The sequence below is a fragment of the Ferriphaselus sp. R-1 genome, assembly GCF_000746095.1.
GTDB lineage: Bacteria > Pseudomonadota > Gammaproteobacteria > Burkholderiales > Gallionellaceae > Ferriphaselus.
The window spans coordinates 333,100-388,288 of sequence record NZ_JQKP01000001.1; the positions used below are offsets into that span (position 1 = coordinate 333,100).

61 protein-coding genes and 3 tRNA genes (2 of these 64 running past the window's edge) are annotated in these 55,189 nt (G+C 62.3%); 46 read left to right on the top strand and 18 right to left on the bottom strand.

Annotated features, from left to right (window positions below; genetic code table 11):
• The 7 genes from DM08_RS01820 to DM08_RS01850 form a co-directional block, all read left to right on the top strand.
• Positions 1–241, top strand: the 3' end of a protein-coding gene (locus DM08_RS01820) for a DUF6781 family protein (protein ID WP_152555754.1). Its footprint begins 392 nt before the window's first position; only the last 241 of its 633 coding nucleotides appear in the window; its start codon lies beyond the left edge, outside the window; it ends in the stop codon at positions 239–241.
• 3 nt (positions 242–244) lie between these two features.
• On the top strand, positions 245–1,927 hold the full coding sequence (locus tag DM08_RS01825) for an ABC1 kinase family protein (RefSeq protein ID WP_035382881.1): 1,683 nt from the start codon (positions 245–247) through the stop codon (positions 1,925–1,927).
• 137 nt (positions 1,928–2,064) lie between these two features.
• Positions 2,065–2,976, top strand: coding sequence for a hypothetical protein (locus DM08_RS01830; protein WP_152555755.1), 912 nt, complete (start codon positions 2,065–2,067; stop codon positions 2,974–2,976).
• Positions 2,973–3,491, top strand: a complete 519-nt coding sequence (locus DM08_RS01835) for a GTP-binding protein (protein WP_035382883.1) — start codon at positions 2,973–2,975, stop codon at positions 3,489–3,491. Before DM08_RS01830 ends, DM08_RS01835 begins: the two co-directional genes overlap by 4 nt.
• Before the next feature lie 9 nt (positions 3,492–3,500).
• Complete coding sequence (locus tag DM08_RS01840; RefSeq protein ID WP_035382884.1) at positions 3,501–3,938, top strand: roadblock/LC7 domain-containing protein; 438 nt, start codon at positions 3,501–3,503, stop codon at positions 3,936–3,938.
• 16 nt (positions 3,939–3,954) lie between these two features.
• Positions 3,955–4,362 (top strand): roadblock/LC7 domain-containing protein, encoded by a 408-nt coding sequence (locus DM08_RS01845; RefSeq protein ID WP_035382885.1) that lies wholly within the window; start codon positions 3,955–3,957, stop codon positions 4,360–4,362.
• A gap of 6 nt (positions 4,363–4,368) precedes the next feature.
• Positions 4,369–5,079 carry an SAM-dependent methyltransferase gene (locus tag DM08_RS01850; RefSeq protein ID WP_035382886.1) on the top strand — a complete coding sequence of 237 codons (711 nt, stop codon included), beginning with the start codon at positions 4,369–4,371 and terminating at the stop codon, positions 5,077–5,079.
• A gap of 6 nt (positions 5,080–5,085) precedes the next feature.
• Here DM08_RS01850 and lplT read toward each other — a convergent pair whose 3' ends face one another.
• Positions 5,086–6,324, bottom strand: a complete 1,239-nt coding sequence (gene lplT / locus DM08_RS01855; RefSeq protein WP_035382887.1) for a lysophospholipid transporter LplT — start codon at positions 6,322–6,324, stop codon at positions 5,086–5,088.
• Positions 6,325–6,413: 89 nt separating this feature from the next.
• On the opposite strand from lplT, the gene alr reads away from it, so the two are divergent.
• The 5 genes from alr to DM08_RS01880 all read left to right on the top strand — a co-directional run bounded on the left by alr (position 6,414) and on the right by DM08_RS01880 (position 10,465).
• Positions 6,414–7,472, top strand: coding sequence for an alanine racemase (alr, locus tag DM08_RS01860; RefSeq protein WP_035382888.1), 1,059 nt, complete (start codon positions 6,414–6,416; stop codon positions 7,470–7,472).
• Between the two features lie 83 nt (positions 7,473–7,555).
• Complete coding sequence (gene rpmB, locus DM08_RS01865) at positions 7,556–7,792, top strand: 50S ribosomal protein L28 (RefSeq protein ID WP_035382889.1); 237 nt, start codon at positions 7,556–7,558, stop codon at positions 7,790–7,792.
• Between the two features lie 13 nt (positions 7,793–7,805).
• On the top strand, positions 7,806–7,973 hold the full coding sequence (gene rpmG, locus DM08_RS01870) for a 50S ribosomal protein L33 (protein ID WP_035382890.1): 168 nt from the start codon (positions 7,806–7,808) through the stop codon (positions 7,971–7,973).
• 177 nt (positions 7,974–8,150) lie between these two features.
• Positions 8,151–9,569 carry a cryptochrome/photolyase family protein gene (locus DM08_RS01875; RefSeq protein ID WP_035382891.1) on the top strand — a complete coding sequence of 473 codons (1,419 nt, stop codon included), beginning with the start codon at positions 8,151–8,153 and terminating at the stop codon, positions 9,567–9,569.
• An 8-nt stretch (positions 9,570–9,577) separates the two neighbouring features.
• Entirely contained in the window at positions 9,578–10,465 is an 888-nt protein-coding gene (locus DM08_RS01880) for a TIGR01777 family oxidoreductase (RefSeq protein WP_035382892.1), read from the top strand.
• Here the strand turns inward: DM08_RS01880 and DM08_RS01885 are convergent.
• The 3 genes from DM08_RS01885 to rlmM form a co-directional block, all read right to left on the bottom strand.
• Positions 10,462–11,034 (bottom strand): glutathione peroxidase, encoded by a 573-nt coding sequence (locus tag DM08_RS01885; RefSeq protein ID WP_035382893.1) that lies wholly within the window; start codon positions 11,032–11,034, stop codon positions 10,462–10,464. The genes DM08_RS01880 and DM08_RS01885 overlap by 4 nt on opposite strands.
• A 13-nt stretch (positions 11,035–11,047) precedes the next feature.
• Positions 11,048–12,010 carry a tRNA (adenosine(37)-N6)-dimethylallyltransferase MiaA gene (gene miaA, locus DM08_RS01890; protein WP_237560188.1) on the bottom strand — a complete coding sequence of 321 codons (963 nt, stop codon included), beginning with the start codon at positions 12,008–12,010 and terminating at the stop codon, positions 11,048–11,050.
• Between the two features lie 180 nt (positions 12,011–12,190).
• Entirely contained in the window at positions 12,191–13,231 is a 1,041-nt protein-coding gene (gene rlmM / locus DM08_RS01895; protein WP_035382895.1) for a 23S rRNA (cytidine(2498)-2'-O)-methyltransferase RlmM, read from the bottom strand.
• An 85-nt stretch (positions 13,232–13,316) separates the two neighbouring features.
• On the opposite strand from rlmM, the gene DM08_RS01900 reads away from it, so the two are divergent.
• The 18 genes from DM08_RS01900 to DM08_RS01985 all read left to right on the top strand — a co-directional run bounded on the left by DM08_RS01900 (position 13,317) and on the right by DM08_RS01985 (position 31,027).
• Positions 13,317–13,973 carry an HAD family hydrolase gene (locus DM08_RS01900; protein ID WP_035382896.1) on the top strand — a complete coding sequence of 219 codons (657 nt, stop codon included), beginning with the start codon at positions 13,317–13,319 and terminating at the stop codon, positions 13,971–13,973.
• A gap of 21 nt (positions 13,974–13,994) precedes the next feature.
• Positions 13,995–14,951: a S49 family peptidase gene (locus DM08_RS01905; protein WP_035382897.1), complete on the top strand. Its 957-nt coding sequence runs from the start codon at positions 13,995–13,997 to the stop codon at positions 14,949–14,951.
• 43 nt (positions 14,952–14,994) lie between these two features.
• Complete coding sequence (locus DM08_RS01910; RefSeq protein WP_051937725.1) at positions 14,995–16,401, top strand: OmpP1/FadL family transporter; 1,407 nt, start codon at positions 14,995–14,997, stop codon at positions 16,399–16,401.
• A gap of 43 nt (positions 16,402–16,444) precedes the next feature.
• Positions 16,445–18,973 carry a 3-hydroxyacyl-CoA dehydrogenase/enoyl-CoA hydratase family protein gene (locus DM08_RS01915; protein ID WP_035382898.1) on the top strand — a complete coding sequence of 843 codons (2,529 nt, stop codon included), beginning with the start codon at positions 16,445–16,447 and terminating at the stop codon, positions 18,971–18,973.
• Between the two features lie 3 nt (positions 18,974–18,976).
• Positions 18,977–19,483 (top strand): putative pterin-binding protein, encoded by a 507-nt coding sequence (locus DM08_RS01920; RefSeq protein ID WP_035382899.1) that lies wholly within the window; start codon positions 18,977–18,979, stop codon positions 19,481–19,483.
• An 85-nt stretch (positions 19,484–19,568) separates the two neighbouring features.
• Positions 19,569–21,350 carry an ATP-binding protein gene (locus DM08_RS01925; protein WP_051937726.1) on the top strand — a complete coding sequence of 594 codons (1,782 nt, stop codon included), beginning with the start codon at positions 19,569–19,571 and terminating at the stop codon, positions 21,348–21,350.
• A 36-nt stretch (positions 21,351–21,386) separates the two neighbouring features.
• The gene (locus DM08_RS01930) at positions 21,387–22,586 is read left to right on the top strand and encodes an acetyl-CoA C-acyltransferase (RefSeq protein ID WP_035382900.1); all 1,200 of its coding nucleotides are present in this window, start codon (positions 21,387–21,389) and stop codon (positions 22,584–22,586) included.
• Between the two features lie 10 nt (positions 22,587–22,596).
• Positions 22,597–23,157 carry a chalcone isomerase family protein gene (locus DM08_RS01935; protein WP_035382901.1) on the top strand — a complete coding sequence of 187 codons (561 nt, stop codon included), beginning with the start codon at positions 22,597–22,599 and terminating at the stop codon, positions 23,155–23,157.
• A complete protein-coding gene (locus tag DM08_RS13290; RefSeq protein ID WP_051937727.1) occupies positions 23,150–24,376 on the top strand; it encodes a hypothetical protein in 1,227 nt (408 codons plus the stop codon). The genes DM08_RS01935 and DM08_RS13290 overlap by 8 nt, the downstream gene beginning before the upstream one ends.
• 69 nt (positions 24,377–24,445) lie before the next feature.
• Positions 24,446–25,141 carry a DUF599 domain-containing protein gene (locus tag DM08_RS01945; protein ID WP_081908723.1) on the top strand — a complete coding sequence of 232 codons (696 nt, stop codon included), beginning with the start codon at positions 24,446–24,448 and terminating at the stop codon, positions 25,139–25,141.
• 328 nt (positions 25,142–25,469) lie between these two features.
• Positions 25,470–25,661: a hypothetical protein gene (locus DM08_RS01950; protein ID WP_035382902.1), complete on the top strand. Its 192-nt coding sequence runs from the start codon at positions 25,470–25,472 to the stop codon at positions 25,659–25,661.
• The gene (locus DM08_RS12970) at positions 25,640–25,969 is read left to right on the top strand and encodes a hypothetical protein (protein ID WP_161780247.1); all 330 of its coding nucleotides are present in this window, start codon (positions 25,640–25,642) and stop codon (positions 25,967–25,969) included. The genes DM08_RS01950 and DM08_RS12970 overlap by 22 nt, the downstream gene beginning before the upstream one ends.
• A 91-nt stretch (positions 25,970–26,060) precedes the next feature.
• Entirely contained in the window at positions 26,061–26,957 is an 897-nt protein-coding gene (locus DM08_RS01960) for a 5'-nucleotidase (protein ID WP_035382904.1), read from the top strand.
• A gap of 78 nt (positions 26,958–27,035) precedes the next feature.
• On the top strand, positions 27,036–28,196 hold the full coding sequence (locus tag DM08_RS01965) for an MFS transporter (protein ID WP_035382905.1): 1,161 nt from the start codon (positions 27,036–27,038) through the stop codon (positions 28,194–28,196).
• A gap of 81 nt (positions 28,197–28,277) precedes the next feature.
• Entirely contained in the window at positions 28,278–29,018 is a 741-nt protein-coding gene (locus DM08_RS01970; RefSeq protein WP_343282953.1) for a class I SAM-dependent methyltransferase, read from the top strand.
• Complete coding sequence (gene rnhA, locus DM08_RS01975; RefSeq protein WP_035382906.1) at positions 29,011–29,460, top strand: ribonuclease HI; 450 nt, start codon at positions 29,011–29,013, stop codon at positions 29,458–29,460. The genes DM08_RS01970 and rnhA overlap by 8 nt, the downstream gene beginning before the upstream one ends.
• Positions 29,457–30,167, top strand: coding sequence for a DNA polymerase III subunit epsilon (gene dnaQ, locus DM08_RS01980; protein WP_035382907.1), 711 nt, complete (start codon positions 29,457–29,459; stop codon positions 30,165–30,167). Before rnhA ends, dnaQ begins: the two co-directional genes overlap by 4 nt.
• Positions 30,164–31,027: an alpha/beta hydrolase gene (locus tag DM08_RS01985; RefSeq protein ID WP_035382908.1), complete on the top strand. Its 864-nt coding sequence runs from the start codon at positions 30,164–30,166 to the stop codon at positions 31,025–31,027. The genes dnaQ and DM08_RS01985 overlap by 4 nt, the downstream gene beginning before the upstream one ends.
• A gap of 2 nt (positions 31,028–31,029) precedes the next feature.
• Here the strand turns inward: DM08_RS01985 and DM08_RS01990 are convergent, their stop codons facing one another.
• From DM08_RS01990 to DM08_RS12975, 4 genes are all read right to left on the bottom strand, one after another.
• Positions 31,030–31,869: an HlyC/CorC family transporter gene (locus DM08_RS01990; RefSeq protein WP_035382909.1), complete on the bottom strand. Its 840-nt coding sequence runs from the start codon at positions 31,867–31,869 to the stop codon at positions 31,030–31,032.
• A 7-nt stretch (positions 31,870–31,876) separates the two neighbouring features.
• Positions 31,877–32,317, bottom strand: coding sequence for an rRNA maturation RNase YbeY (gene ybeY, locus DM08_RS01995; protein ID WP_035382910.1), 441 nt, complete (start codon positions 32,315–32,317; stop codon positions 31,877–31,879).
• 351 nt (positions 32,318–32,668) lie between these two features.
• A complete protein-coding gene (miaB, locus tag DM08_RS02000) occupies positions 32,669–34,000 on the bottom strand; it encodes a tRNA (N6-isopentenyl adenosine(37)-C2)-methylthiotransferase MiaB (protein WP_035382911.1) in 1,332 nt (443 codons plus the stop codon).
• Between the two features lie 248 nt (positions 34,001–34,248).
• Complete coding sequence (locus tag DM08_RS12975; RefSeq protein WP_161780248.1) at positions 34,249–34,674, bottom strand: hypothetical protein; 426 nt, start codon at positions 34,672–34,674, stop codon at positions 34,249–34,251.
• A 41-nt stretch (positions 34,675–34,715) separates the two neighbouring features.
• Here DM08_RS12975 and DM08_RS02005 point away from each other — a divergent pair, with 41 nt between their 5' ends.
• Both DM08_RS02005 and DM08_RS12770 read left to right on the top strand, forming a co-directional pair.
• A complete protein-coding gene (locus tag DM08_RS02005; protein ID WP_035382912.1) occupies positions 34,716–35,258 on the top strand; it encodes a cytochrome b in 543 nt (180 codons plus the stop codon).
• Positions 35,259–35,331: 73 nt separating this feature from the next.
• Complete coding sequence (locus tag DM08_RS12770; protein ID WP_152555756.1) at positions 35,332–35,541, top strand: hypothetical protein; 210 nt, start codon at positions 35,332–35,334, stop codon at positions 35,539–35,541.
• A 335-nt stretch (positions 35,542–35,876) separates the two neighbouring features.
• Here DM08_RS12770 and DM08_RS02010 read toward each other — a convergent pair.
• Positions 35,877–35,961 (bottom strand) — tRNA-Leu (locus tag DM08_RS02010).
• A 51-nt stretch (positions 35,962–36,012) separates the two neighbouring features.
• Between DM08_RS02010 and rnr the strand changes: the two genes are divergently transcribed.
• From rnr to DM08_RS13295, 13 genes are all read left to right on the top strand, one after another.
• Positions 36,013–38,265: a ribonuclease R gene (gene rnr / locus DM08_RS02015; protein ID WP_051937728.1), complete on the top strand. Its 2,253-nt coding sequence runs from the start codon at positions 36,013–36,015 to the stop codon at positions 38,263–38,265.
• Entirely contained in the window at positions 38,265–39,005 is a 741-nt protein-coding gene (gene rlmB / locus DM08_RS02020; RefSeq protein WP_035382913.1) for a 23S rRNA (guanosine(2251)-2'-O)-methyltransferase RlmB, read from the top strand. Before rnr ends, rlmB begins: the two co-directional genes overlap by 1 nt.
• 127 nt (positions 39,006–39,132) lie before the next feature.
• The gene (gene hfq / locus DM08_RS02025; RefSeq protein ID WP_035382914.1) at positions 39,133–39,363 is read left to right on the top strand and encodes an RNA chaperone Hfq; all 231 of its coding nucleotides are present in this window, start codon (positions 39,133–39,135) and stop codon (positions 39,361–39,363) included.
• Complete coding sequence (hflX, locus tag DM08_RS02030; RefSeq protein WP_035382915.1) at positions 39,363–40,544, top strand: GTPase HflX; 1,182 nt, start codon at positions 39,363–39,365, stop codon at positions 40,542–40,544. Before hfq ends, hflX begins: the two co-directional genes overlap by 1 nt.
• Positions 40,535–41,725, top strand: a complete 1,191-nt coding sequence (hflK, locus tag DM08_RS02035; RefSeq protein WP_035382916.1) for an FtsH protease activity modulator HflK — start codon at positions 40,535–40,537, stop codon at positions 41,723–41,725. Before hflX ends, hflK begins: the two co-directional genes overlap by 10 nt.
• On the top strand, positions 41,726–42,622 hold the full coding sequence (gene hflC / locus DM08_RS02040; RefSeq protein ID WP_035382917.1) for a protease modulator HflC: 897 nt from the start codon (positions 41,726–41,728) through the stop codon (positions 42,620–42,622). It abuts the gene before it with no gap.
• Positions 42,623–42,808, top strand: a complete 186-nt coding sequence (locus tag DM08_RS02045) for a DUF2065 domain-containing protein (RefSeq protein ID WP_035382918.1) — start codon at positions 42,623–42,625, stop codon at positions 42,806–42,808.
• A gap of 4 nt (positions 42,809–42,812) precedes the next feature.
• A complete protein-coding gene (locus DM08_RS02050) occupies positions 42,813–43,982 on the top strand; it encodes an ATP phosphoribosyltransferase regulatory subunit (protein WP_035382919.1) in 1,170 nt (389 codons plus the stop codon).
• 2 nt (positions 43,983–43,984) lie between these two features.
• A complete protein-coding gene (locus tag DM08_RS02055; RefSeq protein ID WP_035383056.1) occupies positions 43,985–45,298 on the top strand; it encodes an adenylosuccinate synthase in 1,314 nt (437 codons plus the stop codon).
• A gap of 42 nt (positions 45,299–45,340) precedes the next feature.
• Positions 45,341–45,429, top strand: a tRNA-Leu gene (locus DM08_RS02060).
• A gap of 181 nt (positions 45,430–45,610) precedes the next feature.
• Positions 45,611–45,687, top strand: a tRNA-Pro gene (locus DM08_RS02065).
• Between the two features lie 136 nt (positions 45,688–45,823).
• A complete protein-coding gene (locus DM08_RS02070; RefSeq protein WP_035382920.1) occupies positions 45,824–46,594 on the top strand; it encodes an oxygen-binding di-iron domain-containing protein in 771 nt (256 codons plus the stop codon).
• A 94-nt stretch (positions 46,595–46,688) separates the two neighbouring features.
• Positions 46,689–47,822 carry a methyl-accepting chemotaxis protein gene (locus DM08_RS13295; RefSeq protein ID WP_035382921.1) on the top strand — a complete coding sequence of 378 codons (1,134 nt, stop codon included), beginning with the start codon at positions 46,689–46,691 and terminating at the stop codon, positions 47,820–47,822.
• 48 nt (positions 47,823–47,870) lie between these two features.
• On the opposite strand, the gene DM08_RS02080 is transcribed toward DM08_RS13295, so the two are convergent.
• The 7 genes from DM08_RS02080 to DM08_RS02110 are packed head-to-tail and all read right to left on the bottom strand — an operon-like array spanning position 47,871 to position 51,924.
• Complete coding sequence (locus DM08_RS02080) at positions 47,871–48,269, bottom strand: GlcG/HbpS family heme-binding protein (protein WP_035382922.1); 399 nt, start codon at positions 48,267–48,269, stop codon at positions 47,871–47,873.
• Positions 48,270–48,271: 2 nt separating this feature from the next.
• Positions 48,272–48,928, bottom strand: coding sequence for an adenylate kinase (gene adk / locus DM08_RS02085; RefSeq protein WP_035382923.1), 657 nt, complete (start codon positions 48,926–48,928; stop codon positions 48,272–48,274).
• 2 nt (positions 48,929–48,930) lie between these two features.
• Entirely contained in the window at positions 48,931–49,740 is an 810-nt protein-coding gene (gene kdsB, locus DM08_RS02090) for a 3-deoxy-manno-octulosonate cytidylyltransferase (protein ID WP_035382924.1), read from the bottom strand.
• Positions 49,737–49,925 carry a Trm112 family protein gene (locus tag DM08_RS02095; protein WP_035382925.1) on the bottom strand — a complete coding sequence of 63 codons (189 nt, stop codon included), beginning with the start codon at positions 49,923–49,925 and terminating at the stop codon, positions 49,737–49,739. Before DM08_RS02095 ends, kdsB begins: the two co-directional genes overlap by 4 nt.
• Positions 49,906–50,889, bottom strand: a complete 984-nt coding sequence (gene lpxK, locus DM08_RS02100; protein ID WP_035382926.1) for a tetraacyldisaccharide 4'-kinase — start codon at positions 50,887–50,889, stop codon at positions 49,906–49,908. The genes DM08_RS02095 and lpxK overlap by 20 nt, the downstream gene beginning before the upstream one ends.
• Positions 50,889–51,311: an ExbD/TolR family protein gene (locus DM08_RS02105; RefSeq protein ID WP_035382927.1), complete on the bottom strand. Its 423-nt coding sequence runs from the start codon at positions 51,309–51,311 to the stop codon at positions 50,889–50,891. The genes lpxK and DM08_RS02105 overlap by 1 nt, the downstream gene beginning before the upstream one ends.
• A gap of 4 nt (positions 51,312–51,315) precedes the next feature.
• Positions 51,316–51,924 (bottom strand): MotA/TolQ/ExbB proton channel family protein, encoded by a 609-nt coding sequence (locus DM08_RS02110; RefSeq protein ID WP_035382928.1) that lies wholly within the window; start codon positions 51,922–51,924, stop codon positions 51,316–51,318.
• Between the two features lie 343 nt (positions 51,925–52,267).
• Between DM08_RS02110 and xseA the strand changes: the two genes are divergently transcribed.
• Positions 52,268–53,668, top strand: a complete 1,401-nt coding sequence (xseA, locus tag DM08_RS02115) for an exodeoxyribonuclease VII large subunit (protein ID WP_051937729.1) — start codon at positions 52,268–52,270, stop codon at positions 53,666–53,668.
• Here xseA and DM08_RS02120 read toward each other — a convergent pair.
• Together DM08_RS02120 and DM08_RS02125 are read right to left on the bottom strand one after the other, a co-directional pair.
• Entirely contained in the window at positions 53,658–53,996 is a 339-nt protein-coding gene (locus DM08_RS02120; RefSeq protein WP_051937730.1) for a hypothetical protein, read from the bottom strand. The genes xseA and DM08_RS02120 overlap by 11 nt on opposite strands.
• A gap of 40 nt (positions 53,997–54,036) precedes the next feature.
• Positions 54,037–55,189: the 3' portion of a sensor histidine kinase gene (locus DM08_RS02125; protein WP_035382929.1), read on the bottom strand. 107 nt of this gene lie beyond the right edge of the window; the window shows 1,153 of its 1,260 coding nt (coding positions 108–1,260); its start codon lies off the right edge, out of view; the stop codon is at positions 54,037–54,039.

A 55,189-nucleotide genomic window follows, 5' to 3' on the forward strand; every position in this document is an offset into this window, starting at 1 on the left:
CGCCGCCAGTGACCGTATCCGGGCGGAGTGGCAGGAGGTGGTGACCCACGCGGCGCGGACCGGCACCGATACCGGTCGTCAGGTGGCCGATACCGTGAACACGTTCTCGAAACGTATGGCCGATGTCGCGGTCGATGTCCGGGTGGTGGGCGGTGGTGCGGTGCGCCAGTTGAGTTCGCGTTTTGTGGAGGTGAGTAGCGGCATCCTGGCTGGTCTGACCGACGCGATCAAGGAAAAGTAAGCCATGTTGCTCGAAGCCGTCAGCGCGATGCGTGACCTGCCACGTTTGCGTGAGATCACCGCCGTGATGTTCCATTACGGCTTCGGTGACGTGATGCGTCGCATCGGCGTGGTTTCCATGCTGGAGCGGGCGGGGCAGATATTGCACCGTCCGCCGTCGGTGGAAGCCAGAGTCGAGCTGGAGACGCAGCAGCGCATCCGTCTGGCTATGGAAGAGTTGGGCCCGACCTTCGTCAAACTCGGGCAGGTGATGGCGACGCGGGTGGATATCTTTCCGCCGGACTGGATCGTCGAGTTCGAAAAGTTGCAGAGCAGCGTCCCGCCGGTGCCGTTCGAGGTGTTGCTGCCCGACGTGGAGCGCGCCCTGGGGCGTTCGCCGTTCGAGGTGTTCAGTGAGCTGAACCAGGTGCCGTGTGGCTCGGCATCCATCGCGCAGGTACATCGCGCCAAACTGCCCGATGGTACGGAAGTGGTGCTGAAGATACGTCGCCCCGGCATCCAAGCCAAGATCGAGGCCGATCTGCGCATTTTGCGCAGCATCGCTGGCCTGCTGGAACTGGAGATTCCGGAGTCGAGGCGCTATCAGCCGGTACAGTTGGTGAGGGAGTTCGGTCGCTCTTTGCAGCGCGAACTCGACCTGGCCCAAGAGGCGAGCTCACAGGAACGTTTCGGCAAGAACTTTGCGGGTGATTCGAACATCGTCATCCCGGCCATCTATTGGGAGTGGTCGAGCCAAGGCATGAATGTGCAGCAGTTCATCGAGGGGATACCCGGCAACCAGTTGGCCAGGGTCGAGGCGACTGGGCTGGATCGCTCCTTGCTCGCTCGTCGCGGGGCGGATGCCGTACTCAAGATGATCCTGATCGACGGTTATTTCCACGCCGACCCCCATCCGGGGAATGTGTTCTATCTGCCGGGCAATCGTATCGCCATGCTGGATTTCGGCATGGTGGGGCGTTTGTCCGATGTGCGTCGCAAACAGATCGTCGACATGTTGATGGCGCTGGTGCAGCGCGACGAGCAGTTGTTGCTGGATGTGTTGCTGGACTGGACCGATGATAGTGATGTGGACGAGGCCAGGTTGGTCCACGATGTGAATGAGCTGATCTTCAATTACGAATACGTGCCATTGAGCGACATCCGGCTGGGCGCGGTGCTGGGCGACATCACTTCCATCATGCGCGAGCATCACATCGTGCTTCCTTCTGATCTGGTGTTGTTGTTCAAGGCACTGATCACTCTGGAGGGCCTGGCCAGCCAGCTCGACCCCTCGCTGCGGATGGCCGACCAGGCCAAGCCGTTCCTGAAAGTGGCGGTCGCCGACCGTTACCGTCCGGATGTGCTGCTGCGTCGTGGAAAACAGAATCTGCACGAGGTCGCCTCCATCCTTAGTGGCTTGCCGCGCGATGTCGCTCGCCTGATCAAGGAGGCCCGGCGCGGGCGCGTGAGGATAGATCTGGACATCAAGCGTCTGGATCACTTCGGTCATCAGATCGATCACAGTGCCAACCGGTTGACCATGGGGGTGCTGACGGCGGCGTTGTTCATCGGCTCCTCCATCGTGATGACGGTGCAGAGCGGGCCGACCTTGTTCGGCTTGCCCCTGTTCGGCTTGGTGGGCTACCTGATTGCCTTTCTGAACAGTCTGTTGATCGTACTTTCCATCTGGCACTCGAACAAAGAGTGACTCGCCGGGCAGCATGGGGATGGCGAAGCAGCCTCCGTCTTAGGGTTTTCGCTTATATTTTGCGGGTCGGGATTTGTGGTAGCATCGCGGCAGATTAGCTGGTTTCAGGGTGCGGTAAACTTAAAAACATTACAAATATGGGATCTGTATTAACTCTTTCCTTTAGCGGCCTGCCCGACAATGATCGGCTGGTTCTGTCGGCACTGTTCACGCTGGCAGAAACGCAACTCTCCTCCAAGTGGCAGCTTAATGGGGACGGTAACTCGGATGCCGTGTTGATGGCCAACGGCGATGGAGCCAGTCTGTTGCTGATGCGTCCGGGGAACAGCGCGACCAGCGTCGATCCGGACCTGCTGCAGTTGCGGCGTCCGTTCCAGCATCTCGATTTCGTCAAGGCGTTGAACGCTGCGGCGACTGCCCTCGCTCGTCAGACCGTAATGGGCGGTAGCCTGGCGGCTTCGCTGGTGCAACTGCGCAACGATCTCGCTCACAGTGAGGCGGTGTGGAGTCTCGGCTTGCCCGGGGCCAAGGACCGACTGTGGGTCTGTACCAAGCACAACAGCTACTGGCTGGATGGTGGCGATAACCTGTTGACCAAGCTGGATCAGGAGATGTCTCATCTGGAATGGCGTCAGGAACCGCGTGAGCAGTTGCAGCGCTTGCAGTCCGAGCGTGAGGCACAGCCCTTGTTCCGCTTGTACTGGATCAGCGGGATGCTGTCCGGGCGTGGCAAGTTACTGCCTTGGCTGAATGCGGCGACACCATGGAACCTCAAGACCTGGCCCAGTTTCTTCAAGTTGCCGCACTATCCGACCTTCCCGCGCATGGCGGCAGCGGCGATGAAGAAGCCGATGACGCTGGATGATCTGATCGCGTTCTGTGGTGGTAACCGCGCGGCCGCGATCGAATTCGTCAACGCTGGCGTGATGGCTGAATTTCTGGTGGGGGCCACGAGTGCCCAGGTCGGTAGTGCCGCTGCGGCTGCACAGGCCAAACCGGCCAAGGAAGGGCTGATTTCCCGTATCCGCCGCAAACTCGGACTCCTATGAGCAGCGAACATAAAATCATATTCGCCGGTCCTACGGGGGCCGGTAAGACCACTGCAATCTCGCAGATCTCGGAGAAGCCTCCAGTCAGTACGGATGTGGCCAATTCCGATCTGCGTTACGGCAAGGCGACCACCACGGTCGCCATCGACTTCGGTGAGCTGGCGCTGGATGGTGGCGAGAAGCTGCGTCTGTATGGCGTGCCCGGTCAGCACCGGTTCTCGTTCATCTGGGAGATCGCCGCGCGCGGTGCCTTGGGGGTGATCCTGATCGCTGACAATACACTGGAAGATCCGATGGAAGAGTTGCAGTTCTATCTGCAAGGTTTCGATTCCTTCGTTCAGCGTGGCGCAGCCGTGGTGGTGGTCAATCGTCTGGAGACCCACCCCTATCCGGCTGAAGAAGACTACGTGAAGATGCTGATGGATCGCGGCACGCCGTTGCCGGTGATGGCCTGCGACCCGCGTAAGAAAGATGATGTGCTGACCGTGCTCGATGTGTTGCTGACGGTCTGCTAAGGAGAGAACATGCACGACGATTCCCTGCGCGTTTGGCGCGAAAGTCCCGTATTCAAGGCAGTCTGCCGCGCCGAGATGGATGAACTGCGCGCCAGCACACCCAGTGTGCAGGCCGCAATCATTGCCACGGCGGACGGCTTCGATGTCGCTGACGTGTGTTCCGACAAGCGCTACTCGCCCGCCCGCCTGTCGGCAATGGCGAGCAGCATGATGGCGCTGGCCGGTGCGGTGGCCAAGGAAGCCGATTATCCCGACTGCGGCAGCCTGATCGTCGAAAGCTCCGGCGGCAAGACCATCATGATGAGCCTGCCCGGCACTGATGGCCGCCTGGTGCTGCTGGTCATTGCCGATAACAGCACGCCGTTCGGCATGTTGCTGATGAATGGTCGCCAGTGCGCGCACCGCATCCAGCAGCGCCTGAACCTGACTTCCGATTCCAACAACTGACCAGCAAGGAGAAACCATGTCCGATCTCAACGGAGTGAGCCAGCGTCTGCTTAAACAAGTCAGCGGCTGTATGGGTGTCGGCGTGGTGGAGATCGAGTCCGGCCTGCTGATCTCGGTGGCGCACAATGTCTCCTATCTCGACGAGTATTTCGTCGAATCGGCGGCGGCCGCTGCGGTGGACATGTTCCGTGGGCGCACTGTGGCCACCATCGAAAAACTTCTGTCCGATCAGCGTGGCGAACAAGTCAGCAACCTGATCAACGAAGTGCAGATCACTACCGACAGTACCTACATCTTCATGGCACCTGTTCCCGGCAAGCCCAATATGCTGCTGGTGATGGTCACCGCCCGCAAGACCAACCTCGGCATGGGCTGGGTGGCGTTGCGTGGTGCCTTGTCGGAGATTGCTCCGCACTGCCCCTGAGCGTAGATGACGAGCGGCATCCTCTACCTCATCCCCAACACGCTGGGGGACAACTCCCCGGCGGATGTGCTTCCCGCCCACACTATCGCCACCGCCCGCAGGCTCGACTATTTCGTGGTCGAGCATGCCAAAACGGCGCGTCGCTTCCTGTCCCAGATCAAGACTGAAAAACCGCTACAGGAGTTGGAGCTGGTCGAGCTGAGCGAGCACACCGCCGCCGCTGAGCTGCCCAAGCTGCTTGCACCGTTGCTGGCCGGGCGCGATGCCGGATTGTTGTCCGAAGCGGGCTGCCCCGGCGTGGCCGACCCCGGTGCCGAACTGGTGGCGCTGGCACACCGGCGCGGCGTGCGCGTCGTGCCGCTGGTCGGCCCGTCCTCGATCCTGTTGGCGCTGATGGCTTCCGGCATGAACGGTCAGGGCTTTGCGTTTCGCGGCTATCTGCCGGTGGAAGAGGGCGCGCGGCAGAAAGCCATCGCCACGCTGGAGGGTGAATCGGTCCGGTTACACCAGACGCAGATATTCATCGAGACCCCGTACCGCAACCACAAGCTACTGAACGCCGTTCTGGCCCAATGTCGCCCCGGTACCCGCCTGTGTATCGCCACCGACCTGACTCTGCCCACTGAATGGGTCGTCACCCGCACCGTGGCCGACTGGAAGGCAGCCACCGTCCCCGATCTCAACAAGCGACCGAGTATCTTTCTGTTGCAGGCTTAGTTGTGCTCAGATGCGACCGTTGTCCTGGTCGTGCCCGTGTTTTTTGTAGAGGATGCCCATGATGCTGGAGAGCAGCAGGCCGAACACCAGCGTGATGGCGTAGATGCTGAACTCCAGTTTTTCCATCAGGGCGTAGAGCGAGAGCATGGCGAGGATGCTGAGGTTCTCGTTGAAGTTCTGCACGGCGATGGAGCTGCCTGCGCCCATCAGCAGGTGGCCGCGATGCTGTAGCAGGGCGTTCATCGGGACGACGAAGTAGCCGCCCATCGCGCCGATGACGATCAGCAGCAGGGTGGCCAGCAGCGGGTGCGAGACCGGGATCATCGCGAGTACGGCCAGCCCCATGGCGATGCCGACCGGCAGCACTTTCACCGAGTGTTCCAGCTTGACGAAGCGCGCCGCCAGTATCGAGCCGATGGCGATGCCGACGGCGACCCAGGCGGTGAGTTGGGCGGCTTTGCCGATGTCGTAATGCAGTGCCACGCCGGCCCAGGCCAGCACGATCAGGCGCAAGGTCGCGCCCGCGCCCCAGAACAGCGTGGTCACGCCCAGCGAGACTTGTCCCAGCGGATCTTTCCACAGCAGCTTGAAGCAATGGATGAATTCCTTGAGCAGGAAGGCCGGGCTGCGACTCAGCGGCTTGTGGTCCATCGGCACGCGCGGGATGTACAGATTGAACGTCGCTGCCAGCAGGTAGATCACCACGATGACGCAGATCGCCAGTTCCGGCGGAGTGTCTATGCCGAAGCCGTGCAGCGGCGCGCTCCAGCCGTCGAACAGTACGGCGGAGATGGTCGGGCTGACCAGCACGCCGCCCACGACTGCGCCCATGATGATGGCCAGTACGGTGAGGCCCTCCATCCAGCTGTTGGCCACCACCAGTTTGGCGGGCGGCAGGTATTCGGTGAGGATGCCGTATTTGGCGGGCGAATAGGCCGCTGCGCCGAAACCGGCGATGCCATAGGCCAGCAGCGGGTTGACTCCTGCCAGCATGGCCAGGCAGCCGGTGAGTTTGATGCCGTTGCTGATGAACATGACACGCCCCTTGGGCAGCGAATCGGCGAATGCGCCGACGAAGGGGGCCAGCACTATATAAGAGAGTACGAAGGCTTCTTGCAGCACCGGAGTGTGCCAGGAGGGGGAGTGCAGCTCTTTCAGCAGGGCGATGGCGGCGAACAGCAGGGCATTGTCGGCGAGCGCGGAGAGGAATTGCGCCGCCAGGATGATGTAGAAGCCGAAGTTCATGCGAGAGCCGCCGTTCAGGGAGCGCGCTTTATAACATGAAAAGGGGAGGCCTGCTATGATTCGCCCCCCGGCAACCGCACTCTTGCTCAATGTCACGCCCGATACACGCCAAACTGGACTTTTCCGCGCTGGAACATAACCTGCGCGCGATCCGCCGTCGCACCGACGCGCGCGTGATGGCGGTCATCAAGGCCGAGGCGTATGGCCATGGCTTGGTGCGTGCTGCCGAAGCCTTGCGCGCTGCCGATGGCTTTGCCCTGCTTGACCTTCAGGATGCAGTGCGGCTGCGCGAAGCCGGGTTCCGGCAGCCCATCCTGTTGCTGGAAGGTTTTTTCGCGGCGGATGAGCTGCCGCTGCTGGCCGAATACGAGCTGGCCAGCGTCATCCACTCGTCGCAGCAACTGGCGCAGCTCAGCGCCTATCCACGTCGCGGCGGTCTGGCGGTATGGCTCAAGCTCAACACCGGCATGAACCGGCTGGGTTTCACTCCGGCACAGTTCACGCAGGTGCTGGAGACGGTGCGTCGCCACCCGGCAGTGGGCGAGATCACGCTGATGACCCACTTCGCTCATGCCGACGATGCCGTCGGCGTGGAGGCGCAGCTGGCGTGCTTCGATGCGCTGGTCGGCGGGCAGCGCCTGCCGCGCTCACTGGCCAACTCCGCCGCTTTGCTGCGTTATCCGCAGACCCATGCCGATTGGGTGCGACCCGGCATCTCCTTATATGGTGCATCGCCGTTCGCCGAGGTCAGTGCCGAGCAACTCGGCTTGCGTCCGGTGATGACGCTGGCCAGCGAGGTCATCTCGGTCACCGAGCTGAAGGCGGGCGACCGCGTGGGTTACGGTGGCTCGTTCTGCGCGGAACGGGCGATGCGCATCGGCACGGTCGCCTGCGGTTACGCCGACGGCTATCCGCGCCATGCACCGACCGGAACGCCGGTTCTGGTCGGCGGGCAGCGGACCCGCACCCTGGGTCGGGTCTCGATGGACATGCTGAGCGTCGATCTGAGCGAGCTTCCCGAAGCGGGCATCGGCAGTCGGGTCGTGCTGTGGGGCGAGGGCATGCCGGTGGATGAGGTGGCGCGGGCCGCGGGTACCATCAGTTATGAGTTGCTGTGCGCCTTGGCGCGGCGAGTTCCGATAAAGTGAACAGAAACTGCAAAATGAGTTGAACGGCGCGCGGACTTTCGGGTAGAATCGCGCCTCTTTGAAAATTGGTTGGAGTAATTGTCATGGCACGTGTATGTCAGGTTACGGGGAAAGGCCCCATGGTTGGAAACAATGTTTCCCACGCGAACAACAAAACCAAGCGCCGTTTTCTGCCGAATTTGCAACGCCGCCGCTTCTGGGTCGAGAGTGAGAACCGCTGGGTTTCTCTGCGCCTGACCAATGCTGCACTGCGCACTATCGACAAGAATGGCATCGAGGCAGTGCTGTTCGAAATGCGCGCTCGCGGCGAAAACGTTTAAGGGGTAAGAGAAAATGGCAAGCAAGATTCGCGAAAAGATCAAGCTGGAATCCACTGCGGGTACCGGTCACTTCTACACCACCACCAAGAACAAGCGCAACACTCCGGGCAAGATGGAATTCAACAAGTTCGATCCCGTGGTTCGCAAGCACGTTCCTTACAAGGAAACCAAGCTGAAGTGATCGTCTTGCCTGCGCTCTGTGCATGAGTTCAGGCACTTAAGACGTGAACCGCAGCAATAAAACGCCTCCTCGTGGGGCGTTTTTGCTTTTGTAGCCGTGTCCGCAGTTGACGCAGCCCGTCCCGCTCGGGGCATCTGCGGCGCTGCCGTGTCGAGCGCATCTGACAGGAGTTGAGTCATGTCGCATCCATCAATCTCGTTGTGCTGGTTCCGGCGCGATCTGCGTTTGGCGGACCATGCTGCGCTCTACCACGCCTTGAGAGGCAGTGCCGAAGTGCATTGCGTGTTCGTGTTCGACACCACTTTGCTCGATGTGCTGCCGAACAAGGCGGACAGGCGGGTGGAGTTCATCTGGCAGGCGGTGCGCGAACTGGCCGATGCGTTGCGGGCGCAGGGCAGTGGCTTGCACGTGTTGCACGGCGATCCTCGTGTCCTCATTCCGCAACTGGCACAACGACTGGGTGCGCAAGCGGTGTATGCGAACCACGATTACGAACCCGAGGCGATGGCGCGGGACGAGGTGGTGCGGCGGCATTTGCGCGAGGCGGATATCCAGTGGCTGGATTTCAAGGATCAGGTGATTTTCGAGCGCGACGAGGTGTTGACCGGCAGCGGCACGCCGTTCAACGTGTTCACACCGTACAAGAATGCCTGGCTGAAGCGGCTGACGGATTTCCATCTGCGCGCCTATCCGAACGAAAAATATTTCGCGGCCTTGGCGCCGTTGCCGACCATGACCATGCCCAGTTTGGCCGAACTGGGCTTTCAGGCGACCAATCTGGCGCAATTGAAGATGCCGACGGGCATGTCAGGCGCGGCGCGCTTGTTCGAGGATTTCAAGCTGCGGATGGAGCGTTACCACGAACAGCGCGATTTCCCGGCGGTGAAGGGCGTGTCTTACCTCGCGCCGCATCTGCGCTTTGGCACCATTTCCATCCGCAGTCTGGCGCGCGAGGCCTATTACCGGGGCGGTCAGGGGGCGCAAACCTGGCTGTCCGAGCTGATCTGGCGCGATTTCTACCAGATGTTGCTGCATCACCATCCGCGCGTGGTCGGCCATGCGTTCAAGCCGCAGTTCGAGCATCTGCCGTTCACTAACAACGGGGATGGGTTCGCTGCCTGGAAAGCGGGGCAGACCGGCTATCCGCTGGTCGATGCCGGTATGCGCCAGCTCGCCCAGACTGGCTTCATGCACAACCGTTTGCGCATGGTGACGGCCTCGTTTTTGGTCAAGGATCTGCAGATCGACTGGCGCTGGGGCGAGGCGTGGTTCGCCGAGAGTCTGCTGGATTTCGACCTCGCGGCGAACAACGGCGGCTGGCAATGGGCGGCCTCGACCGGGTGCGATGCCCAGCCCTGGTTCCGCATCTTCAATCCGGTCACCCAGTCGGAGAAATTCGATCCCGATGGCAAGTTCATCCGCCGCTATGTGCCGGAACTCGCTGGATGTCCCGAGCGCCACCTGCATGCCCCGTGGAACATGAGCGCAGACGAGCAACGGCGTTGCGGTGTCGTGCTCGGGCGGGATTATCCATTCCCCATCGTCGATCACGCCGTAGCGCGCGAATTGACGTTGGCGATGTTCAAGGCGGCTTAAGGACGATCATGCGTATCTTATTGACTGGCGGCACGGGTTTGATTGGGCGTAGCCTGTGTCGCGCCTTGCTGGCACAAAGTCATCAGTTGACGGTATTGAGTCGGCATCCTGAAACCGTGACGTCGCGCTGTGGCGCAACGGTGGCGGCGATGGCCTCGCTGGATGAATGGCAGCCTGAGCACGCATTCGATGCCGTGATCAATCTGGCAGGCGAGCCGATTGCGGATGCCGCATGGTCGGACAAGCGCAAGCAAGCGCTGTGGGATAGCCGCGTTACACTCACCCGGCAGTTGGTGCAAAAGATCGCGGCTGCACACGTGCAACCTGGCGTTCTGTTGAGTGGCTCGGCGATAGGTTATTACGGTAATCGGCAGGCTCTGGCGCTGGATGAGGCGGCGGATGGCGGCAGCGGTTATTCGGCCGAATTGTGTGCGGCGTGGGAACACGCCGCGCTTGAGGCATCCGCCCTGGGAGTGCGGGTTTGCCTGTTGCGTACCGGTTTGGTGCTGAGCGATGGCGGCGGTTTACTGGCCAAAATGCGTTTGCCCTTCGGCATAGGCGTGCGCTTCGGGCGCGGTGAGCAGTGGATGAGCTGGATCCATATCGACGATCATGTGCAGATCATGTTGCGCCTATTGGACGATGCACAAGCGCACGGTGCCTACAACTTGACCGCGCCAGAGCCGGTCAGCCAGGCAGAATTCGTGCGTATCCTGAGCGAATTGAGTGGAGGCCGCGTGGTGTTCACCGCCCCAGCGGGGGTGTTGCGGCTGGCCTTGGGCGAACGCGCCAGCTTGTTGCTCGAAGGGCAGCGCGTGCTGCCTGGTCGCATCAAGGCATCAGGCTACGCATTTCGCTATAGCCAAGTGATGGATGCGCTGCGTGCTTTACTTTAGTGCGGCTGACTCAGCATAGACTCGATCGCCGCCCTGAATTTCGGGTCGGTGGGAGGCAGTTCGGCCGGGAAGGAGAGGATGGTTTTGCCATCGCGGCTGACTAGATACTTGTGAAAGTTCCACTCTGGCTGGCTGCGAGTGGCGGCGCGCAGTTGTACATAGACAGGATTCGTCTCACTCCCCACTACATGCGATTTAGCCATCATGGGGAACTTCACACCGTAGGTTGAACGGCAAAACTCGGCGATTTCGCCATTGCTCTTCGGCTCTTGCCCGCCGAAATCGTTGGCAGGAAAGCCGATCACACTTAGCCCACGGGGTTCCAGTTCGCGATACAGTTTTTCCAGATCGCCATATTGATGGGTGTTGCCGCAATAACTGGCCGTGTTGACGAACAGCACCACGCGACCGCTGAATTGGCACAGATCCACCTGTTCTTCTTGCAACGAAGTGAGTCGGTGATTGAGTATGGCTGGACAGGATTGAGCGGACGTTGACTTGGGTACATCGGCGGCAGTGCTGCCGAGTGACACGAAACTTAACGTCAGAACGAGGATGTAACGCTTCATGGTGGACTCCGTACTAATTGAGTTGGGCTGAAAAAGCATCAAACACTTGTTGGGCAAGGTCGGCTTGCAGACAGTCCAGGCTGATGACATCTTCCATGCCGCGCAGCCAGGTGAGCTGGCGCTTCGCCAGTTGTCGGGTGGCAGCGATGCCGGTTTCCAGCAGGCCAGCTTCGTCGATTTCACCGTTCTGGAATTGCCATGCCTGTCGGTAGCCCACGCAGCGCATCGACGGCAGGTCGGGATGCAGCGTGGGGTGATCGCGTCGCAAGCGACTCAACTCATCCAGCAATCCTTGCTTCAGCATGGTTTCGTAGCGCGTGGCGATGCGTGCGTGCAGCACAGCGCGGTCGGAAGGGACGAGGGCGAGCGGGAGGACGGAGTAGGGCAGTGCGTTGTCGGGTGCCCCTCTCCCCAGCCCTCTCCCGCTGGCGGAAGAGGGAGTCAGTTCGGCGTTGGTCTTTGCGAGCAACTCCGACATCGGCTTTCCGCTCAGCAGACAGACCTCCATCGCGCGCTGGATGCGCTGGGTGTCGGTGCTGTGCAGGCGGGCGGCGGTGGCGGGGTCGATCTCGGCCAGCTTGCGGTGCATCGCCTCGATGCCGTGTTCGGCGATCTCGGCATCGAGTTGCGCGCGCAGCGCCGGGTCGGCCTGCGGCAATTCGCTCAACCCTTCGCGCAGCGCCTTGAAATACAACATGGTGCCGCCTACCAGCAGCGGGATTTTTCCGCGCGCGGTGATCTCGGCCATCAGCTGCAGCGCGTCGTGACGGAAGGCGGCGGCAGAGTAGCTTTCGGTCGGGTCTATGATGTCGATCAGGTGATGCGGTGCGCGAGCCAGGGTGGCGGCGTCGGGCTTGGCCGTGCCGATGTCCATGCCGCGATAGACCAGCGCCGAATCCACGCTGATCAACTCCACCGGCAGCCGTTCGGCCAGCGCCACCGCCACTGCCGTCTTGCCGCTGGCAGTGGGGCCCATCAGGAAAATCGCGGGCGGTAGCTTAGTCATTAGTCGTCATTCCCGCGCAGGCGGGATTCCAGCCGCACCGATCACCCCCCGCGTAGCGGGGCTGCGCAGGGTTTTGTCCGCTTTGCGGGACATTTTGCCCACTGGATTCCCGCCTATGCGGGAATGACGCCGAGGTATGTGTGGCGCGGTTCATCGCTTGCGCCCTTCCGCCACGCGGCCCACATAGACCGTGATCTCTTCGCGGTCATGGTAGAGCTGCTTGGCGCTCAGGCGGTAGCGCAATCCGGCATCATCCAGCGTGGCGCGCAGGTCGGCCAGGGCGGTGTAGACGGTGTCGACGCGCTTCTTCATCGGCAGCTTGAGATTGAACACGGTGTGGCGGGCGTGGCCGTGGATCAGCCAGTCGGCCATCAGCGCGGCGACGCGCTGCGGGCGCTCCACCATGTCGCATACCAGCCAGTCCACCGGGCGGCGCGGGCGGTGGCGGAAGCCGTCCACGCGCAAGTGTTCGACCAGCGGGTGGCCGAGCACCGCGCCCTTGAGCGGGCCGTTGTCCACCGCCTGGACGCGGATACCGCGTCGGATGAGTTGCCAAGTCCAGCCGCCGGGGGCTGCGCCCAGATCGACGGCGGTCATGCCCGGTTTGAGCAGGCGTATTTCCTCGCTGCCGAGGAATACACCGAAGGCCTCGGACAACTTGAGGGTGGAGCGGCTGGGGGCTTCCGGCGGCATCTTCTGGCGCAAGATGCCCATCAGCCCGTCCGCGCTCTTGCCCGGCTCGCTCGTGCCCAGCACCACGCGCTGGCGGTCGGGGAAGAACAGGTGCAGGCGTGGCAGTTTGTCGTTGGCTTCCAGTCTCCCGGCGGCTTGCAGCGCCGTTTCCAGCAAGGGGCCGAAGCGTCGGGTGAAGCTGGACAGCTCCTTGCCGTCGTTGGTGTCCGGAGTCTCCAGCCACAGTGCGCCGAAACGCTGTGGCGCATCAGGTAGGGCAGCCAGGATGGGAGTCAGGCGGTCGCGTTCCGGCAGTGCCTCCACGCTGCCCAGCTCGCGAATCACCTGACGGGCGAAGATCAGCGTGGCGTAATCCAGCCGGGACGGGCCCTGCAAGCGTACATAGCCACTGTTCTCGGTGGCATCGAGTACCTCGGCGCGAGGCGAATGGCGCAGTGCCTCTTCGGCGCAGTCGCGTTCAAAACCGGGGCGGCAGTAGAGCAGATGACGAGTATTCATGGGCAGATTGTCGCACAGGCAGCACCATGACGGCGATTTTGGGACGGCGACTGGTAGAATCCACACTTGTTTAGTAAGGAATGAAATGAGCAAACGATACGATCTGATAGTGTTCGACTGGGATGGCACGCTGATGGACTCCACAGCGGTCATCGCTGGCTCGATCCAGTCCGCCTGCCGCGATCTGGGCGTGGAAGTGCCGGATGAGGCGACCGCGCGTCATGTCATCGGTCTGGGGTTGAACGAGGCGTTGCGCCAGGCCGTGCCGACCCTGCCCGAGCACCAGTACGGCGAATTGGCGGCGCGCTACCGCCACCACTTCCTCAGCCACGGCGATGCGATCCCGCTGTATGAAGGCGCACAGCAGACGCTGGATGAGTTGCAGGCGGCGAATTATCTGCTGGCCGTGGCGACCGGCAAGAATCGCAACGGGCTGAACCGGGTGCTGGATTCGAGTGGCTTGCGGCATTATTTCCACGCCACGCGCACCGCCGACGAGACCCAGTCCAAGCCGCATCCGGCGATGCTGATCGAACTGATGGACGAGTTGAAGGTGGTGCCCGAGCGCGTGTTGATGATCGGCGATACCACGCACGACCTGCAACTGGCGCTGAATGCCGGGGTCGATGCGCTGGGGATGACGCATGGCGCCCATCCCGAAGAGATTTTGAGCGCACTTGAGCCCTTGGCTCTGGTGGATGATTTTGTGGCATTGCGCACCTGGTTGCGCGAGAATGCCTGAACCGATGGAACAAGGACTGTGATGTCAGAGCAAAACGATAATTGGGAACGCGGTGTGCTGGAGAAGCTGGCGATGTCGGCCATTCAGGAACAACGCCGGGCGCGCCACTGGAGCATCCTGTTCAAGGTGCTGACCTTCGGCTATCTGTTCATCCTGCTCTACCTGTTCATGGGCTGGGGCGAAAGCAAGAAAGAGTCACCCTTAGGCGGTAGCAACCACACGGCGCTGGTCAATCTGCACGGCGTGATCGCGGCAGATACGGCGGCCAATGCCGATGACATCATCAGCAGTTTGCAGGATGCGTTCGAGGATGCGCACACCCAAGGTGTGGTGCTGCGCATCAACAGCCCCGGCGGCAGCCCGGTGCAAGCCGGCTACATCAACGACGAGATCCGTCGCCTGCGCGCCAAGCATCCGTCCATCCCCTTGTACGTGGTGGTCGAGGACATTTGCGCATCCGGCGGCTACTACATCGCGGCAGCGGCAGACAAGATCTTCGTCAACAAGGCGAGCATGGTCGGTTCCATCGGCGTGCTGATGGATGGTTTTGGCTTCACCGGCACGATGGAGAAGCTGGGTGTGGAGCGCCGGTTGATCACGGCGGGCGAGAACAAGGGCTTCCTCGATCCTTTCTCTCCGGCGAACCCGGCGCAGAGTGAATACGCCCGGCAGATGGTGGGCGAGATCCACCAGCAATTCATCGATGTGGTGCGGCAGGGACGCGGTCAGCGCCTGAAACAGTCGCCGGAGCTGTTCAGCGGCTTGGTGTGGACCGGCGAGCGCAGCATCGAACTGGGCTTGGCCGATGCCGAGGGTAGTCTGGATTCGGTCGCGCGCGAGGTCATCAAGGCCGAGAACATCGTCGATTTTACCGTGCATGAAGGTTTGGCCGACAGGCTGGCGCAGCGCTTTGGCGCGGGCGTGGCGAGCGCGCTGCCGGGCTTCATGGCGAAACTGGACCGGACAGCCATCCACTAACGTGTTGAGTGGCGGGTGTCGGTCAGAAATAGCGGGAGGAGTGATGCGTTACATAGCGAAGTGCTCGGTCTTGTTGGCAGGTTTGGCGACGCTGTACGGCGCGTCTGCATGGGCTGGTTCTGGTGGTTTCGCGGTGTCGGAATACAGTGTCAGCGGACTGGGGAATGCCTATGCGGGCACGGCGAGCTGCGAGGATGCCAGCACGATCTACTCCAACCCGGCGGGGATGAGTTGCTTGCCCGGCAGCCAGTTCGTGGTGATGGCCAGTGCCGTGCGTCCCTCCGCGTCCTTCACGTCCGCCATGACTGCAGCGGACTACGCGCCGCTGCAAGCCGCCGGTGGCAACGGCGGCGATCCCGGGGGCACCAACTACATTCCGGCCCTGTTCCTGTCCAGCGAACTTTCCCCGACCCTGCATGCCGGTTTCGGCGTGAACGTCCCCTTTGGGTTGCAGACGGATTATGGCACCACCTGGGCGGGGCGCTTTCAGGCGACCAAGTCCTCGATCTCCACGATCAACCTGAATCCGGCTCTGTCCTGGCGCGCCACTGAAACCGTGACTCTGGCAGCGGGCCTCGATTACCAGAGCATCAAGGGCGAGCTGAGCAACATGGTCAACTACTCGGCAGCGGGTGCGGCTGCCGGTGCCGCCGCTGGTGCGGCCGCAGCCGTGGCTGGCGGTGCGCCCGTGGGGAGCGCGCCCTATCTGGCCGCCGTGGCTGCAGGTCAGGCGGCAGGTTTGGCGGCGGCAGGCGGGCCGAACAGCGAAGGCTTGAGCACGATGAGCGGCACGGACAGTGCCTGGGGTTACAACCTCGGCATGACCATAGCAGCGGGTCCGCAGACACGTTTCGGCCTGGCCTATCGCTCGGCGATCAACTACACCCTCAATGGCACGGTCTCCTTCGCCAATGTCCCCGCCGGTCTGGCGGCGGCCCTGGTCACCGCTCCGGTCACGCTGGCGATCAAAGTGCCGGACACCTGGTCGGCCAGCGTGTTCCATCAGGTGAACGAGCAATGGGATCTGATGGCAGATGTCACCCGCACCGGCTGGAGTGCGGTGCAGAACCTGACCGTGCGCAGCGGCAACGGTACTGTGCTTTCCAACACCCACGAGGGTTGGCGCGACACGTCCCGCTTTGCGCTCGGGGCGAGTTATCACTACGACGCGCAACTGACGGCACGCATCGGCGTGGCCTACGATCAGTCGCCGGTCTCCGATGCCTTTCGTACCGCGCGCCTGCCCGACCAGAACCGCACCTGGCTGGCGTTAGGCGGGCAATACCGGCTCAGCCCGGCTACCGCCATCGACGTGGCGTACGCGCATCTGTTCATGGCGAGTGCGCCTATCTCATCCAACCAAGCCGCTTCAGCTGCGGCCAATCTGGTGGGGCGTTACACCTCCCTGCAATCCAACATCCTGGGTGTCCAGCTCGGGCATAACTTCTGAGCGGCGGGGCTGTGGGTACTCTCCGGTCTTGTCGGGAGGCGCGATGGCAGCCGATTTCTTGATCCGCCGGGTGGCGGTGCTGGGCGCGGGAGTGATGGGGGCGCAGATCGCCGCCCATCTGGCTAACGCGCACATCGAGACGCTGCTTTTCGATCTGCCAGCACCGGAAGGGGAGGCCAACGGCATCGTCACCCAAGCGCTGGACAAGCTGAAGCAGCTCGATCCCGCGCCGCTGGCCAGTCCTGCCAAGCTCAGCTGCATCCGGGCGGCCAATTACGCCGAGCATCTGGAGCAGCTGCGCGACTGCGATCTGGTGATCGAGGCCATCGCCGAGAAGCTGGAGTGGAAGTCTGATCTCTACCGCAAGGTCGCGCCTTATCTCGGCGAGCGCGCCATCTTCGCCAGCAACACCTCCGGCCTGTCGATCAATGCCTTGGCGGCAGCCTTCCCTGAGCCACTGCGTCACCGCTACTGCGGCATCCATTTCTTCAACCCGCCGCGCTACATGCACCTGGTCGAGCTGATCCCAGGGCGCGACACCGAGGCGGTGCTGCTCGATCAACTGGAGACCTTCCTTGTCTCCATGCTTGGCAAGGGCGTGGTGCGCGCCAAGGACACGCCCAGCTTCATCGCTAACCGCATCGGCGTGTTCTCCATGCGCGCTACCCAGCATCACGCGCAGACGTTCGGGCTGGGCTTCGACACCGTGGACGCGCTGACTGGCCGCTACCTCGGTCGACCCAAGAGCGCCACGTTCCGCACGCTGGATCTGGTCGGCCTCGATATCTTTTCGCATGTCGTGACCATGATGCGCGAGACGCTGACCGACGATCCCTGGCACGCGATGTTTGCATTGCCGGACTGGTTCGAGCGGCTGGTGGCCGAGGGCGCACTGGGGCAGAAGAGCAAGCGCGGTGTCTATCTCAAGGTGGGCCGGGAAATTCATGTGCTCGACCTCGCCAGCGGCGAGTACCGCCCGTCCGAGGGGCTGGCCGCCGAGGCAGTGAAAGACATCCTGCGCGAACGCGATTGGGCGAAAAAACTGGCCGGACTGCACGCCAGCCGGCATCCGCAGGCTCAGTTTTTGTGGTCGGTGCTGCGCGACGTGTTCCACTATTGCGCCGTCCAGCTCGAACACATCGCCGACAACGCGCGCGACCTCGACTTCGCCATGCGCTGGGGCTTCGGCTGGGACATGGGGCCGTTCGAGATCTGGCAGGCGGCGGGTTGGCAGCAGGTCGCAGGCTGGATCAAGGATGACATCGCCGCAGGCCGCGCGCTGTCAGTCACGCCGCTGCCGGACTGGGCGCTGGAGCCGGGACGGACGGGCGTGCATGCAACACGAGGTTCATTCTCACCCTCTCCCCCAACCCCTCTCCCGCAAGCGGGAGAGGGAGGAGCGCAGCGGAGGGAGAGGGAACAGAGCTATCAACCCCGCTCCCAACTTCCCGTCTACCAGCGCCAACTCTTCCCTGACAAACTGCTCGGCGAAGAACGCCAATACGGCGAGACGATCTTCGAGACCGAGCAGGCGCGTCTGTGGCATCTGGGCGACGACATCGCCATCCTGAGTTTTCATTCCAAGATGCACACCATCGGCAGCGAGGTGCTGGATGCCTTGCTGCGTGCGGTGGACGAGGCCGAGGCGCATTTCTCGGCGCTGGTCATCTGGCAGACCGAGCCGCCGTTCTCGGTCGGGGCCAATTTGTTGCAGGTGATGCAGGGCGTGCGCGAGGCGCCGGAAGCGGGGCTGTTCGGCAAGTTCAAGCAAGCCGCGCAGCGGGTCAAATACACCGTGGCCAGCGGCGGCGGGGTGGGCGCGGTGCTGGATGCCGCCATCGGCAATCTGCCGCGCGTGGAAGAGGTGGTCGCCAAGTTCCAGCGCGCCACCATGCGGCTGAAATACGCCCGCGTGCCGGTGGTCGCAGCGGTGGACGGCCTAGCGATGGGCGGCGGCTGCGAGGTCGCGCTGCACTGCGCGCGCGTCGTCGCCACGCTGGAAAGTTACATCGGGCTGGTGGAGATCGGCGTCGGACTGCTTCCGGCGGGCGGCGGTTGCAAGGAGATGGCGTTGCGCGCGGCGCAGGAAGCGCGCGGCGGCGAGTTGTTCGAGCCGATAAAACGCAACTTCCAGCTGATCGCCATGGGCGAAGTATCCAAGAGCGCCGAACTGGCGCGCGAGATGGGCTATCTGCGCCCCGGTGACCGCATCGTGATGAACCGTTTCGAGCTGCTGCACGTCGCCCGGCAGGAAGCCGCTGCACTGGCCGCCACCGCCTGGCGGCCACCGTTGCCCGCGCCGTTTCCGGTGGCCGGGCGCAACGTGCTGGCCACGCTGCGCGCCGGACTGGTCAATTTCGTGGAAGGCGGCTTCATCTCCGAGCACGACCACGCCATCGCCAGCCGCATCGCCGAGACCCTGTGTGGCGGCGACGTGGACAGCGGCACACTGGTGGACGAGCAATGGCTGCTCGACCTCGAACGCCGTCATTTCATGGAACTGCTCGCTACCGACAAGACCCAGGCGCGCATCGAACACATGCTGAAACACAGCAAACCGTTGAGGAACTGAGCGATGGCCGATCTCCGACTTCTTCTGGTGGGCGTAATGGCCTTGGCGTGTCAGCTTGCCGCTGCTGCTGATTACGCGGCACTCAAGCTGCCGCTGGCGCCGTTGACCGGCAATGTCGCCGAGCTGATGGTCGTAGGCGGAGCCAAGCCGGTCCGGCTGAGCCAGGCCGAAATCGAACGCTTGCCTCTCTACCAGACCACTTTGACTACGCATTGGGGGCAGCGCGGCACGTTTCAGGGCGTGCTGCTGACGGACCTGCTCAAGGCGCACAAGCTGGCCGGGCGGGCGGTCACGCTGGTCGCACTGGATGGCTATCGCGATCAGCTGTCCGTCGCCGATTACCAGGGCAGCCCGGCGATACTGGCGACGCGTCTGAACGGTCGCCCCATCGCTTACGCCGAGAAAGGTCCGTTCATCCTGTTGTGGCCGCACAAGGAACAGCTCGCCCTGCAAGGCAAGATGCGCCTGTCGGACTGGATCTGGGGCCTGAACGAGATACGGGCGCAGTGATGTGTGGGAATCTCGAATGTGGCCGTCGCACTGCTGCCGGACTGGATATGGAGCGGTGGCGAATCATATGCGAACTGAGGGAACAATGACGACACAGCCGGAGTTACTCGATCTGGAAGGCGAACAGGTCCGTTTTCTGTATGCCGGGCAGAATTCGTCGATAGTCAGCAATGTACTGCTGGCGTTGATCATGGGGGTCATGCTGGAGTCGGTGATACCCGCCTCCAGGATCTACGCTTGGTGGGGCGTGTTCGGCCTGGTGTTACTGTTTCGTAGGTTCAGCGGAACCGCTTTGCTGCGGGAAGGATCGTCCCGACGGTGCGATCCATACTGGTTGTCCCGCTTCCGTCTGGGCGTGCTGGCAACCGGTTTGTGCTGGGGTGGCGCTTCCGTCTTCCTGTTTCCCGCCGGGAATGTGGTGTATCAGGTGTTCATGGCCTTCACGTTGGGTGGGGTCTGTGCCGGTGCGATCACCTTGCTGGCGATAGACCGCCGCTCGATACTGATCTTCCTGGCGCCGACGCTGTTGCCGATCACTTTCGGATTGCTGCTGGAGTCCGAGCGCTTGTCGCTGGCGATGGGAGGCATGGCAGCGCTGTACTTTCTGGTCATGGTGATGGTCGCGTTGCGTAGCGAGCGGGTGCTGCACGAGAATGTACAGCTCAGGATCGCTGCCGGGGATCGGGAGCTGGCGCTGGTCGAGGCCAAGGAGGCAGCGGAAGCCGCCAGCCGTGCCAAGAGTGAGTTCCTGGCCAGCATGAGCCATGAACTCAGGACCCCGCTCAATGCGATCAACGGGTTCTCTTATCTGCTGGGGGCATCGCCGGAATTGCCGGAGGATGCCCGCGAACAGGCGCACGAGATCGAGCGCGCGGGCAGTCACTTGTTGTCGCTGGTGAACGACCTGATCGATCTGGCGCGCATCGAGGTTGGCAAGATCGAGCTTTCCCTGGAGACGGTCTCCGTCAGATCCGTGGTCGAGAAGAGTCTGGCGATGATCGCGCCGCTGGTCAGCGACAAGGGGATAAGGCTGGTCGATGAGGCCAGGCTGGACGACTCTCTGTCCGTTCAAGTGGATGCTGCCCGCCTGCGCCAGATCCTTATCAACTTCCTGTCCAATGCGATCAAGTACAACCGGCCGAACGGTCAGGTCACGCTATCTGCCCAGACGGATGATGGACGGGTGCGCATCTGCGTTTCGGATACCGGCATAGGCATTCCGGCGGCAAAGCAGTCGCGCATCTTCCATGAGGCGTTCGATCGCCTGGGCAAGGAGGGCGGCTCGATCGAGGGCACCGGCATCGGCTTGGTCATTACCCGCAGGGTGGCCGAGGCGATGGGCGGTAAGGTGGGTTTCGAGAGCGTCGAACAACAGGGCAGTACCTTCTGGGTCGAGTTGCCCAAAGGCGAGCCCATCCAGCAGTTTGAGGCAGCGCCTGCCGCGCAAGATGTTCAGGCAGCCAAAGAGTCCAGGGAACGGCCAATCATCCTGTTGGTCGAGGATAATATGGTGAACCAGCGGCTGGCGGAAGCCGTACTGAAGAAGCTGGGGTGTGATGTACTCCTGGCGAAGAACGGTCTGGAGGCGGTGACGGCCATGGAGCATGGTCGTTTTGCGCTGGTGTTGATGGATTGCCAGATGCCGGAGATGGATGGTTATGAGGCGACCCGGCACATCCGCCGTGCCGAGGAAGGGACCGGGCGGCATCAACCTGTCGTGGCGATGACGGCCAACGCGATGGAAGGCGACCGGGAAAAATGCCTGGCGGCAGGCATGGACGATTACCTTACCAAGCCGATCGACTTCGAGCGTCTGAAAGAGGTGTTGGATACCTGGGCAAGACCGCCCATTAAGGTGAGCGGCTGAGCACTTGAGACTGATATCGGAGCAAGGAGAGGGGACATGACGACGCAGATCCGGCAAGCCTACATCGTGGCCGCCGTGCGCACGCCGGTGGGCAAAGCGCCGCGCGGCGTGTTCCGCGACACGCGGCCTGACGATCTGCTGGCGCATGTGCTGCGCGCCGTACTGGCGCAAGCGCCCTTGCTCGATCCGGCGGCCATCGCCGACGTGGTGGTCGGCTGCGCCATGCCGGAAGCGGAGCAGGGGCTGAACGTGGCGCGCATGGCGTTGTTGCTGGCCGGGTTGCCCGACAGCGTGCCCGGTGTGACGCTGAACCGCTTTTGCGCCTCCGGTCTGGAGGCGGTGGCGCAGGCCGCCAACCGTATCCGCCTGGGCGAAGCGGACGTGATGCTGGCGGGCGGGGTGGAGAGCATGAGCCGGGTGCCTATGGGCGGCCACCAGCCGTCGTACAACCCGGCGCTGTTCGCGGACGGCGGCAACGTCGGCATCGCCTACGGCATGGGGCTGACGGCGGAGAAGGTGGCGGCGCGCTGGCAGGTGGGGCGCGAGGCGCAGGATGCGTTCGCCCTGTTGAGCCACCAGCGCGCGCTGGCGGCACGCACGGCGGGCGAGTTCGCCACCGAGATCGCGCCGTACACGGTCGAGTCGCGTGGAGTCGACCTGGCTGCGCGCCAGGCGGTGACGGCCACGCAGCGGGTCACGCAGGACGAAGGGCCGCGCGCGGACACGTCGCTGGAAGCGCTGGCGAAGCTGAAGCCGGTGTTCGCCAAGGACGGCAGCGTCACGGCGGGGAACAGCTCGCAGATGTCGGACGGCGCGGCGGCGGTGCTGTTGTGCTCCGAGGCCGCGTTGCAGCGCTACCACCTCACGCCGCTGGCGCGTTTCGTCAGCTACAGTGTGGCGGGCGTGCCGCCGGAGATCATGGGCATCGGCCCCAAGGTTGCCATTCCGCGTGCGCTGGCCCAGGCCGGGCTGACACTGGCAGAGCTGGACTGGATCGAGTTGAACGAGGCGTTCGCGGCGCAAACGCTGGCGGTGATGCAGGAGGTCGGCCTAGCCCCGGACAAGGTCAACCCGCTGGGCGGAGCCATCGCGCTGGGTCATCCGCTGGGTGCGACCGGCGCGATCCGCACCGCGACGCTGGTGCACGGCCTGCGCCGCCGCCAGCAGCGTTACGGCATGGTGACCATGTGCATAGGCACCGGCATGGGCGCGGCGGGTATCTTCGAGGCCATGTGAGGAGACGAGGGTGAGCAAGATCGTCGCCGTTGTGTGTCTGTTGTTCAGCCTGCACGCGCAGGCGCTGGAAGTCGACGGCGTGAGGCTGGACGAGCGTGTGCAAGTCGCCGGTCAGCCGCTGGTGCTGAACGGCGCGGGGGTGCGCACCTTTTTGTTCATGGATGTGTATGTCGCGGCGCTGTACCTGCCATCCAGGCAAACCTCGGATGAGGCGGCGCTGGCGGAGCCGGGCGTGCGCCGCATCGAGCTGCATGTGTTGAGAGACGTTCCCGCCAGCCGCGTGCTTGCGGCCTTTCGCAAAGGCATGGTCAGGAACAACAGCGAGCAGAGTCTGGCCGTTCTGGCCCCGCGCGTGGCGGCATTCGAGCACCTCTTTCAGGGCATGGGCGAAATGGCGGCGCGTTCGGTGATCGCCTTCGATGGAGTTCCCGGTGAGGGTTTGCGGGCCAGCATCGATGGCAAGGAATTGGGGCGTGTGGCGGGCGACGACTTCTACCGCGCCCTGTTGAGCATCTGGTTGGGTGCACACCCGGCACAGGTTGATCTGAAAAAAGGATTGTTGGGTGGTTGAATCGAATCTGGATAGCCGGTCGGCACTGATAGACCGGGCCGCACTGGGGGCGCAGTTGCAGCAGGCGGGTATTGCGGACGTGGTGGCGGAACGCTGCCCCCACTTGTATGCGGCGGTGGCGGTATGGGCGACCCCGGCGCAGGTGGCGCAGATGCGGGCGGTGATCGCGGCAGTGGAGCGGGTGGTGCGCTTGCCGGGCTGGGACGGCGCGCTCGGCGCAGGGCGGAACGGGGTCGAGCCGCTGGGCGTGTTCTTCGGCTACGATTTCCACCTCAACGCCGATGGCGCGCACCTGATCGAGATCAACACCAATGCCGGCGGTGGCTTCCTCAACGCCTTGCTGCTGGAGAGCCAGCAGGCGACGGCGCTGCCCGGCACCCGACTGGCGGTCGAGCATCCCGAGCAGGCCTTCCTGGCCATGTTCCGCAACGAGTGGCGCGCGGTGCGGGGCGATGCGCCGCTGGTGAGCGTGGCCATCGTCGACGAGCAACCGGAAACGCAATACCTTTACCCGGAGTTCCTGCTGGCGCAGGCGATGTTCGAGCGGGCGGGCATCAGCGCGCAGATCGCCGATCCATCCGCTTTCGAGCAGCGCAGCGACGGCCTGTACCTTGGGGCTACCCGCATCGATCTGATCTACAACCGGCTGACCGATTTCTCGTTGGAGCGCACGCCTGTCTTGCGCGACGCGATGCTGAGCGGGCAGGTGGTGGTGACCCCGCATCCGGGGGCGTATGCGCGCTATGCCGACAAACGCAACCTGGCCCGGCTCTCGGATGCCGCCGGATTGCGCGCACTGGGCGCGGACGAGGCCGACATCGCCGCGCTGCAAGCGGGCGTGCCGCACACCCAAGTGGTGAGTCCCGAGATGGAGGAGCAACTGTGGGCGGAGCGCAAGCAATGGTTCTTCAAGCCCAATAGCGGCTACGGCAGCAAGGGGGCGTATCGCGGTGAAAAGTTGACCAAGCGGGTGTTCGCCGAGATCGTACAGGGCGATTACGTCGCGCAGCGGCTGGCCGCACCGGGTGAGCGCGTGGTGCCCGCCCCCGAAGGAGAGAGAGTGCTGAAATTCGACGTGCGCTGCTACGTCTATGCGGGCGAGACCCAGTTGCTGGCCGCGCGCCTCTATCAGGGACAGACCACGAATTTCCGCACGCCGGGCGGCGGCTTCGCTCTGGTGCGCAGCAGTCACGATGAGCGCGCGGTGGCGCGTGGCTAAGGATGACGAACGTGGCGCGTGTGGCCGAGTCGCACGCAAGAGAATGTTTGATATGGAGTGGAGTGATCGATGGTGAATGTGTCTGAGACCCCTGGCTGGAGTTCGATGTTTCTTGCCGACATCGCCAGTTTTCTGCTGTCGGTACTCATGCTGGTGGGCTACCACCTCTATCTGCGCAGCAAGGTCAGGAAGAATCCCTCCTACACCATTCAGGCCCTGAACAGGATCGCCCGGGCGATGTGGGTGGAAACCATGATGAGCTCGGGCAAGCCGGACGTGATCTCCATCCAGACCCTGCGCAACTCCACGATGGCGGCCACGTTCCTGGCATCGACTGCCGTGCTGTTCATCATGGGAGTGCTGACCCTGAGCGCACAAACACAGGCCAACACCTGGCAAGTGCTGAACACCTACGGTGCGAACCATAACGAGCTATGGATCTTCAAACTGATCCTGCTGCTGATCGACCTGTTCGTCGCCTTCTTCAGCTTTTCCATGGCCATCCGGATATTCAACCATGTCGGCTACCTGATCAACGTACCTCTGGGGTTGGAGCACAAGTCCATGACGGCGCAGCATGTGGCCGTCTACCTGAACACCGCAGGCAAGCACTACAGCATCGGCATGCGCACTTATTACTACTGCGTGCCGCTGGTGTTCTGGCTGTTCGGCCCACTTTTCATGGTATTGGCCACGGCGGTGCTGATCCCCCTGCTATACAAGCACGACCGCGCACCCAAAGTCCTGGCGGACGACTTCAGCTGACCATGCCGACTGCCACGGTTGCTGACTCCGGCTTGCTTGCGTCACCACTGAATCCGTGAGAAATCCAACCCGCTTGCGCATTGACACCCCGCGCATCCATCCCCTAAAGTTCGCCCCATTGCAACTCTGCACAACGCACATCGCGCCGCATGAACGGCGCGGGGCACACTGAAGAGACCCCAGGCAGGAGGCTGGCGCAAGACAGAGCCCATATAGCGGGCGAGGCCAGCACACAACTGTATGAAGGGGAACCACTTGTCTCAACGGCCAGCCAGCAAACATATACCCTCTCCCTTGCAGGGAGAGGGTTAGGGAGAGGGTATAAACCATGAGTACCAATCCCCTCTCCGCCACCGAACCCGGGAACCTCGTCGCCGACGGCTATGCCGAGACGACCATGGTCGTGTTCGAACAACTCGCCGATGCGGTTTATGGGAATACCGTGGTCCCCGATTGTCGGTCCCCGCTATCATTTAGGTATTCGGATCTGGAAAAGATATGGAAAATAGGCGCGGTGTAATTCTTATGCGGTGTTTATTGGGTACAGCCTCCGCTCCCCTAATAATTACAATACGGGGGCTGTGGATTGAAGGGGTACTTTTGCAAACACTCTGTTTCGGACTTTTGCTGGTGTATCTACACTTTTTCCCTAAAATTGTTCAGTATAAACAACAGTACATTCTTTCTCTGGTGGTTGGGTTGGTGCTCAGCGTGCTTGCGTATGTATTTCCCGATTTGGACATATTGCTTGCAGTTGTTTACATTGCTACCGTGGTAATTCTTGTTATTCCGATTTCCAATGAGTTGGGGCAGATGTTGTCTGAATAAAATTTTGTCTGCTTTGCAGGATGTGTTTTGTGGCTGGGCACCGGCTTTCGCCGGTGCGACGATTCATTCAGCATTTCCCTAATGGTCAGACATGAATAGTCAACTCACCGTAGCCATTTCTTCCCGCGCCTTGTTCAACCTGGACGAGAGCCATGCCGTGTTCGAGAACGAGGGGGTGGAAGCGTATTGCCGTTATCAGGTGGCGCATGAGGATAGCCCGCTCGCTCCGGGCGTGGCGTTCGGGTTGGTGCGCAAGTTGCTGGCATTGAACGCGGGTGACCCGGCGCGTCCGCGTGTGGAGGTGATTCTGCTCTCGCGCAACAGTGCGGACACCGGGCTGCGCATCTTCAATTCCATCCGCCATCACGGGCTGGACATCAGCCGGGCGGCGTTCACGCGCGGGGAGAGCACGCATCCGTATATCTCGGCGTTCGGGGCGCATCTGTTCTTGTCGGCGGAGCCGGGGGATGTGCGCCGTGCGCTGGAGGCGGGGTTCGCGGCGGCGACCATTCTGCCGTCGGCGCAGCCGCTGGCGGGCGGCGAGGAGTCGCAGTTGCGCATCGCTTTCGACGGCGACGCGGTGCTGTTCTCGGACGAGTCGGAGCGCATCTACAAGCAGTCCGGGCTGGATGCCTTCGAGAGCAACGAGCAGGCGGCGGCGCACCAGCCCTTGCCGGGCGGGCCGTTCAAGGAATTCCTCGCCATGCTGCACCAGATCCAGCTCGACTATCCGCCGGAGCAATCGCCCATCCGCACCGCGCTCATCACCGCGCGTGGCGCACCGGCGCACGAGCGCGTCATCCGCACCCTGCGTGCCTGGAACATCCGCATCGACGAAGCGCTGTTCCTGGGCGGCATGGACAAGGGCGCGTTCCTCAAGGCCTTCGGCGCGGACATCTTCTTCGACGACCAGACCAAGCATTGCGAATCGGCGCGCCAGCACGTCGCCACCGGCCATGTGCCGCACGGCGTGGCGAACGAGGGCTGAGGCGGGCGGCGGGCGGTGTAGAATGCGCGCCGTGCGGCCTGTCTGCTGGCCGCGCTACCTTTTTCCGAACCCGGCCCCGTGAATACGCAAACGAACTACCACTGGCGCATCGCCGGTTTCTATTTCTTCTATTTCGCGTTCGTCGGCATGTTCGCGCCGTATTGGGCGCTGTACCTCAAATCGCTGAGTTTCGGCGTGGTCGAGATCGGCATCCTGATGTCGGTGCAGCCGGTGATGCGCATGGTCGCGCCCAGTCTGTGGGGCTGGCTGGCCGACCACACCGGCGATCGCTTGCGGGTGGTGAAGCTGGCCGCCGGGCTGAGTGCGTTGGCGTATTGCGCGGTGTTCTTCGTGACGCAGTTCTGGGGCATGATGCTGGCGCTGGCGGCGATGAGCTTCTTCTGGAGCGCGTCCATGCCGCTGGTGGAGGCGACCACGCTGAGCTATCTTGGCAAGCGTTCGGCGCATTACGGGCGGCTGCGCTCCTGGGGCTCGGTCGGCTTCATCGTGGCTGTGGCGGGGCTGGGTTACGCGCTGGATTACATCGACATCCGCTGGCTGCTGTGGGTGGGGCTGGTCATCATGCTCGGCATCTTCCTGTTCGCCCGGCTGATCCCGCCCACCGCGACGGAAGCGCATCACAGCGACGACCAGCCGGTGTGGAGCATCGTCAAGCAGCCGCAAGTGCTGGCGCTGTTCGGTGCCTGCTTTTTGATGGCTTTGGCGCACGGGCCGTATTACACCTTTTACACCCTCTATCTGGTCGAGCATGGTTACAGCAAGGGCGCGGTCGGCGGGTTGTGGGCGCTGGGCGTGATCTGCGAGATCGGCGTGTTCTTCCTGATGCCGTGGTTGCTGCGCCACGCCACCTTGCCGGGGATACTCACAGTGAGTCTGGCCCTGGCAGTGGCGCGCTTCCTGCTGATAGGCTGGTGCGTCGATTCCCTGGCGCTGGTGCTGCTGGCGCAGGTGTTGCACGCCGCGACCTTCGGCGCATTCCACGCGGCGGCGGTGGCGCTGGTACATCACTTCTTCCGGGGGCGACACCAGTCGCGCGGACAGGCCTTGTTCGGCAGCTTCACTTACGGCGCGGGCGGCACGCTGGGCGGGCTGGTCAGCGGCCCGTTGTGGCAGCATTGGGGCGCGTCGCTGATGTATTCGATGAGCGCACTGATGGCGCTGCTGGGCGTGATGCTGATGCTGTGGAAGTTGCGCGCGGTGACGACGGCGGAGCGCTAAGGGCCGCCGCTGGTCGGCTTGCTGTGCGCCCCGCCCGCCAAAAGCGGGCATAATGTGCGCCATTGATTTCCGGAGCGGGACGTGACCGTGATTGCTACCTCGTTGGGCGATTGGCTGGCAACGCCGCAGGGCCGATACCTGCTGGCGCGCGAGCAAGCGCTGTTCGATCAGGCGGTGGCCGACATCTTCGGTTTCAATGCGGTGCAGCTGGGTTTGCCGCAACACGACTTGCTGCGCGGCAGCCGCATCCCCTTGCGCGTGCAGGCGGCGGACGAGGCGGGCGCGCAACTACGGCTGCTGCCGCAGGAGCTGCCGCTGGAAGCCGACAGCCTCGACTTGCTGTTGTTACCGCACATACTGGAGTTCAACGACGACCCGCACCAGATCTTGCGCGAGGTCGAGCGGGTGCTGCGGCCCGAAGGCGAACTCATCCTCAGCGGCTTCAATCCGCGCAGCCTGTGGGGCGTGCGCCGCGCCTTGGGCTGCCGCGACGGTTATCCGTGGTGCGGCCAGTTCATCGCGCTGACCCGGCTGAAGGACTGGCTGGCGCTGCTCGGTTTCGAGGTGACCGGCGTGCGTTTCGCCTGCTATGCGCCGCCGTTCGCCAGCGCGCAGTGGCTGGAGCGTTTCCATTTCATGGAGCCGCCGGGCGACCGCTGGTGGGCGGTGAGCGGCGGCGTATATTTTCTGCAAGCGAAGAAGCGCGTTCCCGGCATGCGTTTGATCAAACCGCGCTGGAACGAGGGGCTGGTCGGCAAGTTGCTGCCGGTAGCGCCCAAACTGAATCGCGATGTGACCCAAAAAATACAAAAAGATGACTGAAGAAATCGTAGAAATATTTACTGATGGCGCGTGCAAGGGCAATCCCGGCATCGGCGGCTGGGGCGCGCTGCTGCGCATGGCGGGCAAGGAGCGCGAGTTGTGTGGCGGCGAGCGCCATACCACCAATAATCGCATGGAACTGATGGGTGCCATCTCGGCGCTGGCGGCGCTCAAGCGCCCCTGTCGCGTGCGTCTGCACACCGATTCGAAATACGTGCAGCAGGGCATCAGCGAGTGGGTGGTGAACTGGAAGAAGCGCGGCTGGAAGACCGCCGACAAGAAGCCGGTGAAGAACGAAGACCTGTGGCGGCGGCTGGATGAGCTGGCGGCGCAGCATCAGATCGAATGGCTGTGGGTGAAGGGGCACGCCGGGCATGACGGCAACGAGCGCGCCGACCAGCTGGCCAATCGCGGCATCGAAGAACTGGGGAGGGGCGCATGAGACAGATCGTACTGGATACCGAGACCACCGGACTTTACCCGGATCGCGGCGACCGCATCGTCGAGATCGCGGCCATCGAACTGTGTGACCGTGTGGTCACCGACCGACGCTTCCACCGCTACATCAATCCCGAGCGCGACGTGCCGGAAGAGGCGGCGCGCGTGCACGGGCTGACCTGGGAGCGCTTGCAGGACGAGCCGCTGTTCGCCGACATCGCGCCGTCGTTGCTGGAATTCATCCGTGGGGCCGAGATCATTGCCCACAACGCGCCGTTCGACGTGGGCTTCATCAACAGCGAGTTCGCCCGGCTCGGCCTGGGCAAGGTCACCGACCACTGCCCCAGCGTGATCGACACACTCAAGCTGGCCAAGGAGCTGCATCCGGGCAAGAAGAACAATCTGGACGCGCTGTGCGACCGCTATTTCGTCGACAACTCGCACCGCACCTTGCACGGCGCGCTGTTGGACACCGAGCTGCTGGGCGAAGTCTATCTGGCGATGACGCGCGGGCAGGATAGTCTGCTGGGCGAGGAGGAGACGGGCGGCGGCTCTGTGCGAGTGGAGATGGAGGAGGGCGCTCCTCGCATCCCGGTGCGTGTCTTGCGTGCGTCGGATGAAGACGAGGCCTTGCATCGGCAGCAGCTGGCCGATATCGACAAGGCCAGCAAGGGCAAGTGCCTGTGGTTACAACTGGAGGTGCAATCATGATTGCGACGGCGGTCCGGGGTGTGCTGCGCTGGCTGGCTTCGTTCGGCCTGTTGCTGGCTTTGTTATACGCTGCCGTGGTGGGCTATTTCTGGGTGGAGCAGCGCCACTTGATTTTTGAGCCGGAGCATACTTTGCTGACCACGCCCGCCCGCAACGGCCTGAAATATGAGGAGGTGCACATCCCCTCGGGCGCGGGGGCGGAGCAGGGAGAGCTGATGAACTGGTGGGTGCCGGCGGACAACCCGCATGCCCCCACTATCCTGTATCTGCACGGCACTTTCCGCAACATCAGCCTGCGTCCGGATGTGATATTGCGGTTGCACGAGCTGGGTTATAACCAGCTGCTGGTCGACTATCGTGGTTACGGCCACAGCACCGGCGGCTGGCCTTCCGAAAGCAAGGTGTATGAAGATGCCGAGACGGCGTGGAATTGGCTGGTCCGGCAGCGCCATGTCGCACCTGGCCGCACCTTTATCTACGGCCATTCGCTGGGCGGCGCGATCGCCACCGAGCTGGCGGTGCATCATCCCGAGGCGGCGGGGCTGGTGATCGAGAGTTCGTTCACCTCGATGGCGGACATGGGGGAGTTGGAGCACGGGTATCTGCCGGTGCGCCGGGTCCTCAATCAGAAGTTCGATACGGTGAGCAAGATCGGCCAGTTGAAGATCCCGCTGCTGATCATCCACGGCAGCAACGACAGCAAGATCCCCAGAGAAATGGCTCAGGCGCTATATGACCACGCGCCCAAGCCCAAGAGCATCGCCTTCATCGTCGGGGCGGAGCACAGCAACATCCCCAACTTCGCCTGGCTGGAATATCGCACGGCACTGGACACCTTCGTGCGCAAGTACGCGCGCTAAGGTCAGGCAGCGCTGGTGTCGGGCGTGCGCTCGGCCTGTAGCAGATGGACGCGGCGGCTATCGCCCCGCAACACGGTGAACTCCAGGCCGCCCAGCGATACGCGCTCGCCTCGCCGGGGGAGTTTGCCGAAGGCCTGAACCACCAGTCCGCCCACGGTATCGCACTCTTCGTCGCTGAAACTGCTGCCGGTGGCCTCGTTGAAATCCGCGATCTCGGTGGCCGCCTTGACCCGCCAGGCATCCGAGCCGTTGGCGATGATGTTGTCCTCGTCCTCGTCGAAGTCGTATTCGTCCTCGATGTCACCCACGATCTGCTCCAGCACGTCCTCGATGGTCACCATGCCGGACACTCCACCGTATTCATCGACCACCAGAGCGATATGGTTGCGGTTGCTGCGGAACTCGCGCAGCAGCACGTTGAGGCGCTTGGATTCCGGCACGAACACCGCCGGGCGCAGCATGTCGCGCACCTCGAACCCTTCGCCCGCATAGATGCGCAGCAGATCCTTGGCCAGCAGGATGCCGACGATGTTGTCCTTGGCCCCGTCGATCACCGGAAAGCGCGAGTGCGCCGTCTCGATCACGTAGGGCAGGAACTGGTCCGGCGGCAGGCTGATGTCGATCACATCCATCTGCGCGCGCGGGATCATGATCTCGCGCACCGGGCGCTCCGATACCTGGATCACGCCTTCCATCATGGACAGCGCGTCGGCATCGAGCAGGTTGCGATCGTAAGCGTGGTTGAGGACTTCGATGAGCTGCTCGCGGTCTTCCGGTTCGCGTAGCAGCAGGGTGGACAAACGTTCAAGCCAGGTCGGCTTGTTACTCTCTGGGTCGTTCATTGCAAATTCATGGGGTTACGGCGTAGGGCGCAGGATAACCCATTTTCAGCATCAACGCAGTCTCGCGTGCTTCCATCTCGGTTGCATCTTCGTCGTGGTCATGGTCATAGCCTTGCAGATGCAGTGCCGCATGCAGCGCCAGATGCGCGTAATGCGCTTCCAGCGATTTGCCTTGCTCCGCAGCTTCTTTTTCCACCACCGGCGCGCAGATCACCACATCGCCATACAGCGGCGAGCTGTCGTCATAGACGAACGTCAGCACATTGGTCGCGTAATCCTTGCCGCGATACGCCAGATTCAGCGCCCGCCCCTCGATCTCGTCCACGATACGCAACGCCACTTGCACATCCTGCTCCAGCGCCCGCTGAAACCAGCGGCGGAACTGCGGACGAGTCGGGATTTTGGCGGCATTGCTGGCGTATTGAACCGAGAGAGAGAGTTTGTGCATAAAGGCTTTCAGCCGGGATGGGGGACGAATTCTAGCAAACACGGGCAGGTGAGGGAGGGAAAGAAAAGGTTGTGCTACGTCCCGAATCTCACTTTCCGCAACTGCAGGCTGGGGTAAGTTGCGAACCCCAGCAGGGCCAGGCATGTTGCGAGAAAGCTAAGGTGCCGGGGCTCGTACCTGCCACAGTCTACCGGGCTGCGTGCACGATAATCTTGGGAGCTGGGTGTGAAGCCCGTTCGTCCTGAGCGTAGGCGGCAGCCGCCTACGTACTCAGGGCGAGTGCTGCTGAACCACGCCGGAAAAGTTGAGGGTGTATGCCCTTCGACAAGCTCAGGGCGAACGGGGCGCGCATTAAGCGGCTAACACCAGTTCGCCGCGCAGGGTGTGGGCCCAGACTTCGGTGATGTGGATGTCCACGAAGCGGCCTATCATGCCGGGCGATCCGGCGAAGTTGACCACCCGGTTGTTGTCGGTGCGGCCCGCCAGTTCGTGCTCATTCTTTTTGGACACGCCTTCGACCACCACGCGCTGCACCGTGCCGACCATGTTCTGGCTGATGGCGGCTTCCAGTTCGCTGATGCGCGCTTGCAGGCGGTGCAGCCGTGCGAGCTTGACCTCGGATGGTACTTCGTCCGGCATGTCGGCGGCGGGGGTGCCGGGGCGCGGGCTGTAGACGAAGCTGAAGCTGGCATCGAAGCCGACATCGTCGATCAGCTTCATGGTGGCTTCGAAATCGGCTTCGGTCTCGCCAGGGAAGCCGACGATGAAGTCGGAGGCGATGGAAATGTCCGGACGGGCGGCGCGCAGGCGGCGGATGACGGACTTGTATTCCAGCGCCGTGTAACCGCGCTTCATCGCCGCCAGGATGCGGTCGGAACCGGCTTGCACCGGCAGGTGCAAATGGCTGACCAACTTGGGCGTGGTGGCGTAGAGGTCGATCAGGCGCTGGTTCATCTCTTTGGGATGCGAGGTGGTGTAGCGGATGCGCTGCACGCCGGGCAGGGCGGCGATGGCCTGCACCAGATAGGCGAAGTCGGCGATGTCGCCGTCTTCCAACTCGCCGCGCCAGGCGTTCACGTTCTGTCCCAGCAGGGTGATCTCGCCCACGCCTTGTGCGGTCAGCGTCTCGATCTCGCGCGTCACGTCGGCGAACGGGCGGGAGACCTCGTCGCCTCGGGTGTAGGGCACGACGCAAAAGGTACAGTACTTGCTGCAGCCTTCCATGATGGCGACAAAGGCCGTTCCCGCAGTGGTCTGTGGGGCAGGCAGGTGGTCGAACTTCTCGATCTCGGGGAAGCTCACGTCCACCTGGGCGCGACCGCTGGCACGGCGCGCGGCGATGAGTTGCGGCAGGCGGTGCAGTGTTTGCGGGCCGAACACCACGTCCACATAGGGCGCGCGCTTGACGATGGAATCGCCCTCCTGGCTGGCCACGCAGCCGCCCACGCCGATGATGAGGTTGGGATTGGTGCGTTTGAGGTCGCGCACCCGACCGAGGTCGGAGAACACTTTCTCCTGCGCCTTTTCGCGCACCGAGCAGGTGTTGAACAGGATCACGTCGGCGTCATCCGGCGTGGCGGTGGGTTCCATGCCTTCGCAGGCGCGCAGCACGTCCGCCATCTTGTCCGAGTCGTACTCGTTCATCTGGCAGCCGTAGGTCTTGATATACAGTTTGTTCGTCACGGGAGAGGCTCGATCTGAGCGGCGCTCAAGGCGCACGGGGGAGGTATTAAACCCCGATAACCTTCAGGATGCAACGCCCGCAAATATGCGAGCGGGGGCCGGGCACTGGGCCGGTGATAGCGTAAGATGAGCGTGCTGGATCGCTATACCCGCACAAAATTAAAGGCTTATAAAAAATGTGACTATTTCCTGATAAATTTACTTATATAATAAAAAAAGAATCACTCAACTATTTCGGTGGTTGAGGTTTATATAACTAAAATCAGGGATAGAACTATGGCCATCATCGCTACAATTTCAGCTGCTGCAACTGTTTTGATCGCAGTCGGTTTTTCTGTTTTCATGATCTTTGAGTTGTTCAAGAGCAAATAAACGGCTCCGGGGCGGTTCTCGCCCCGCATCTTCTCTCCTGTTTCGATATGTCTGCGCTGGTTGCGCCGGGCTGGTTCGCCTATGAAAGATAGTTTGCCGCAGGGATGAATTATGCTAGGATTGCCTCCGGGTTTGGCTGTATCCGTTGTCAATTCAAGGAGGAGAGAAGAATGTCTATCGTTGCTACCGTTTCTGCTATCGGCACTGTGGTTATCGCTGTTGGTTTTGCCCTGTTCATGGTGAAAGAGACCCTGTCCAGCAAATAATACCGCAGTGAGCAGTACCTTGAAAAACTCCAGCAAGTCTGGAGTTTTTTGTTTATCAGGCTATCTCGGAGGTGTTTATGTGGCGTAACTCGATGACTCATTTCGGCTTGTTGGCGCGAGCGTTCCATTGGGGGATGACGCTGCTGATCATCGTCGTCCTGCTCGGAGTTGAGTTGCATGAGCTGTTCCCTAAGGGCTCCGCTGTGCGAGGGGCTTTCATGACCGCCCATTTTCAGGGCGGACTGTTGGTGTTCGCCTTGGTGTGGGTGCGTTTGCTGAATGTGCTCACTGATCGAGCTCCCATCATCGAGCCAGTCCTGACCGCCGGGAAGGAAAAGATGTCCGTGCTGGTCAAGTTCGGTCTGTACTTTTGCATGATCGCGCTTCCTCTGTTGGGGGTGCTCGACATGCAGGCTGCCGACAAACCTCTGACCTTCCTGGGGCTTTCCTTGCCTGTGCTGATCGGGGTGAATCCAACGATGGCGCACGACCTGAAGGAGCTGCATGAGACGGTGGGCAACTTCATGATCGGGCTGATCCTGTTGCATGTGGTGGCTGCTTTCTGGCATCACCTGGTGTTGCGCGACACTGCGTTGCAAAGGATGTTGCGTCCGCGTTGACCTAAGTTTTTGCTGACGGCTGCCGATACTTTGTTCAAGAGTGTCAAGTAATCAAAGCGGAAGGAGGTGTGCCGTGGCTATCGTCAGAATGGATATGGGCAGCTATGAAGTCGAGCGTGGTGCGGGATCACCTTGTGATCCACGTCCCTGCGAAATGATCACCGGGCGTTCGTTGTTGCTTAGGCAGGCCGAGTCGATCGAGTTTTATGGGTCGTTGCCGAGTTCGATGGTCGGCGTGGATGTCGAGAGTTTCTTGCGGCGGATGTCTCCCCATCAAGATTGATCGGCTGGAGGATGATGGATGCGGGCCGGTGCTGACCGGCCCGTTCTTTTGGCCGGTTCCCTGGTCAGGAGTTGGAGTGAAGACAATTAATCCGTTGGCCGGCGACATAAAGTGTTATTGTGCGCCCCGTCGCATGTCGTGACGTTCCGTGTAACCAGAGTAACCGAATGAGTCTCCCTCCTTACACTCGAAGCGGGTCCGCTTTGAATGCTGGCAAATTCCAAGTCGTGGTAAGTGGGTGTGCAGCCTGTGGCTGTCCTATCGGTGCGGCGGTACGTGGGGAGTGTTGTGCTAAAAACAAAAAAGGAACGTACGAATACGTTCCTTCTATTGTTTGGTGCCCAGAAGAGGACTCGAACCTCCACACCTTGCGGCACACGGACCTGAACCGTGCGCGTCTACCAATTCCGCCATCTGGGCAAGCAGCCTTGCTGAGGGCGCGAAATATAATTGTTTGAGGAATGACTGTCAATGACAAAGAAGAAAAAAAGTGTGCGTGAGCTGGATCCGTTTCTGGAGCGCGAGCGTGAGCAGTATGAGAACCCGTTGCCGAGCCGTGAATATATCCTGCAGATATTGAGCGATCAGGGTGCGCCGGTCGTCGAAGAGGCGCTGTACGAGCTGCTGCATATAGAGTTGAGCGAAGAGGCGCTGTTCTCGCGCCGTCTGCGAGCGATGGAGCGCGACGGCCAGATCATGCGCAACCGCCGCAATGCGATCTGCATGGTGGACAAGCTCGATCTGATCAAGGGCAAGGTACAGGGCCATCCCGATGGCTTCGGTTTCCTGGTGCCCGAAGACGGCAGCGGCGATCTGGTGCTGTCGGCCAAAGAGATGCACAAGGTGTTGCATGGCGATACGGTGATGGCGCGGGTGTCCGGCCAGGATCGCAAGGGTCGTCGCGAGGGCCATATCGTCGAGGTGCTGGAGCGCGGCAACAGCCGCGTGGTCGGTCGGTTGTACGAGGAGCATGGCATCCTGTTCGTGGTGGCGGAAAACCGTCGTATCTCGCAGGACATCCTGGTAGCACCGGGCGGGGCGGGCGAAGCCAAGGTCGGGCAGGGGGTGGGGCTGGAGATCGTGCAGCATCCGAACAAGCATGCTCAGCCCATCGGCCGCGTGGTCGAAGTGCTGGGCAATTACGCCGATCCCGGCATGGAGATCGAGATCGCCCTGCGCAAGCACGACTTGCCGCATGAGTTCCCGCACGCGGTCGAGAAGCAGGCCAAGGGCTTCAGCCAGACCGTGGTCGAATCCGACTGGGCCGGGCGCGAGGACATCCGTCATCTGCCACTGGTCACCATCGACGGCGAGACGGCGCGCGATTTTGACGATGCCGTGTACTGCGAGCCCAAGGGCAAGGGTTACCGGCTGGTGGTGGCCATCGCCGATGTCAGCCATTATGTGCAGCCGCACGACGCGCTGGACAAGGAAGCGCTGCTGCGCGGCAACTCGGTCTACTTCCCGCGTCGCGTCATCCCCATGCTGCCGGAAGAACTGTCCAACGGCCTGTGTTCGATCAATCCGCAGGTGGATCGCCTGTGCATGGTGTGCGATATGGAGATCACCGGCGCGGGCGAGATCCGCCGCTATCGTTTCTACCCTTCCGTGATGCACTCGCACGCCCGCCTGACCTACAACCAGGTCGCGGCGATGCTGGCGGAGCCGGAAGGTGACGAAGCACGGCAGTTTGCTACCGTGTTGCCCCACGTCCAGAACCTCTACGAATTGTTCCAGCGCTTGCTAACTGCGCGCGAGAAGCGCGGCGCGATCGACTTCGAGACCGTCGAGACGCAGATGGTGTTCACCGAGCAGGGCAAGATCGAGCGCATCGTGCCGGTGAAGCGTAACGACGCGCACCGCCTGATTGAGGAATGCATGCTGGCCGCCAACGTCTGCGCGGCGCGCTTCCTGGAGGAACACAAGCACCATGTGCTGTATCGCTGCCACCAAGGGCCGACACCGGAGAAGCTGACCGCGTTGCGCGAGTTCCTCGGTGAGTTCGGCTTGCAGTTGACTGGCGAAGATACGCCGCAGGCGGGCGACTATTCCAAGGTGCTCAAGCGCGTCAAGGGGCGCCCCGATGCGCCGCTGCTGCAAACCGTGATGTTGCGCTCCCTGCGTCAGGCGGTGTACGACCCCGAGAACGTCGGTCACTTCGGTTTGGGCTACGAGGCCTACGCGCACTTTACTTCGCCGATCCGCCGTTATCCCGATCTGCTGGTGCATCGCGCCATCAAGGCGGTGTTGCACAAGAAGCAATACCAGCCCGGGCAGGCCTGGGAGGCGCTGGGCGAACATTGTTCGATGACCGAACGCCGCGCCGACGATGCCACCCGCGACGTGGAAGCCTGGCTGAAGTGTTTCTACATGCGAGATCACTTGGGCAGCGTGTTCCCCGGCACCATCTCGTCCGTTACCGGCTTCGGCCTGTTCGTGTCGCTGGACGACATCTACACCGAGGGGCTGGTGCACGTCTCCGAGTTGGGCGAGGACTATTTCCATTTCGATGCCGCCCGTCACCAGATGCTGGGCGAGCGCAGCGGCCAGCGTTACCGTCTGGGCGACCGCGTGCGCGTGCGCGTGGTGCGTGTGGACATGGAAAGCCTGCGCATCGACTTCGTGCTGGATGGCGCACCGCTGCGCTACGGCAACCCCGACCGCGCTGACGCACCCGCGCCCAAAACCGCCAGCAAACCTGCCGCCAAGAAGAGGAAGAAATAATGGCCGACCTGAGACTGATCCACGGCTTCCATGCCGTCACCGCGCGTTTGCGACAGCGCGCCGACAGTATCCACGAGATCTACGTGCAATCCGAACGCCGCGACCAGCGCGCGCGCGACCTGCTCAAGCAGGCCGAGCAGCAGGGCGTGCGCGTCATCATGGTCGATGCCAAGCGCCTGGATGGACTGGCGGGCGGCAATCGCCACCAGGGGGTCGCTGCCCGCGTCGATGCCAGCCAGCGCGTTCAGCATCTCGAAGACGTGCTTGATACGCTGGAGGAAGCGCCGCTGCTGCTGGTGCTGGACGGCGTGACCGACCCGCACAATCTCGGCGCGTGTCTGCGCAGTGCGGATGCCTTTGGTGTCCACGCCGTGATCGCGCCCAAGGATAGAGCAGTCGGCATCAACGCCACGGTGGAAAAGGTCGCCTGCGGCGCAGCCGAGACCGTGCCCTACATCACCGTCACCAACATTTCGCGCACCCTCAAGGAGTTGCAGGAGCGCGGCATCTGGGTAGTTGGTGCGGCAGGCGAGGCGACCACCAGCCTCAACGAGTTCCGTCACACCGGCCCGCTGGCCTGGGTGCTGGGAGCCGAGGGCGAAGGCCTGCGCCGCCTCACCCGCGAGACTTGCGATGAGTTGGTGAAGATACCGATGCTGGGCAGCGTCGAAAGCCTGAACGTCTCGGTGAGTACCGGCATCTGCCTGTTCGAGGCGCGGCGGCAGCGGGCGGCGGGTTGAGGCATCGGACCTGCTTACCACTGACCGTTTTCTCGTGGAAACTGTCTTGGGTGAGCGGGCTCCTCTTTCGGGATGGGGAAAAATCCAGTAGAGTGGCCTCCCCAAAAACAACAAAGCGAGTAGAACCATGAGCGCAAAAGGGCAACAGTTACAAGACCCGTTCCTGAACACGCTGCGCAAAGAGCATGTGCAGGTCGCCATCTACCTGGTGAACGGCATCAAGCTGCAGGGCCAGGTCGAGTCGTTCGATCAATACGTGGTGCTGCTTAAGAACACCGTGACCCAGATGGTCTACAAGCATGCGATCTCGACCATCGTTCCGGCGCGCGCGGTCACCATCCCCTACGACGCTGATTGATGTCGGCCAGTAAACCGGCCACGGAAGTGGCGGTTCTGGTCAGCCTGAATTTCGGCGAGCCGGATTACGCCGAGAGCCGCGAGGAGCTGCGCCTGCTGGCGGAAAGTGCTGGCGTGAACGTGTGTGCGATGGTCGAGGGGCGGCGCTATCGGCCCGATCCTTCGCTGTTCGCCGGCAGCGGCAAGGTCGACGAGATCGCCTCCATCGCCGAGCAGCACGAGGCCAGCGTCGTCATCTTCAACCACGATCTTTCCCCGGCGCAGATGCGCAATCTGACCGCGCGCATGAACATCCGCGTGATCGATCGCACCATGCTGATCCTCGACATCTTTGCCTTGCGGGCGAACAGCCACGAGGGCAAGGTGCAGGTCGAGCTGGCCCAGCTCAAATATCTTTCCACGCGTCTGGTCGGCCTGAATCAGGACATGGGGCAGCAGAAGTTCGCTGTGGGAGCGCGCGGTCCCGGCGAGACTCAGCTCGAACTGGACAGGCGCAAGCTGGCGCGGCGGGTCGAGCTGCTCAATGATCGGCTGAAGCAATTGAAGAAGCAGCGCGCCTTGCAGCGCCGCGCGCGGCAGCGCAACGCGGTGTTGTCGGTATCCATCGTCGGCTACACCAATGCCGGAAAGTCCACTATGTTCAACCGGCTGACCCAGGCGGGCGTGTACGCCGCCAATCAGCTGTTCGCCACGTTGGATACCACCTCGCGCCGCATCTGGCTGCCGGGGCAGGCGAGTGAAGAGGATGGGAGGGTAGTGGGTTCGCAAGTGGTGGTGTCGGACACGGTCGGCTTCATCCGTCACCTCCCGCACGGCCTGGTGGCGGCGTTCCGTGGCACGCTGGAAGAGACGGCGCAGGCCGATCTGTTGCTGCATGTGGTGGACATCAACAGCCCGGACCGCGACATCCAGATCGCCGAGGTGAACAAGGTGCTGGGCGAGATCGATGCCGACCAGATCCCGCAGGTGCTGGTGTTCAACAAGATCGATCTGGTAGGCTTGCCTGCCAGTGTCGAGCGGGACGAGTGTGGTAGAATCTGCCGCGTTTGCCTGAGCTCCAAGACGGGCGAAGGCATGGATGGATTGAGGCAGGCGCTGGTCGAGGCCAATGAGCAAAGTCAGGTGGCGCAATCGCGTCCGGTGGAAGAACCAACTCAGCAAGACGAGACGACATGGGATTGAACGACCCTCAGTGGGGAAACAAGAATAGCGGTGGTCCGCCCGATCTGGATGCGCTGGTGCGCAAGCTGAACGCCAAGCTGCAGGCGCTGCTGGATGGCCAGCGCGGTGGCGGCGCGGGCTCCGGTGGTGGCGGTGCGGCGATGAAGTTCGGCGGCGGATTGGGGCTGCTGGTTATCATCGGCCTGCTGATCTGGGTCGGCAGCGGTTTTTATATCGTGGATGCCAGCCAGCGCGGCATGGTGCTGCGTTTCGGCAAGTTCGTCGAAGCCACAGAGGCGGGCCCGCGCTGGCATCTGCCGTATCCGTTCGAGACCGTGGAGATCGTCAATGTGAGCCAGGTGCGCACGGTGGAGATCGGTTACCGCGAGAATGTGAAGAACAAGATGCTGGACGAATCGCTGATGCTGACCGATGACGAGAACATTATCGACATCCAGTTCGCCGTGCAGTACTACCTGAAAGACCCCGCCGATTATCTGTTCAACAATGCCGTGCCGGCCAATGGCGATGCGCAGGCCTTGGTCCGCCAGGCTGCCGAGACCGCCATCCGCGAAGTGGTCGGCAAGAGCAAGATGGACTTCGTGCTGTACGAAGGTCGTGAGCAAGTGGCCGCAGCGGCGACCAAACTGATGCAGGACATCTCCGATCGCTACAAGTCGGGCATCCTCATTAGCAAGGTGACGATGCAGAACGCGCAGCCGCCCGAGCAGGTGCAGGCGGCGTTCGACGACGCGGTGAAGGCCGGGCAGGATCGGGAGCGCCAGAAGAACGAAGGTCAGGCGTATGCCAACGACGTGGTGCCGCGCGCCAAGGGTGCCGCCGCTCGTCTGTTGCAGGAGTCCGAAGGTTACAAACAGGCGATGATCGCCAACGCCGAGGGTGATGCCAGCCGCTTCAAGCAGATCCTGGTGGAATACGAGAAGGCGCCGCAGGTGACCCGCGAACGGATGTACATCGACATGATGCAGCAAGTGATGAGCAGTACCAGCAAGGTGATGGTCGACCAGAAGAGCGGCAGCAATCTGCTCTATCTGCCCTTGGACAAACTGATGCAGGCGACCGCTGCCCCCGCATCTGCCGCCCCCGCCGAGGTGACCAAGGCCGCCGAATCGCAGCCGGTGCTGGATCCGGCGGCGCAGCGCACCCGTGAGACTTTGAGCCGTGACCGGGGAGGGCGCTAAATGAGCAAGCATCAGAACAACCTGTTGATGGCGCTGATCGGTGCCGTGCTGTTCCTAAGCTTGAGCATCTTCGTGGTGGATCAGCGGCAGACTGCCATCGTGTTCCAGCTGGGTGAGATGAAGAGTGTGAAGACCGCGCCCGGCCTGTATTTCAAGGTGCCGCTGGTGCAGAACGTGCGCTACTTCGATTCGCGCATCCTGACCATAGACACGCCCGAGCCTGAGCGTTTCATCACTGCCGAGAAGAAGAATGTGCTGGTGGATTCCTTCGTGAAATGGCGCATCGCCGACGTGAAGCAGTACTACATGAGCGTCAGCGGCGATGAGATGCGTGCCCAGACTCGCTTGATGCAGACGGTGAATGCCGCCATGCGCGAGGAGTTCGGCAAGCGCACCATCCATGAAGTGGTGTCGGGCGAGCGCGACGAGGTGATGAAGGTGCTGCGCGAGAAGACCAATGTCGATGCCGCCAAGATCGGCGTGCAGGTGCTGGACGTGCGTCTGAAGCGGGTGGATTTCCCGAACGAGATCAGCAACTCGATCTATAGCCGCATGGATGCCGAGCGCAAGCGCGTCGCCAACGAGCTGCGCGCCACCGGCAATGCCGAGAGCGAGAAGATTCGCGCCGATGCGGACCGTCAGCGCGAGGTGATCCTGGCCGAGGCCTATCGCGAAGCGCAGAAGACCAAGGGCGAGGGCGATGCCAAGGCGGCAGCCATCTACGGCGCGGCCTTCGGCAAGAATCCGGAGTTCTATTCCTTCTATCGCAGTCTGGAAGCCTACAAGCAGAGCTTCAAGGACAAGAGCGACGTGATGGTGGTTGATCCGAGTTCCGCCTTCTTCAAGTATCTGAAGAGTTCGGGCAAGGCGGCTGGTGGCGCACCCGCTGCCAAGTAGATGGGCGATTACTGGGTGGCCGGGCTGGCGCTGATGCTGGTCATGGAAGGGATGATGCCCTTTTTGTTCCCGGCGGCCTGGCGCGAGACGTTCCAGCGCCTGATCCAGTTGTCGGATGGCCAGTTGCGCTTCATGGGTATCACCTCCATGCTGTGCGGTTTGTTACTGCTTTATTTTGCAAAGTAAAAGAATGTCGAATTGGTTGTTGCCTGAATATATCCAGGACGTATTGCCGGACGAAGCGTGGTGCATCGAGCAGATGCGCGCGCGCATCCTTGAGCGCTTGCGCGTGTCTGGCTATCAGTTGGTGTCGCCACCCATGCTGGAGTACGTCGAGTCGCTGCTCATCAATAACAGTCGCGACATGGACCTGCGCACCTTCAAGCTGGTCGATCAGCTGAGTGGCCGGACCCTCGCGTTGCGCGCCGACATCACGCCGCAAGTGGCACGCATCGACGCGCACCTGCTCAATCGTCAGGGCGTGACCCGCCTGTGCTATGCCGGCAGCGTGCTGCACACCCAGCCGGTTGGCCTGTCGCGCAGCCGCGAGCTGTTGCAGATCGGTGCCGAGCTGTACGGCGTGGCTGGCCGCGAAGCCGATCTGGAGATCCAGCACTTGATGCTGGAGTTGCTCGATCTGCTGGGTATCGGCGGCGTGCATCTGGACTTGGGGCATGTCGGCGTGTTCCGCGCTTTGGTGCGCCACGCCGGGATCGGCGCGGAGCTGGAGACCACCCTGTTTGGCGTGTTGCAGCGCAAGGATGTGACCGAGCTGCGCGCGCTGTTGGCTGATTTGCCCGCCGACAAGCAAGCACCGCTGCTGGTGCTGCCTGAACTGTACGGCAAGGCGGATGACGTGCTGGCGCGTGCGCGCAAGTCGCTGCCCGCATTGCCCGAGATCAGTGCCGCACTGGATGCGCTGCAAGCGGCGGCGAACGCCGTCGGCACGTTGGCGCAGGAGGTTGCCATCGATCTGGCCGAACTGCGCGGCTACCACTATCACAGCGGCATGGTGTTCGCCGCTTACCACGCCGACAGCCATGATGCTATCGCGCTGGGCGGGCGTTACGATGACTTGGGCAAGGGCTTTGGCCGCGCCCGCGCTGCGACCGGCTTCAGCATGGACTTGCGCCAACTCTATCGTTTGTCGCTGCCGGTAAGTTCGGCCAGAGGTGTGTTGGCACCGAATCAGGACAGCGTTGAGCTGCAGGCCGTCATCGCTAGCCTGCGCGCGGCAGGTGAGATCGTGGTGATCGACCTGCTGGGAGCGGAAGCGCATCGCGCCGAATTGAATTGTGATCGTGAGCTGGTATTGCGTGACGGCTCATGGCTGATCGTCGAATTGAAAAACCAGGAATGAACATGGCTAAGAACGTAGTAGTGATCGGCACCCAGTGGGGCGATGAGGGCAAGGGTAAGGTGGTGGACTGGCTGACCGACCATGCCCAGGGCGTGGTGCGTTTCCAGGGTGGCCACAACGCCGGACACACGCTGGTCATCGGCGGCGAGAAGACCGTGCTGCACCTGATCCCGTCCGGCATCTTGCGTAGCCACGTGATGTGCTACATCGGCAACGGCGTGGTGCTGTCGCCCACGGCCCTGCTGAAGGAGATGGACAAGCTGGCCGAGGCGGGCATCAACGTTTACGAGCGCTTGCGCATCTCCGAAGCCTGCCCGCTGATCCTGCCCTACCACGAGGCGGTGGACAAGGCACGCGAGATCGCCAAGGGCGCAGCCAAGATCGGCACCACCGGACGCGGCATCGGCCCGGCTTATGAAGACAAGGTGGCGCGTCGCGCCATCCGCCTGCAAGACTTGTTCTTCCGCGAGCGTTTCGCTGCCAAACTGGGCGAAGTGCTGGATTACCACAACTTCGTGCTGAAGAATTACTTCAATGCCACCACGGTGGACTTCCAGCAGACGCTGGACGGCGCGCTGGCGCTGGCCGACCGCCTCAAGCCGCTGGTGATGGATGTGCCGCGTGCGCTGTACGAAGCCAACAAGGCCGGGCAGAACCTGCTGTTCGAAGGTGCGCAAGGCACGCTGCTGGACATCGATCACGGCACCTACCCGTTCGTCACCTCCAGCAACTGCATCTCCGGAGCGGCTTCGGCGGGCGCAGGCGTGGGCCCGCAGCAACTGCACTACGTGCTGGGCATCACCAAGGCCTACACCACCCGCGTCGGCTCCGGCCCGTTCCCCACCGAGCTGTACGATGCGGAAGAGAAGCGCGACCCGGTCGGTGAAGGTCTCGCCCGTCGTGGTCATGAGTTCGGCTCGACCACGGGCCGCGCCCGCCGCTGCGGCTGGTTTGATGCTGCCGCCCTGAAGCGCTCCATCCAGATCAACGGCGTGTCCGGCCTGTGCATCACCAAGCTGGACGTGATGGACGGTCTGGAAACCGTGCGCATCGGCATCGGCTACAACATCAACGGCCAGTTCAGCGACATCCTCCCCGCCGGGGCCGACGCGCTGGAAGGCTGCGAACCGGTGTACGAAGATATGCCCGGCTGGACCGAGTCCACCGTCGGCGTGAAAGACTACGCCGCGCTGCCCGCCGCCGCCCGCGCCTACCTGGAACGCATCGCCCATATCTGCGAAGTGCCGGTGGATATGGTTTCTACGGGTCCTGACCGCGACGAAACCATCGTCCTGCGTCACCCCTTCAAATCGTAATCTTTACGGGCGCTGTAGCTGTGATAGCGCCCGCAACCATCCGCCCGGGTGGTGAAATTGGTAGACACAACGGACTTAAAATCCGTCGACTGGAAACAGTTGTACCGGTTCGATTCCGGTCCCGGGCACCATACAGAGAAATCGGTAGCGCCTTGCGGGTACGAGTGCTCTGAAAAGAGTGGAGTTGTCCGGGATGGCCTTGCCAAAAGGTGTGTTGTTCGGATATATTCGCGCCCCTTGGAAGTGTACTGGAGGGTCCCGAGGCTAGGGGTCTTCGCGGTGGTTCTGTATGCCGTGTACGCGCAATGATTTCGGGGTGTAGCTCAGCCTGGTAGAGTGCTACGTTCGGGACGTAGAAGCCGGAGGTTCGAATCCTCTCACCCCGACCAGATCAGGAAGAAGGGTCAGCTAGATGCTGACCTTTTTCTTTTATCGGTCTGACATAAGGGTTATTATCCAGCCTACATTGAATATTGACGGCGAGTGGGGGTATGCCCACTGATAACGATAGAGGAGAAGGGAATTATGGCAATCGAACTCTTCAATGATGGCAAGCATCTGTGCTTGATGTTCGATGACCTGGTGGACGATACCGCCAATGTCGCGGTGCAGGCGAACCAGTTCCTGATCGTGGACAACGGTCATGGTGCGTTGATCGATCCGGGCGGCAACATGACCTACAACGGTCTGCTGATGGCCATGCACAACTATTTCCCCCCCAAGCGTCTGGAATACATCCTCGCTTCGCACGCTGATCCGGACATCATCGCATCGATCAACAAGTGGATGATCCATGCGGATTGCAAGGTGGTGATCTCCAAGCTGTGGGCGCGTTTCGTGCCGCATTTCTGCAGCGTGGGCAATGCCGAGGGGCGTATCCAGTCCATTCCGGACGAGGGCATGAACCTGGCCTTGGGTAGTTCCATCATCAAGGCGGTTCCGGCGCATTTCATGCACTCTGAGGGCAATTTCCAGTTCTACGATCCGATCAGCAAGATACTGTTCTCGGGCGACATGGGCGCATCCATCGTGCCGCATAATGAGGCGGATACCCCGGTGACGGATTTCAATGCACACATCCCCACGATGGAAGGCTTCCATCGCCGCTATATGATCTCCAACAAGATCTGTCGCTACTGGGTGAACATGGTGCGCCAGCTGGATGTGGAGATGATCGTTCCGCAGCATGGCCGTATGTTCAAGGGCAAGAAGATGGTGAACGAATTCCTCGGGTGGATCGAGAACCTCCCATGTGGCGTGGACATCATGACGCAGGACAATTATCGCCTGCCATAGCGCAGTAATGAGGGGGCATTCCCCCTTTGCTCAAGGTATCCCCCTCGCTGCCGATACGGTGTAATGACACGAGAGTATAGGCAAGGAGGGGGACATGTTTTTCGGAAGCTCAAAAGAAGAAGTGCTGCGCTTGCAGGAGAGGCTGCGTCTGTCCGAGCGCAGGAATCAGGAACTGGAATCCGAGTTGATGGCGGCACATCAGCGGGTCGCCGAGGCCCAGTCCTCGCTCGATGCCCTGAACCGGCGTGAATCCATCTCGTCCAGTCTGCATCAGAATATGCAGGCGTTTGGCGATTCCTTCTCTGCCCTCCAGCAGTCCCAGCTTCAAGTCGCAGGCACCATGCGTGACGAGAAAGCCCATGCCATCGAGGCGGCCAGTATCTCCGGGGCCAATCGAGCCGCTGTCGTGCAGATCGCCGAGAGCTTGGATGCCTTGTCGAAGGATACCCAGCAGACCTCCCAGAACGTCCATAGCCTGACCCAGCGCGCCGGGCAGATCGGCGGCATTGTCAAGCTGATCAAGGAGGTGGCGGATCAGACCAACCTGTTGGCACTCAATGCGGCGATCGAAGCGGCGCGGGCGGGCGAGCAGGGGCGTGGCTTCGCGGTGGTGGCCGACGAAGTGCGCAAGCTGGCTGAGCGGACTGCCAACGCGACCAACGAGATCGCGGGTCTGGTCGCCGTGATACAGCAAGAGACCGAGCAGACGCGTAGCCAGATGATGCAATGGGCACAGAAATCGGATGCGTTCAGTCGGGAGGTGGCTCAGGTCATGGATAACATGAAGAGCCTGCTCAGTCTGTCCAACCAGATGGAAGGCACGATCTCCGCCGCCGCCCTGCGTAGTTTCATCGAGGTCGCCAAGATCGACCATATCCTGTTCAAGTTCGAGCTATATAAGGCGTTCATGGGGGTTTCTGAACGCACGCCGGAAGGACTCACGTCCCACGCGGAATGCAGACTGGGGAAATGGTACAACGAGGGTGAGGGCAAAGAATGCTTCTCCAGGCTAGACGGCTACCGGGAGATGGATACCCCCCATCGACAAGTGCATGAGAACGGCAAGGCGGCTCTGGAGGCTTGGCGTGCGGGGCAGTTCGAGCAGGGCTTGGCACTGTTGGCGAAAACGGAGTCTGCCAGCATGGAGGTGATCGTTGCGCTGGATCGTATCGCCAGGGCCGGGGAGGCCGATGTCAGCTTGTTGTGTCACTCACACAGTACTCATTGAGGAATTCGAGTGTGAGGTAAAAAGCGGCGCGAGTGCGCCGCTTTTTATTTACAGGGCGGCGATGCCTGCGGCGGCGATCTGGCCGTCCTGAACAGCGCGTACGCCGCTGATTCCCAGCCCGCCGATCACCACACCGTCGCGCAGCAGCGGCACGCCACCTTCCGCCGGGATCACGCCGGGCAAGGCGAGGTGGATCAATCGGCCAGTCTGCACTGCCGTCTCCGAGTCCTTGGTGGCGTATTGGAACGCCACCGCTGCATGCGCCTTCATCATCGCCGTCTCCACGCTGCCGAACTTGGTGTCGTGGCTGCGTTGCAGGTAAAGCAGATGGCCACCGTCATCGGCGACGGCGATGGTCACTTTCCAGCCGTTGGCGAGTGCTTCAGTCTCAGCGGCGGCGGCGACGCGACGGGCATCATCCAGAGTGAGGACGGGTTTGGTGGTCATGCTTACGCGCCCAGCGCCGCAAACACCTGGTCGCGGATGTTCTCGACGCTGCCCACGCCGGGAATGTGGACGTACTTCGGTGCGCCCGCTTCGCCGCGTGCCGCCCAGCCGGAGTAATACTCGACCAGCGGTTTGGTCTGGCTGTGGTACACATCCAGCCGCTTCTTCACGGTCTCTTCGGCATCGTCGGCGCGCTGGATCAGCTCTTCGCCGGTCTCGTCGTCACGGCCTGCCACCTTGGGCGGGTTGAACTTGATGTGGTAGGTGCGCCCCGAAGCCGGATGCACGCGGCGGCCACTCATGCGGGTGATGATCTCGCTGTCCGGCACGTCCACTTCCACCACGAAGTCGATCGGCACACCGGCCAGCTTCATCGCGTCCGCCTGCGGGATGGTGCGCGGGAAGCCGTCGAACAGGAAGCCGTTGGCGCAGTCCGCCTCCTTGATGCGCTCCTTCACCAGATTGATGATGATGTCGTCGGAGACCAGCCCGCCCGCGTCCATGATCTGCTTGGCGGCGACGCCCAGCGGCGTGCCTGCCTTGACCGCCGCGCGCAGCATGTCGCCGGTGGAGATCTGCGGGATGCCGAACTTTTCCTTGATGAAGTTGGCCTGGGTGCCTTTGCCTGCGCCGGGAGCGCCGAGGAGGATGAGTCGCATGGTCAGATTCCTTGGTTGATTAGGGTTTCAAAAGTGGCGCGCGCCGCGTGCAGATCAGCTTCGGTATCCACGCCTGCAGGCGGAGCGTCGTCGGTGATGGTGATGCCGATCTTGTAGCCATGCCACAGCGCGCGCAACTGCTCCAGCGCCTCGGACTGCTCGATGGCGGCAGGCGCGAGCTGGCTGTAGGCGCGCAGAAAGCTGGCGCGGTAAGCGTAGATGCCGATGTGGCGCAGCACGGGGAGTTGCTCCGGCAACGACTCCCTCTCCCCACGGGAGAGGGCTGGGGTGAGGGAGCTTGCCGCGAATAAATCTCTGGGATACGGAATCGGTGCGCGGCTGAAGTACAGCGCGTTGCCGTCCTTGTCCAGCACGGCCTTGACGATGTTGGGGTTGCGGAAGTCGGCTTCGTCGTGGATGGCGTGGCAGGCAGTGGCGATAGCGCATTCGGGGTGCGCGGCGAGATGCTCGGCTACGGCGCGGATCAGCGCGGGCGGGATCAGCGGCTCGTCGCCCTGCACGTTGACCACGATGGTGTCGTCGCTCCAGCCGCGTTGCTCCACCACTTCGGCGATGCGGTCGGTGCCGCTGGCGTGGTGGGCGTGGGTGAGGCAGACCTTGAAGCCGTGCTCATGCACGGCGGCGGCGATGGCGTGGTGGTCGGTGGCGATCCAGATCTGCTGTGCTCCGCTTTGCGCCGCCTGCTCGGCGACACGCACGACCATCGGTTTACCCGCGATGGGCAGCAGCGGCTTACCCGGCAAGCGGGTGGAGGCATGACGCGCCGGGATGACAACTTGAAACGGAGTCATTTTGCTGCTTCGGCTTCTTCCGGTGTTAGCTTGCGTGCCTCATCGGCCAGCATCACCGGGATGCCATCCTGAATGGAAAAGGCCAAGCGGTCGGCTCGGCAGACCAGTTCCTGCTCGGCCTTGCGGTAAATCAGCGGCGATTTGCACAGCGGGCAAACCAGAATCTCAAGCAGCTTGGCATCCATTGATCTTGTCCAGAATTCGTTCGGTGAGTGAGGTGTCCACCTGCGCGTCCACCCGCAATACCCAGCAGCGCTCGTGTGCGAAGGCGGCGCATTTTACCGCATCTTTCTCGGTCATGAGTATCGCGTCGGCAGCGGGCAGGTCGAGGTCGGCGGCACGGTAGGGGTGATGGTCGGGAAAGGGGTGGCGGGTGATGGTCAGCCCCAGCGATTCCAGGTGACGGAAGAAACGTTCGGGGTGGCCGATGCCCGCGACAGCGTGCAGTGTTTGTCCGGCGAAGTCCGTGGGCCGGGCCAGCGTGGCCGGGTTGAGCAGGTTATAGAACTGCTGTCCGTGCAAGCGCATGGCGAACTCGCCAGCCTCTGCCGAGCCGCCGTTGACCACGGTGGCATCCACGCAGCGCAGGCGGGTGACCGGTTCGCGCAAGGGGCCGGCAGGCAGCAACTGGCCGTTGCCAAAGCGGCGCACGCCGTCCACCACGGCGATCTCGAAATCGCGGCGCAGGCGATAATGCTGGAGGCCGTCATCGGACAGGATCACATCGCATTCGGGGTGGGCGGCGAGCAGGGCGTTCCCGGCGGCAACCCGGTCGCGGCCTATCCACACCGGGCACAGGCCGCGCTGGGTCATCAGCAAGGGTTCGTCGCCCACTTGGTCGCCTGTGTCGGACTTGCGCACTTCCTGCGGCTGGGTGGCGCTGCCGCCATAGCCCCGGCTGATGATGCCGGGATGCCAGCCCGCGTCCAGCAGTTGCTGTGCCAGCCACAAGGTGAGCGGGGTCTTGCCGCTGCCGCCGACGCTGATGTTGCCGACGATGATGACGGGAACGGGGAGGGCGTGGCTGCGGAGAATTCCGCTACGGTAGAAGGCCCAGCGCGTAGCCGCAAGGGCGCGGAACAACCAGCTTGTCGGCAGCAGGACGAGGTGCAGTGGCGTGTAGCCGGTCCAGTGCCGTTCCAGCCCCATTACTTACTGCGTTTCTCTGTCTTGAAGGTGATGCTGGTATAGCCGGCCAGGCGCGCGGCTTCCATGATGTTGACCACGGATTGGTGCGTGGCCTTGGCATCGGCGTTGATGACGATGACCGGCTCTTTGTCCTCACCTGCCGCGCGTCTCAGCTCGGCGGCCAGACTTTCCACGCCGGAATACAGCGCCGGTTTCTCGTCGATGGCGTAGTTCTCGGTCGCGTCCACCGAGACGTTGATCTGCTTGTTCACCTTGGCCGAGGGGTTGTCGCCGCCCGCCTGTGGCAGGTTGATCTGCAAACCGGAGAAATTGGCATAGGTGGTGGTGACCATCATGAAGATGAGGATCACCAGCAGGATGTCTATCATCGGGATCAGGTTGATCTCAGGCTCTTCGCGGGAGCGGCCACGCTGGAAGTTCACGATCTCAGCCCTGACGCTCGCCGTGGACGATCTCGACCAGCTTGATCGCCTGTTGCTCCATCTCGATGATCAGCGTATCGACCTTGGCGCGGAAGTGGCGGTAGAAGATCATGCTGGGCACGGCCACGATCAGGCCGAAAGCGGTGTTGTACAGCGCCACCGAGATGCCGTGGGCGAGGATGGCCGGGGTGTTGCCGGCAGCGGTCTGCGAACCGAAGATCTCGATCATGCCGACCACGGTGCCGAACAGGCCGAGCAGCGGACTGATCGCGGCAATGGTGCCCAGGGTGGTGAGGAAGCGCTCCAACTCGTTGGCGGTCGCACGCCCCGCCTCCTCGATGGAATCCTTCATCACCTCGGGTGAACTCTTCACGTTCTTCAGCCCGGCGGCGAAGATGCGCCCCAGCGGGGAATGGGTGGCCAGTCGTGCCAACATGGTGTCGGTCACGCCGTGCTGACCGAGTTCCTTGACCACCTGATTCAACAGTTCGGGAGGGACGACGGTCTTGTTACGCAGGAACATCAGCCGCTCAGCGATCAACGCGACGGCAATGACGGAGGAGACGATCAACAACCAGATCGGCCAGCCGGCCGCTTCAACAATGGCAAACACTCCGCTGCTCCAAGTATGCTTAAATGACGGGGCGAACTGTAGCGTGTCGGGTCGGTTTGAGCAAGGTATCTCATCTTTTGCATGAGTATTTCCACTATAAAAACCTCATACATAAAGAGATTCTCGGGTTGTGCACAAAATCTGTGGATAACTCTGTGGATGACTTGCTGATGAATTCGCTAACTCACTGCTAAATAATCGTATTACAACCCCTGATTAATTTTGGGGCAATTCATTGATTCAATAAAATCAACATGTTACAAAAAACCACTAGCCTGAATGGCAATAATTCGACGCGACGCGGCGTGATTGCTGGATTTGTGGATTTTTTCCGGCTGTCAAGATGATTCCAGAGATATTTCCTGAAGACAAAAACCGGGTTTTTCGTGTAAGCGAGCTCACGCGCTGGGTGCGTCGCTTGCTGGAGAACGGCTTGCCCCTGATGTGGGTGAAAGGCGAGATATCCAATCTCACTAGGGCGGCTTCCGGACATTGGTATCTGTCGCTCAAGGACGAGCAGGCCCAGGTGCGTTGCGTCATGTTCCGCAACCGTAATCAGTTTCTGGATTGGCAGCCGAGCAACGGGGCGCAGGTCGAGGTTCTGGTCCTGGCGACTTTGTATGAAGCGCGCGGCGATTTCCAGTTGACCATCGAGCAGATGCGTCCCGCCGGGCTGGGCGCGCTGTATGAAGCGTTCGAGCGACTCAAGCGCAAGCTGGAAGCGGAGGGGCTATTCGATGCTGCCCGCAAGCGCGCCGTGCCGGTCTATCCGCGCCGCATCGGTCTGGTCACCTCGCCGCAGGCAGCGGCGCTGCGCGATGTGTTGACCACCTTGCGTCGGCGTATGCCCGCTATCCCCATCGTGCTCTATCCGGTGCCGGTGCAGGGCGAGGGCGCAGCGGCCAAGATCGCCCAGGCCATCGCCACAGCCAACCGGCGTGCGGAGTGCGATGTGCTCATCGTCTGTCGCGGCGGTGGCAGTATCGAAGACTTGTGGGCGTTCAACGAGGAGGTGCTGGCACGCGCCATCGCCGACAGCGAGCTTCCCATCATCAGCGGTGTCGGCCACGAGACCGATTTCACCATCAGCGACTTCGTTGCTGACCTGCGTGCCGCCACGCCGACTGCAGCCGCGCAAGCCGCTACGCCGGACCGTGCAGCCTTGCAGCAACGACTGCACCAGGCTGGACAGCGCCTGGCGCGAGCGCAGCAAGGCCGACTCCAGCGCGACATGCAGCAACTCGATTACCTGCAACGCCGCTTGCTCCATCCGGCGGCGCGGGCGCAGCAACAGCGCCAGCACCTGGAACATCTGCGCCAGCGTCTGAACGCTGCCCTGGCATACGGTGTGCAACGTCAGCACTGGCGCTGGCAGAGCGCCAGCCGGCGTTTGCTTGCCGCCCGTCCCGAGGTCGCCGTGCTGCAACAGCGCCAGTCCGAACTGGCGGTCCGTCTGCGCCGTGCCGCGCAACACCTGTACGGGCAACGCCGCGAGCGGCTGGATACGCTGGCGCAACATCTGGCGTATCTCGATCCCAGCCAGGTGCTGGCACGCGGCTACAGTCTGGTACAGGATGGTCAGGGGCGGGTGGTGGTGGATAGCGCGGGACTGCAGCCGGGCGATACGCTGAACATCGCTTTCGCGCACGGCTCGGCCCAGGTCGGCGTGCAGGCTATCCGGCAGTCATATCACAGTCGCGGCAACGGACGCCGCGTGCGCGGGCACCCGGCGGCTAGCGGCTGAGTCTGCCGGCGGCGGGCGTGACGCGGACCACTTCACCTTCGATGATCTCGCCCGAGCACGCCTCACCCCGGAATGGCGCGCCGTAGCGGCCCCCATCTTGCGGCGCGAAGTCGCGCATCAGCTCCATCTGCTCGCGCATCTGCCGGCGTATCGCGCGCGTACGCCACCACAGGTAGCCTCCGCCGACCACGGCTACAGCCGCCAGGATGGAGAGCAGCACCGCCGAGAACATCAGCGCCACTGCCCCGGCCACTGCGGTGCCGACTATCGCCATGGCTTTTTGTAGCGGAGTGGTGGGGCGGTTGGAGTGTGGTATGCGCGTGGTCATGTCGGGATTCGGTCTGCTGGTCTGGTGTGAAAAGTCATGGTCATTGTGGCGGAATCGAGGGTAGCTTGACTTCGAAGCAGGTGCCGTCGTTGCCGGGCAGGCAGTGTACGCTGCCGCCATGTCGTTCGGCAATCTGGCGTACCAGTGCCAGTCCGAGCCCGTAACTGCCTTCTTTTTCGCGGCTGCCTGCCGGGCGGTAGAAGGGCTCGAAGATGCGCTCGCGCTCGGTCGGCGCGATGCCGTTGCCGTTGTCGCAGATGCGGATGACGGCATGTCCTGCATCGTGCTGCAATTCGGCGCGCACTTCCTCTCCGCCGTGTCGATGCGCGTTCTCCAGCAGGTTGCGCAGCAAGCGGCGCAGCAGGCGCTCGTCGCCATAGAACGTCAGCGGCACAGCATCGCAGTGTGCATCGCTGCGGGCACATTCCTCCGCTAGCAGGACCGCCAGATCGAGCGCGCCCCGGTGCAGGGGTTCGCGCGTCGCATCGAGACGGCTGGCCAGCAGGATATCTTCGATGAGCTGGTCCAGTTCGGCGAGGCTCTGACGGATCTCCGCCTGCAATGCCGGAACGGGGCGTTCCGCCTGTAGTTCCAGAGCCAGGCGGATGCGCGTCAGCGGCGAGCGCAATTCGTGCGAGGCGTTGGCCAGCAGTTGCTTGTGCGCGCCGAGCAGCGATTCGATGCGCTCGGCGGCAAGGTTGAAGCTGCGCGCCAGCGAAGACACTTCGTCACAGCCGCGTGTCTCGACGCGGGTGTTGAAGTCGCCCGCCCCCAACGATTCCACCGCCTGCTTGAGCTGTTCCAGCCGCTTGGTCATGCGGCGCGTCATCGGATAGGCGACCAGCGCCACCACCAGTCCGATCAGCGCCAGGGTCACGATCAGCGGTAGCGGCGTGTGGGGGTGGTCGTGCTGCGGCTGTGCCAACAGCCAGCGGCCATCGGGCAGATGCATCGCCCAGGCCGAACCCCGCTCGGGACGATGCAGCCAATCGTTATCGGGAGCATTCGCTGCGGGCGGCGGCAAGGCCTCGCCGACATGCGCCAGCAGGCGATGGTCAGCGGCATACAGGGTGATGCGCGGCAGTGAGGGGCGCGCCAGCTTCTCCAGCACCGCCTGTTGCTGTGCGTCGGGCGCATCCGGCGCGGGCAAGGCCAGCACGATCACATCGCGCACGGTCTGGAACAGCTGGTTG

Coding starts and splice junctions, on each gene's coding strand:
- DM08_RS01825 (WP_035382881.1), top strand. CDS start 245: ATGTTGCTCGAAGCCGTCAGCGCGATGCGTGACCTGCCACGTTTGCGT.
- DM08_RS01830 (WP_152555755.1), top strand. CDS start 2,065: ATGGGATCTGTATTAACTCTTTCCTTTAGCGGCCTGCCCGACAATGAT.
- DM08_RS01835 (WP_035382883.1), top strand. CDS start 2,973: ATGAGCAGCGAACATAAAATCATATTCGCCGGTCCTACGGGGGCCGGT.
- DM08_RS01840 (WP_035382884.1), top strand. CDS start 3,501: ATGCACGACGATTCCCTGCGCGTTTGGCGCGAAAGTCCCGTATTCAAG.
- DM08_RS01845 (WP_035382885.1), top strand. CDS start 3,955: ATGTCCGATCTCAACGGAGTGAGCCAGCGTCTGCTTAAACAAGTCAGC.
- DM08_RS01850 (WP_035382886.1), top strand. CDS start 4,369: ATGACGAGCGGCATCCTCTACCTCATCCCCAACACGCTGGGGGACAAC.
- lplT (WP_035382887.1), bottom strand. CDS start 6,324: ATGAACTTCGGCTTCTACATCATCCTGGCGGCGCAATTCCTCTCCGCG.
- alr (WP_035382888.1), top strand. CDS start 6,414: ATGTCACGCCCGATACACGCCAAACTGGACTTTTCCGCGCTGGAACAT.
- rpmB (WP_035382889.1), top strand. CDS start 7,556: ATGGCACGTGTATGTCAGGTTACGGGGAAAGGCCCCATGGTTGGAAAC.
- rpmG (WP_035382890.1), top strand. CDS start 7,806: ATGGCAAGCAAGATTCGCGAAAAGATCAAGCTGGAATCCACTGCGGGT.
- DM08_RS01875 (WP_035382891.1), top strand. CDS start 8,151: ATGTCGCATCCATCAATCTCGTTGTGCTGGTTCCGGCGCGATCTGCGT.
- DM08_RS01880 (WP_035382892.1), top strand. CDS start 9,578: ATGCGTATCTTATTGACTGGCGGCACGGGTTTGATTGGGCGTAGCCTG.
- DM08_RS01885 (WP_035382893.1), bottom strand. CDS start 11,034: ATGAAGCGTTACATCCTCGTTCTGACGTTAAGTTTCGTGTCACTCGGC.
- miaA (WP_237560188.1), bottom strand. CDS start 12,010: ATGGGCCCCACTGCCAGCGGCAAGACGGCAGTGGCGGTGGCGCTGGCC.
- rlmM (WP_035382895.1), bottom strand. CDS start 13,231: ATGAATACTCGTCATCTGCTCTACTGCCGCCCCGGTTTTGAACGCGAC.
- DM08_RS01900 (WP_035382896.1), top strand. CDS start 13,317: ATGAGCAAACGATACGATCTGATAGTGTTCGACTGGGATGGCACGCTG.
- DM08_RS01905 (WP_035382897.1), top strand. CDS start 13,995: ATGTCAGAGCAAAACGATAATTGGGAACGCGGTGTGCTGGAGAAGCTG.
- DM08_RS01910 (WP_051937725.1), top strand. CDS start 14,995: ATGCGTTACATAGCGAAGTGCTCGGTCTTGTTGGCAGGTTTGGCGACG.
- DM08_RS01915 (WP_035382898.1), top strand. CDS start 16,445: ATGGCAGCCGATTTCTTGATCCGCCGGGTGGCGGTGCTGGGCGCGGGA.
- DM08_RS01920 (WP_035382899.1), top strand. CDS start 18,977: ATGGCCGATCTCCGACTTCTTCTGGTGGGCGTAATGGCCTTGGCGTGT.
- DM08_RS01925 (WP_051937726.1), top strand. CDS start 19,569: ATGACGACACAGCCGGAGTTACTCGATCTGGAAGGCGAACAGGTCCGT.
- DM08_RS01930 (WP_035382900.1), top strand. CDS start 21,387: ATGACGACGCAGATCCGGCAAGCCTACATCGTGGCCGCCGTGCGCACG.
- DM08_RS01945 (WP_081908723.1), top strand. CDS start 24,446: ATGGTGAATGTGTCTGAGACCCCTGGCTGGAGTTCGATGTTTCTTGCC.
- DM08_RS01950 (WP_035382902.1), top strand. CDS start 25,470: ATGAGTACCAATCCCCTCTCCGCCACCGAACCCGGGAACCTCGTCGCC.
- DM08_RS12970 (WP_161780247.1), top strand. CDS start 25,640: ATGGAAAATAGGCGCGGTGTAATTCTTATGCGGTGTTTATTGGGTACA.
- DM08_RS01960 (WP_035382904.1), top strand. CDS start 26,061: ATGAATAGTCAACTCACCGTAGCCATTTCTTCCCGCGCCTTGTTCAAC.
- rnhA (WP_035382906.1), top strand. CDS start 29,011: ATGACTGAAGAAATCGTAGAAATATTTACTGATGGCGCGTGCAAGGGC.
- dnaQ (WP_035382907.1), top strand. CDS start 29,457: ATGAGACAGATCGTACTGGATACCGAGACCACCGGACTTTACCCGGAT.
- DM08_RS01985 (WP_035382908.1), top strand. CDS start 30,164: ATGATTGCGACGGCGGTCCGGGGTGTGCTGCGCTGGCTGGCTTCGTTC.
- DM08_RS01990 (WP_035382909.1), bottom strand. CDS start 31,869: ATGAACGACCCAGAGAGTAACAAGCCGACCTGGCTTGAACGTTTGTCC.
- ybeY (WP_035382910.1), bottom strand. CDS start 32,317: ATGCACAAACTCTCTCTCTCGGTTCAATACGCCAGCAATGCCGCCAAA.
- DM08_RS02005 (WP_035382912.1), top strand. CDS start 34,716: ATGTGGCGTAACTCGATGACTCATTTCGGCTTGTTGGCGCGAGCGTTC.
- rnr (WP_051937728.1), top strand. CDS start 36,013: ATGACAAAGAAGAAAAAAAGTGTGCGTGAGCTGGATCCGTTTCTGGAG.
- rlmB (WP_035382913.1), top strand. CDS start 38,265: ATGGCCGACCTGAGACTGATCCACGGCTTCCATGCCGTCACCGCGCGT.
- hfq (WP_035382914.1), top strand. CDS start 39,133: ATGAGCGCAAAAGGGCAACAGTTACAAGACCCGTTCCTGAACACGCTG.
- hflX (WP_035382915.1), top strand. CDS start 39,363: ATGTCGGCCAGTAAACCGGCCACGGAAGTGGCGGTTCTGGTCAGCCTG.
- hflK (WP_035382916.1), top strand. CDS start 40,535: ATGGGATTGAACGACCCTCAGTGGGGAAACAAGAATAGCGGTGGTCCG.
- hflC (WP_035382917.1), top strand. CDS start 41,726: ATGAGCAAGCATCAGAACAACCTGTTGATGGCGCTGATCGGTGCCGTG.
- DM08_RS02045 (WP_035382918.1), top strand. CDS start 42,623: ATGGGCGATTACTGGGTGGCCGGGCTGGCGCTGATGCTGGTCATGGAA.
- DM08_RS02050 (WP_035382919.1), top strand. CDS start 42,813: ATGTCGAATTGGTTGTTGCCTGAATATATCCAGGACGTATTGCCGGAC.
- DM08_RS02055 (WP_035383056.1), top strand. CDS start 43,985: ATGGCTAAGAACGTAGTAGTGATCGGCACCCAGTGGGGCGATGAGGGC.
- DM08_RS02070 (WP_035382920.1), top strand. CDS start 45,824: ATGGCAATCGAACTCTTCAATGATGGCAAGCATCTGTGCTTGATGTTC.
- DM08_RS13295 (WP_035382921.1), top strand. CDS start 46,689: ATGTTTTTCGGAAGCTCAAAAGAAGAAGTGCTGCGCTTGCAGGAGAGG.
- DM08_RS02080 (WP_035382922.1), bottom strand. CDS start 48,269: ATGACCACCAAACCCGTCCTCACTCTGGATGATGCCCGTCGCGTCGCC.
- adk (WP_035382923.1), bottom strand. CDS start 48,928: ATGCGACTCATCCTCCTCGGCGCTCCCGGCGCAGGCAAAGGCACCCAG.
- kdsB (WP_035382924.1), bottom strand. CDS start 49,740: ATGACTCCGTTTCAAGTTGTCATCCCGGCGCGTCATGCCTCCACCCGC.
- DM08_RS02095 (WP_035382925.1), bottom strand. CDS start 49,925: ATGGATGCCAAGCTGCTTGAGATTCTGGTTTGCCCGCTGTGCAAATCG.
- lpxK (WP_035382926.1), bottom strand. CDS start 50,889: ATGGGGCTGGAACGGCACTGGACCGGCTACACGCCACTGCACCTCGTC.
- xseA (WP_051937729.1), top strand. CDS start 52,268: ATGATTCCAGAGATATTTCCTGAAGACAAAAACCGGGTTTTTCGTGTA.
- DM08_RS02120 (WP_051937730.1), bottom strand. CDS start 53,996: ATGACCACGCGCATACCACACTCCAACCGCCCCACCACTCCGCTACAA.